Here is a 57,671-nt window from a genome sequence, read left to right on the forward strand (position 1 = left end):
AGAGGTGCTGCGCGGCGAAGGCTTCGCTAAGCCGAATCCGCAGCCGATGTTCCCGAACCCGCCGGGCCTGCTGCGCCTTGAGCCGTTCTCAGAGGGGCTGCGCGAGCGCATCTGGTGGGGATCCGGCTCCAACGCCACGGCGGAGTGGGCGGCAAAAATGGGCATGAACCTGCAAAGCTCGACGCTGAAAGATGACGAAACCGGCGAGCCGTTCCACGTGCAGCAGGCGAAGCAGATCCGCGCCTACCGCGAAGCCTGGAAAGCGGCGGGGCACAAGCGCGAGCCGCGCGTCTCGGTGAGCCGCAGCATTTTTGCGCTGGTGAACGATATGGACCGCGCCTACTTCGGTCGCAGCGGCCAGGAGCAGGATTCCGTTGGCTTCCTTGACGAGAAAACGCGCGCCATTTTCGGCCGCAGCTATGCGGCGGAGCCGGAGGCGTTGATCAAGCAGCTGGCGCAGGATGAGGCAATCGCCGAGGCGGACACGCTGCTGCTGACGGTGCCAAACCAGCTCGGCGTCGCCTATAACGCGCACGTGATCGAAGCGATTCTGAAATATGTCGCGCCGGAATTAGGCTGGCGCTAAACGTGAAAACGGCGGCCTCGGCCGCCGTTTTTTTTAGCCTGTCTGCTGCGCCAGCGCTTTTCGACCCTCTGCCGCGCCGGCGCAGAACAGTGCCGCCACCACTAGCGCCAGCACCGGCAGCATCGCCATGCGCAGCCCGGCGTGTTCGCCGATAAAGCCGAGTCCCGGCGGCCCCACCAGAAACGCCAGGTAGCCCAGCGTTGCCGCGATGGTGACGCGGATCGCGCTGTTGTGGCCGTCGCCCGCTGCTGACACCGTGAGCGGAAAGCCGAGCGCCGCGCCGACGCCCCAGAACAGCACGGCGGCCGCCGCCAGCCACGGATTATCGGAGAAAATCACCAGCAGCAGACCGAACGCGGCGGAGAAGGCGCTGACGCGCAGCATCCAGACGCGGCCGATGCGGTCCACCACATAGCCGCCGAGAAAGCGGCCCAGCGTCATGCCGGCGGTGAAGCCGGCGTAAACCAGCGTGCCCTGGGTGTGATTCAGGTTATGTCCGTCGATCATCAGCAGCGGCAGCCAGTCGTTGGCGGAGCCTTCCGCCAGCGCCATCGCCAGGATCACCACGCCGAGGATCAGCAGCTGGCGATCGCGCAGCTCATGGCGCACCTGCGCCAGAAAGCTGCCGCCGTGCGCCTGTTCGCTGCGCTCGCCGTCGCTGGTCGCAGGCAGATGGCGCAGCGCCACGGCGACAATCAGCAGGTTGGCCAGCAGCACCGCGGCAAAATGGGCGCTGGTGCTTATCGCCGTCGCGGTCATCAACAGGCCGGCCAGCGCGCCTGCCAGCGTCCCGAGGCTGAAGAAGCCGTGAATGGTGGTCATGATGGAGCGGCCCAGCGCCCGTTCGAACGCGGCGCCCTCAACGTTGATCACCACATCCATTAAGGCCGTGCCGCAGCCAAGCAGCAGCAGGCTGGCAAAAACGCCCCACGCGGTGGCGAACGCCAGTCCGAGCGCCATCAGCACCAGCCCGCTCAGCAGCAGCGCGATGCCGTAGCGCATTACGCGCCGCGTGCCGAGCTGGGCAATGAGCTTGCCAGCCAGCAGCACGCCGAGCATCGATCCGCAGGAGAAGCCGAACAGGATCATGCCCATCAGCTCGGTAGAGGCGTGCAGGGTGTCGCGCATAAACGGCGTGCGGCTGACCCAGGAGGCCCAGGTAAAGCCGGGAATAAACATCAGGCCGAAGATAGCCCACTTGCCACGGGATTGCTGTTGAGGCGTCATCACGACTCCTGTTTGTGGTACGGATGTACAGGAGAATAATCGAAAAATGGCGCGACGCGAGGGGCAGCACCGCCTTTATTCGGTCACCGGGCGACAGGCGGCGGCGCATACGGCCTGGTTGACGATCGGTGTCGGCGGCCACAAAGTCTGCCGAACAGGCGGGTTCTGTCTGGGCAGCGCGCCTGACTCCGGTTATGATCCTGGTGAACAGTTATCAGCCAGCGGCAGGGAGGCACTATCAGCAGCATCAGGATGACAACAGAGAGCCGGGGGCGCGGCCATGAAGCTTAACGCCCCGCGTCACGTCTTTCACTCCGCGCCGTTCCGCCATCTCTTTTTCGCCCGCACGCTGACGGTGCTGGGCAACAGCGTCGCGCCGGTGGCGCTCGCCTTCGCGGTGCTGGATATGGGCGGTTCCGCCGCCGATCTCGGCATGGTGGTGGCGGCGCGCTCGCTGTTCAACGTGCTGTTTTTGCTGTTCGGCGGCGTGCTGGCGGATCGCTACTCGCGCAATCGGGTGCTGCTGCTCTCTTCTGTGGTTGCCGCGCTTTCGCAGGGTTGCGTCGCCTGGCTGGTGCTGGAGGGCGCCGCGACGCTGACTGGCCTGGCGATGCTGAGCGCGGTTAACGGCGCGGCGGCGGGCATCGCGCTGCCCGCCTCGTCGGCGCTGGTGCCGCAAACCGTGCCGTTGCAAAAGCTGCGTCAGGCCAACGCCTTTATCCAGTCGGGCGTTTACGCCGGCACCATTATCGGCGCGTCGCTGGGCGGCATTCTCACCAGTACCCTGGGCGCAGGCTGGGGGCTGGCGGTGGACGCGTTCGGCTTCGCGCTGGCGGCGCCGCTCTACTACGCGGTGCGCACCGGCGCGCAGCCTGCGGATTCACACACTACGCTGTGGCAGGATCTGCGCGACGGCTGGAGAGAGTTTACCTCGCGCAGCTGGGTCTGGGCGGTGGTGGCGCAGTTCGCGGTGGTCAACGCCGCCTTTACCGGCATGGTGCTGGTGCTGGGACCGGTGATTGCCGACAGCGCCTTTGGTCGTGCCCGCTGGGGCATGATGATCGCGGCGCAAAGCGTCGGGCTGATTATCGGCTCCGGCATTGCGCTGCGCTGGCGGCCGCGCCGCGCGATGTTCACCGGCGTGATGCTGGTGGCGCTCTGCGCCTTTCCCATGCTGCTGCTGGCGGGCGGCGCATCGGCGGCCTGGCTGATGGTGGCGTTCTGCATCGCCGGCATGGGGTTCGGCCAGTTCGGCGTGATCTGGGCACAGGCGCTGCAAACCCATATTCCGCGCGACCGGCTGGCGCGGGTTTACGCTTACGACGCGATGGGGTCCTTTATCACGATCCCGCTCGGCGAACTGGCGGCGGGACCGCTGGCGATGCGCTTCGGCAACCAGACGGTGCTGCTGAGCTGCGCGGCGGCGGTGCTGGCGGCAACGCTGGCGGCCTGTCTGGTGCCGGGGATCCGGAGGTTAGTGCAGAGTGAGTAGCGAAGACAACAACCACAACTTTCAAACCGAAATGCTATTCCAGCGTTAACCTCTCTCTCAGCTCCTTCACCAGCGAAGCATCATCCAGCTCTGCGCTAATCTCATGACGAATAGCATGAATGAACTGTTCGCTACGCTCGCAGCTATAATGGTAGCCATGAGACAGCCAGTTCCAGCTTCCAAGAACGATGTAGCGGCCATCGATCATTATTACCTTTTCATGCGTCCCTTCCGTCAACCGGATAACATTTTCTTTTCCAAGCTTTTCTCGATACTCAGCAACCAGGGACTCATCATTATCTTCTGCACGATCCAGACGCTGATGATAGTAGCCGTAATAAACCTTCACCCTAATGCCACGCTGCTGTGCTGCTATCAGTTGCGCCAGTTCTGGCCTTTGATACTGGCTGCCTCCTCGGCGGATCCAGGGAGTAATAATAACCAGTTCCTGCTCACACCGGCTCGCCAGGGCACTGAATGCGGCGATATGTTCACAGTCGCGATAATAACGCTGTAGACGCGGAGTCTGGCTCAGGCTGGCAAAATTCGGATGCTGGCTACCCTGTTCAAGAAGAAAATCTTCAGCAACGCTGTCCGCAAGAATTTTTAGATATCCGCCTGCCTGACGCAGCCTGTGATGATTACCCACCACGATAAATTGCTGTTTAGCGCGGGAAACGGCAACGTTCAACATGTTCGGCGCGTCGTTTTGAAAAGCTGGCTTATCGAGAGGATGAAAAATTACCGGGCTATAAATTATGACCTCAAAGCCTACGCCCTGGAACTGATGTACTGTACCAATGCAGTTTTTGTGCCAGTGATTCATACGCTGGGCAAGGCGCTTAATCAATAATGACTTCTGATTGCTATAGGGCGTGACGATGCCAACATCGGCGGTCAAATCGTAACCGCATTCCTCCAGTTTATTAAGAAGCAGCTCAATAGCATCGACTTCATCTACATTGGTGTTGACCATATCGCCTTTCTGGCCCTCAACGCCGTAGAACATCAAATGATGGCCACCCGATTTCTCAAAGGCGCTGGCTATGCGTTCAGAAGGAGAGGCTGTTTCCACGCTAACGCCATGATAACCCGCCAGCCGGATAAAGAGGTCGGCAATCGGTTTCTGACACCGGCGATGCTCATCAAGGATAATGCCGTTGCCGGTATCATCTACCCGCCCGGAAGGTGTCCCTGCCGCACGATGCCAGCCGGTAACGCTAGCAGGTGAAACCCGCTCATATAAGGTATTGTTGCTGGCGAAATGACGTTCACGTAGCTGTTTTTGCAAATTTTCCGATAGATTTCTAATGGGCTCGATTTGCAAGGGATCGCCGACAATCATCGCTTTTTCGCTGCGGCTTAACAGCGGTACCATAGATTCGAGCGAGATCATGCCTGCCTCATCGCATAATGCCAGATGCCAGGGTTTATGCCCCTTAAGCTCTTCGAGCTTACGATAGCCTGCGACTTTCCAGGCGGAAACTAGCGTGGTTGCCATGACCGGATAGACCAGTGAGAGTGCGCGATAAAACTCATCCAGCTTATCCAGCCAGCGATAATAGCCCGCACTGGTGCGTCTGCTCATTAATGCTCGCCAGTGAGTCAGCACCTCTTCCAGTTCAATTTTACGCCTGAGTTGTTCCTGCCAGAGATAGCCGATAGCGGCTTCAAACATTTCCCGGTGTGGTCTGATGAAGCGTTTACGCAAAATATCGCACCAGCTACCTTCCGGATAATCCTGTTGATACGTTGCCATTAGCTGTTGCGCCCGGATAACCTGGCGCCATTGCTTCTGCATTTTTGCCACGTTACTACTCAGGGTCATGAGATCGGCTTCATATTGAGCTTCGGGTTCTGCATGCAGGAGCACCTCCAGTAATGCCAGATTATCTTCCTGATGTGCCAGCCTGTCTCCAGCATCAGCCAGTGCCGCCAACTCATGATGGGTCAGGGTAAAAAGACTGAAGTGCTGAAAGTCTTCTGGCGCAGCAAGGCTCATTTGCTGCAACCCTGACTGATATTTCCCTTTGAAAAAACGGACCAGGTAGCGCTTTATTCCTTTTCGCGGGTAGTCACGGTAATGAAGCTCCAGCGCCGGGCGTAGCGGTGAATTCATCCATCGCAGTATCTGGTCCAGGCTATGCGGCTGAGGCCAGGTCGCCTGCAACGTCTGGTAAAATCTGCCAGCCTGTTGACGCTGCGTTTTTATCGAGCGGATTTCCTGGAGGCGCTGCTCTAGCTGACAGGCTAAGGCGTCGAGGTCATTGGGATGATGTAGTGAGATGTCAATTCCGAGTAGCTGCGCGTGAGCCGCGAGCGAAGGAATATTATCCATAAAGCGCGGGGTAAGCTCTTCTGCATTGATGGTATGTAGCCCACAATCCGTAGCCGACTGTATCACGCTCACTTTTGCATTTAGATATGCCCGGTAACAGGCATCTAATTCGTTACGATGTCTGATTAAAACAGCTAAAAAATCGCGCTGTTGCTGTTCGTCATAGCTCTCCTGTCGCCAGCGACTGATAAGTCGTTCAAGCCTGGCAAGTTCATGCTGTACCTGATCGTTTGAACCGCTATGAAACCATAACCAGTCAAGATCCTGCGTGACCGGATCGGCACGCAGGTCATCAATGATATTTTCAACTGCTTTTATTGCTGTGGAAGTGACCAGCATTCCGAAATTCTGGTCTTTCCCGTCAGCGATCGACAGCGCTCGGGCAACCAGTTGTTGTGCTATAAGCGACTTGAACAGCGTGGTTTTCCCGGTACCAGGTGCGCCTTGAACAGCGATCAGACGTTCATCCTGATTAATAGCCTGAATGGCAGCCATCTGTCCATGACCTAACGGATAGTGTGTTTCAAACAAACCACCCGTCACCACATCGTAAATATCGGGCGCATTATCGTCATGGTGAATATGGTTGAGATACTGTTCCAGTAGGGGAAAATCACCGACTGCCATATTACAGAGCCAGGTAAAATCTTCCTCATCACGCTTAAGGTTGTAATCTTCATTATGCAGGGGAGCAACCAGGGCATTAAACGCCGTTTCAATTCCCTGAAATTTACGGTTTGAATGCTGAGTAACCCATAACAGAAGTGCCTCAAACGACTCAAGAAAAGTGTCATATTTACAGCCGGTGAGAGCGCTGACGATACTCATCATATGGCGATTTTCACCAAGCTCATCCAGCTGGATCCCAAAGATTTCACGAAAGGCAAAGGGGAACGCGCTTACAAGCTGTCCGTCTTTAACAGGAATCAGAAGTGAAGTTGTCTCTTGCTCAAAGAATGATTTTGGCAGGGGAAAAGAAAACAGCGGCAGGTATTTTACAATGGTTTTACCACGCTCCTGTTCAGTGCAGCGCAGCAGCGGAAACAGTAGATTGACAGGCTCAATATGAGTAATTTCACCCTTTTCGCCATATTTAACGAAACGCTTGCGCCAGTTTTCGCGCATTTCAGGCGACACACTAACGATTAAACCGCTCTGGTTTTCTGCACAATTATTTCCGCTAAGCATCAATTGTTGATATTCATGCACCTGGCTGGCTGATATTTTGCTTTTTTCCGCGCCACTGAATTTTACATAGTCATGCCACGCTGAGAGGATGTTCCTTGATGAGTTTTGCATCATGCTAAATAAACCTTAACCTGAGTATCTCCCTGATATTGATGGTGACAGAATAACATAGAGGTAATGTTTAAAGCCGCTAATTGTTCCCTCTAAAACGGCCAGAACATTCTAGTTACAACATATTATTAAATTTCGCTTCACCCTCAGAATTTCGCGCTGCGCTGTTATTAATGAAGCAGGGCAATGCAGAAACTTAAAACGGGAAAAGCAAAAAGCCCGCTCAGGTTTCCCTGAGCGGGCTTCTTAAATATGGCTCCTCTGACTGGACTCGAACCAGTGACATACGGATTAACAGTCCGCCGTTCTACCGACTGAACTACAGAGGAATCGCTTGAACGGGGCGCATATTATCGACCTGCATCGGCCATGTCAAAGCCCTTTTTCACAAAATTGTCCAACTGCTGAAATAAACGCCACAGGCGGCGCGCCCGGCGGAGCAGGCGCCCGGCGTATAATGAACCTTTTTTTCCTCTGTCCAGCGTAATGAAAAAATTTAGCTGGCGTCACGCGCCGTTCCAGGCCGCTAAAGCGCGCGGTTTCTGCCGCAAGATAAAGATTTCAAAGTCGCTCACACTTCTTATCTCTGCCGTTTGTTCGTGGATTTTTTGGAATGTATATTCCGTAAAAATCTCATTATGAAATAAGAGGGCGGTGGATGAACAGAGTCAGGATCGGCATGATCGGCAGCGGCTATATCGGACGCTGTCACGCTATCGCCTACGCGCAGGCGCCGACGGTCTTTGCCCTTAAAGGCGAAATCGTGCGCGAGATGCTGGCGGAGGTGAATCCGGCGCTAGCCCAGAAGCAGGCCGCCGCCTTTGGCTTCGCGCGTTCCACCGGCGACTGGCGCGAGCTGGTGCGCGATCCCGCCATCGACGTGGTGGATATCTGCGCGCCCAACTTTCTGCATAAAGAGATGGCGCTGGAGGCGATTCGCCACGGCAAACATGTCTACTCGGAAAAGCCGCTGTCGCTGTCGGTGGCCGATGCAGAGGAGATGGTGCAGGCGGCGCAGGCCGCTGGCGTCAAAACCTTGGTGGGCTTTAACTACATGAAGAACCCCACCAGCCAGCTGGCGAAAGAGATCATCGCGCGCGGCGAAATCGGCGAGGTGGTGCACTTCTACGGCACCCACAACGAAGATTATCTGGCGAAGCCGGAGACGCCGCTCGACTGGCACTGTCAGAAGGCGCTGGCGGGCCTCGGCGCGCTGGGGGATCTGGCGGCGCATATCGTCAATATGGCGCACTATCTGGTGGGCGATATCGAAGAGGTGAGCGGCGATATGATGACGGTGATCAAAACCCGTCCCGACGCAAAAGATGCGAGCCGTCAGCTGCCGGTGGAGAACGAAGACCAGGCCAGCGCGCTGCTGCGCTTTCGCAACGGCGCGCACGGCGTGATTGAGACCTCGCGCATCGCCTGCGGCAGCAAAATGGGGCTGACCTATGTGGTCACCGGCACCAAAGGCACGCTGCGTTATACTCAGGAGCGCATGGCAGAGCTGGAACTCTATCTGCACGACGACCCGGCGGGGCGCCAGGGCTTTAAAACCATCCTCACCGGGCCGGCGCATCCCGACTACGCCAACTTCTGCGTCTCGGCCGGGCACGGCATCGGCTTTAACGATCAAAAAACGGTGGAGATACGGGACTTAATCAACGGCATCGCGGCGGGCGATCGCCTGTGGCCCGATTTTGCCGAAGGGCTGCAGGTGCAGAAGGTGCTGGAGGCGATTGCGCTGTCGGCCGCTGAGCGGCGCTGGCAGGCGGTATAGCTGGAAAGGGCGCGCGACGCCGCGCGCCCCCATCATTATCCTGCGGCTTTCTCCCACCAGAGCTTATCCAGCGCATAGTAGCGGTCGCGTTCGCCTTCCGGCTGCTGCAAATCGCGCTTCCAGGGCTTCGCCAGAATAAAGTGCAGGTTCTTCACCTCACTCTCTTTCCACATGCGGCTGTGCTGGAACGGCAGGGTTTTCAGTGCGTTGTAGATATAGGAGAGCGGCAGCCAGCGTCCATGAAACGCCTCGTTCAGCAGATCCTGCTCCGAGAAGGGATACGCCTTGAGATCCACAATCGCGGCCACGCGGTCCGCCAGCTGCTCAAAGACCTTATTGTCCGGCGTCAGCACCAGAAACCCGCCGTTCAGGTAGTTATCCAGCAGAACAGGCGCCGGCTCGCCGCGATCCTGCCAGGTGTAGTGGCAGTTTTCCGGCTGCCAGCTGGCAGGATAGGAGGCGATCTGATTCGGGTTGCAGCGGCAGGCGTGACAGGCCGCCAGCAGGTTGTCGCCCAGATCGAGGGTAAACAGCTCATCCATGTTCTGCAGCACCAGCATATCGGCGTCAAGAAACACCACGCGTTCGCAGTCGGTGAGCTGCCAGGCGCGCAGCTTGGTCCAGACTTCGCCGAACTGCGCCGAGGCGTAGTGCTGCTCCAGCGCGCTATTGGGATAGATCGGATCGACAGGATGCACCACGCAGCCTTCCGCCTGCAGCGCTTCGCGATCCGCCAGCGGGATCGCCTCGGTGGTCATCACGATCAGCGGCCAGCGCGTGCCGCTCTGCTTCAGTGAACGGTGCAGCGCCTTCACGCCCACCAGATAATCGGGCTGCGTCAGCAGCGTAACCCATGCAAACATGGTTCTCTCCCTGTGAAAGTCAGTCAAAAAGCGCGGTCAGATAATCGTTGCTGAAGCGGCGCTGCGGATCCAGCTCGCGGCTCAGCGCGCGGAAATCATCCCAGTGCGGATAGACGTCGCGCCAGCTATAGCGGCTGGCGTCGTAATATTTGCCCCAGTGCGGTCGGCCGCCTTCTTCCGCCAGCAGCTTCTCCACTTCGGTCAGAAAGTGCAGGCCATCCTGCGACAGCGAACCGTCATCGGCGTAGTAGACCACAAAGCCAAAAAAGCAGGTCGGCTCGCCGTAGGCCGGGCTGAGCCAGGCCTCAGAGGCGCCGGTGCAGCGCAGAATGATCGGATAGTGCATATGCGGCCGGTTAGCGGCGTACCAGCGTTTGATTTTGCTGATTACCGCGGGCGTGCGCGACAGCGGCACGCCGATCTCGACGTTGATCTGCGGCACGGCGATGCCGCGGCAGAAAAGCTGATAGATATCGCCGGTGACGTCGGTAAAGTCGCGAAAGCGGGTCACGGTGCGGAACTGCTTGCCGCCTTTGCCGTGGATCTGGGTGTCACGGTGCATCTGCTCCAGCGTCTGGTCGATGGTGCTGTTCAGGCTATCGTCGCCCCGATCGTCATGCTTCACCACCTCGCGGCCGTTCGCCTGCCACTCGGCGCTTTCCTGCGCGCTGGCTTCACGGGCATTCCAGACGTGCATCAGATTGTCGTCGACGAACCACCAGGCCTTGCTGAGCGCATATTCCTGATTCCAGCGCAGCAGATCTTGCTCAAGGGTGTCCGCCGTCACGGCGTTTTTATGGCAGGTATAGATGCGGAAGGGCTGGGTGCGCAGCGTGACGGCGGTGACGATGCCGAGCGCGCCGAGCGTCACCTGCGCGGCGGGAAAGTCCGGCTCGCCGCGGGTGAATTCGCGCACGGAACCGTCGGCCAGCACCATGCGAATGCGCAGCGCCTCGTCCGCCAGCGAGCTTTGATGCAGCCCCTGGCCGTGGGTGCCGGTCGCCATCGCGCCCGCCAGCTTTTGCACCGCAATCACGCCTGGCGACGCGGCCAGCATGCGATCCATCGCGGTAAGCTGAATATAGAGGTCGTTAAGGGAGGTGCCCGCCGCCACGGTGACGCTCTCGGCGTCCTGCGCCAGCAGGCCCGTCAGGGCGCTGATATCCACCAGCACCTCATCCTCTTCGACCGCCAGCATGCGGCCCGGCGACAAACGGCTGCCCATCACGCGCACGCGGCCCTGGGTGCTGCGCAGCAGCTGCTGCAGCTCCGCTTCGCTGCGCGGTTGATGGAGCTGCTGGCGGCTGCCAACGCGGGCGTTTTGCGCCCAGTTCCACAGCGACGCGTCCTCGGCGCTGAGGGTGGTGTTGCGAAGGGGATAACGTTCGACGTCTCTGCTCACGACTGCGTTCCTGTGTTGAGGTCGGAAAATTTACGTCAGTTAAGCGTAGCCCATCACAGCGTTGTCGCTTCCCTTAAACCGATTTACGGATGTAGCGCAGCGTTGCCGTCACCGCCAGCTGGCGATTGCGGCGGATACTCTCCTCTTCGCTGTTGTCCGGACTAAAAAGCGCGTTGAAGGTGTAGCGGTTGGAGACGTGATGCACGCAGATGCTGCTGATCAGGCGGTGCACGTCGATGGTTTCCACCTCGCGGATAAAGATCCCCTGGCGCTGGCCGCGCGTCAGAATATCCTCCAGCACGTCGAGTGCGCTGCGGTTCAGCGCTTTGATACGCGGCGACTGGCTGATATAGCGGCCGCGCAGCAGGTTTTCGGTGCAGACCAGCCGCATAAAATCGGGATGAGAGACGTGATAGTCGAAGCTCGCCTCCACCAGCTTGCTCATCGCCAGCTCCGGCTCCATCGCGGCCAGGTTCAGGCCGGTCTCATGCTGACGAATCGCCTGATAGACCTGCTCCAGCACCTCGATATAGAGCTTCTCTTTGCTGCCGAAATGGTAGATCACCATGCGTTTGGTGGTCTGCGCGTTTTCGGCGATCTGCTCCAGCCGCGCGCCCTGCATGCCGTACTCGGCGAAGGTAGTCAGCGCGCCGGCGAGAATACGTTTTTTTAGCCCTTCAGGGTCGTTTTTGCGTTTGGGTGTGGTGTCGGACATAGCGCTCAGTAACAAGGAAAATCAAACCGGCATGGTATCACAGCGCGCCAGGGTCGTTTGGCGACGCGAGCGGCTGCGCGTTTATATTCATTTCAGGAATAGTATTCCTGTAAAAATCATAATGGGGATATAAGCAACTGCGTATACTGCGGCTATCTGCGGTGGCCGCAGTTAACGTTACTATCACTTTGGGGAAATAGTTATGCGCACATCCGGGGCTGTTGTCAAAAAAGGCTTTCTTTCACTTACCTCTGCCGCGCTGCTGGTGGCGGGCGTGGCGCTGGCGCCGTTCGCCTCAGCCTGGGCCGCCGACAAAACCACGGTAAAAGTCGGCATTATGAGCGGCGAAGATGAAGATGTCTGGCGCGAAGTGGTAAAGCAGGCGGCGGCGAAAGGGCTGACGGTCAAAACCGTGGTCTTCAACGACTATAACCAGCCGAACGAGGCGTTGCAGAACGGCGAAGTCGACGCCAACGCCTTCCAGCATCAGCCTTTCCTCAATAACCAGATCAAAGTTAATCACTACGACATCGTGCGCGTCGGCGATACGGCGGTGTGGCCGATCGGCCTCTATTCGAAAAAGGTGAAAGCCGCGGCGGATCTGAAAGCGGGCGCGGTGATCGGCGTGCCGAACGATCCCTCCAACGAAGCGCGCGGCCTGGTGCTGCTGGAGCAGCAGGGCGTGATCAAACTGCGTCCTGGCGCGGGCATTGCCGCCACCACGGCGAATATCACCGACAATCCGCGCCACGTGCAGATTAAAGAGCTGGACTCCGGCATTATCGGACGCTCGGTGCCCGATCTCGACGCTGCGGTGGTCAACACCGACTGGGCGCTGAAGAGCGGCCTGACCAAAACGGACCGCATCGCTCAGGAGCCGGTCAAAGACAACCCCTACAACAACTTTATCGCGGTGAAAAAAGAGAGCGTTGACGCGCCCTGGGTCAAAACCCTGGTTGCCTCCTATCAAAACGACGCAGTGAAAAAGGTGTTTGATCAGGTCTACAAAGGCACCGGCTTAACCGCCTGGTAAGGACAGCGAGCATGACAGTTATCGAGCAGGCCGGGGCCTCCTTCAGCGCCGCCACGCGCGGCGTCGCGGAGGAGGCGCAGCAGGTGGTCTCGCTGCCGGAGAGCGTGGTGAGCCTGCACAAGGTGTCGCGCCGCTTCGGCGAGACGCAGGCGCTGAACCAGGTGTCGCTGAAGGTGCGCAAGGGCGAGATCCTCGGCATTATCGGCCGCAGCGGCGCGGGGAAATCGACGCTGATCCGCTGCCTCAACGGCCTGGAGCAGCCCGACGAGGGCGTGATCGAAATCGAAGGCCAGCGCATCACCGGCCTGTCGGAGAAGCAGCTGCAGGCGGTGCGCAGCCGCGTCGGCATGGTGTTTCAGCACTTCAACCTGCTGTCGGCGAAAACCGTGGCGCAAAACGTGGCGCTGCCGCTGAAGATCGCCGGTATGGCGAAGGCGGAGCGCGACCGGCGCGTCGCGGAGCTGCTGGCGCTGGTCGGGCTGGCGGATAAGGCGCGCCACTACCCGGCGGCGCTGTCGGGCGGCCAAAAGCAGCGCGTCGGCATTGCCCGCGCGCTGGCGGCCAGCCCGGCGCTGCTGCTGTGCGACGAGGCGACCTCGGCGCTCGATCCCGAAACCACCCGATCTATCCTCACGCTGCTGAAAGCACTCAATCAGCGGCTCGGCATCACCATCCTGCTGATCACCCATGAGATGGAGGTGATCAAGTCGGTGGCGCATCGCGTGGCGGTGATCGACGCCGGAGAGATTATCGAACAGGGGCCGGTGTGGCAGGTCTTCGCCCATCCACAGAAGGAGCTGACCCGCACGCTGCTGCGCGGACTGCTGCCGCAGCTGCCGGAAAGCATCGCCGCGCGCCTCAGCCAGCAGAAGCAGGGTGAGGCGATCTACAGCGTGCATTTCGCCGGCGAAGAGGCGCAGGGCGAGCTGCTGACGCGCTTCGCCTGCGCCTTGCCCGGCGCGTTTCGCCTGATTCAGGGCGGCGTCGACCATATTCAGCACTACGCGGTGGTGCGCTTCTTTATTGCTATCCCGGCCAGCAACGGCGCCGATGAGCAACGGGTTCTCGCCTGGCTGCATCAGCAGCAGGCTCAGGTGGAAAAGGTGGGCTATGTCGCCAGTTATGTTTGATCTGCTGCTCAACGCGCTGTGGGAAACCGTGATCATGACGGCGATCTCCGGGCTGTTTTCGCTGCTTGCCGGGCTGCCGCTCGGCCTGATCCTGGTGATGACCAGCCCAGGCGGCATCGCCGAACATCGCGGCGTCAATCGCCTGCTCGGCCTGGTCATCAACGGCTTTCGCTCGCTGCCGTTTATTATTTTGCTGGTGGCGCTGATCCCCTTTACCCGCTTTCTGGTCGGCACCTCGCTCGGCACCTGGGCGGCGATTGTGCCGCTGTCGATCACCGCGACGCCCTATTTTGCGCGCGTGGCGGAGGTGTCGCTGCGCGATGTCGATCGCGGGCTGATCGACGCGGTGCGCGCCATGGGCGCCAGCAGGCTGCGCATCGTCTGGGACGTGCTGATCCCGGAAGCGCTGCCGGGCATTCTGGCTGGGTTCGTGGTGACGCTGGTGGCGCTGATCGGCGCGTCGGCGATGGCGGGCGCGATTGGCGCGGGCGGGCTGGGTGACCTGGCGATCCGCTACGGCTATCAGCGTTTTGATACGGCGGTGATGGTAGCGGTGATCGCGGTGCTGATCGTGCTGGTGTGCGGTATTCAGTGGCTGGGGGATCGGCTGGTGGCGCGCATCGACAGGCGCCACTAGGCGCTTGTGCCTTTTCCCGCAATCGATAGCACTATTTCTTTTTAAACATCGGCGCGCTGCGAGCATAAAGTACCTGCAAACAGTGACTTATTACCTCAAGGAGTGCGCTATGCATCTTGCTCGTTTCCCCCGTCTTTCGCTGGGCCATTTTCCCACGCCGCTGGAGCCGCTGCACAATCTGACCCGGCTGCTGGGCGGCCCGCAGCTCTGGATCAAGCGCGACGACAGCACCGGCCTCGCCACGGGCGGCAATAAAACGCGCAAGCTGGAGTTTCTGCTGGCGCAGGCGCTGGCGGAGAAGGCGGATATCGTCATTACTCAGGGCGCAACCCAGTCGAACCACGTGCGTCAGACCATTGCCGGCGCGGGGCGCCTCGGTCTGAAGGCGCAGGTTTTTCTTGAGCAGCGCGTCAGCGACTACGGCGAGGCCTATCAGCGTTCCGGCAACGTGCTGCTCGACAGGCTGCTGGGCGGCGAGATTATCGCCCATCTGCCCAACGGCACGGATATGCAGCAGGCGATGGAGCAGCACGCCGCGCAGCTGCGCGAGCAGGGGCATCGTCCTTACGTGATCCCCGGCGGCGGCTCGAACCCGATCGGCGCGCTTGGCTATGTCGCCTGCGCCCAGGAGCTGCTGTGGCAGTCGTCGGCGCAGCGTCTGCGCATCGATCACGTGGTGCACGCCACCGGCAGCAGCGGCACTCAGGCGGGGCTGGTGGCCGGTCTGTTCGCCAGCAATAGCGGCATTCCGGTGCTCGGCATTAGCGTGCGCGCGCCGAAGGAGAAACAAGAGCAGAACGTCTGGAACCTGGCGTCGCAGACGCTTGAGCTGCTGGAGGTGACGCAGCCGCTGCCGCGCGAGGCGGTGGTGGCCAACAGCGACTACGTTGGCGACGGCTACGGCATTCCCACCTCAGGTACGCTCGAGGCGCTGACGCTGCTGGCGCAGCATGAAGGCATCCTGCTTGATCCAGTCTACTCCGCCAAAGGCTTCGCCGGCCTGGTCGATCTTATTCGTCAGGGCCGCTTCCGCCAGGATGAAAATGTGGTGTTTATCCACACCGGCGGCGCGGCGGGGCTGTTTGGCTATCAGCAGCCGCTGGAGGCGGGATTCGCCCATGGCTGAGCCTTTTCTGCTCGGCGTGCTGGGCGGCATGGGGCCGCTCGCCGCGGTTGATTTTCAGTATCAGCTGCTGCGGGCGGTGAACAGCGCCAGCGACCAGCAGCAGATCCCGATGGCGGTATGGAACGTGCCGCAAATTCCCGATCGCCAGCAGGCGCTGGCGGGTCGCGGCCCGTCGCCGCTGCCGCAGCTGATTGACGGCGTTGAGCGGCTCAACCGCATCGGCGCCAGCCATATCGTTATCGCCTGCAACACCGCGCACCACTGGTTTGAGGCGCTGCAGGCCGCCAGTCGCGCGCCGCTGCTGCATATCGCCGACGCCACGACAGAGGCGGTGGCGGCGCTGTCGCCGACGTCGGTTGGCCTGATCGCCACGCAGGGCACGCTGGACGCTGGCTGGTTCCAGCGCCGCTTTGCGCGGCACAACATCGAGACGCTGCTGCCGACGGCGGCAGAGATGGCGAGCGATTTTGTACCTGGCTGCTATGCGGTGAAGCGCGGCGATGTCGCGGCGGGCGGGGAACAGCTGGCGCGGCTGGCGCAGGCGCTGCTGGATCGCGGCGCCGAGCGGCTGGTGCTGGCCTGCACCGAAGTGCCGCTGGCGCTGCGCGCTATCGGCTGGCAGCCGCCGCGCGCGGCGGTCGATCCGGCGGAGGCGATGGCGGCGGTCTGCGCGCGCCTCTGGCAGCAGCAGCGCTCTACTTAATTACAACATACTTAAATCACGTCACGCGTTCTGCGCGTGCGGCGGCACGCTTTTGCCTGTCGTCAGGACAGTAACAAGGAAAAAACGATGAAAAAGCAGTGGGGATTGATACTTGCGGCCAGCCTGATCAGCGGCGTTAGCCACGGCGCCACGCCGGATGAGGTGCGCATCGCCTACAGCGGCGGCTCGCAGGTCATTATGCTGGCGAAGGCGGACGGCTCGCTGGATAAGGCCTTCGGCACCAAAGTGAACTGGGTGCAGTTCGCCTCGGGCGCGGATGCGCTGAACTACTTCGCCAGCAACGCCATCGATATCGCCAACTTCGGCTCCAGTCCGGCCACGGCGGGGCTGGTGCGCAAGCTGCCGATTGAGATCGTCGGCGTCTCTGGCGTGATCGCCAGCTACGAGCGGCTGATCGGCAAGGAGGGCATTAAGGATCTGCGCGATCTCGAGGGCAAGCGCGTCGGCTATCCGCCGAACTCCACCTCGCAGTATGCGCTGGACGCGGCGATTAAGGTGCATCACCTGGATCGCAGCAAAATCACGCTGCTGCCGCTGCGTCCGGCGGAAATGGTGGCGGCGTGGCAGCGCGGCGACATCGATGCGGGCTACGTCTGGGCGCCGTTTGCGCAGCAGCTGGAGGCAGCGGGCGGCCATCAGGTGTTCGCCACCAAAGAGCTGCAGAAAGATGGCTATCTGATCTACAACAACTATGCGGTGCGTAAAGCCTTCGCCGAGCAGTATCCGCAAATCGTCAGCGCCTTCCTGCGCGTGCACCAGCAGAAGGTGGATGAGTTCCGTCAACATCCGGATCAAGCCGCCGCGACGGTGGCGAAAGAGGTGGGCGCGCCGGTTACTACCGCTGCCAATACCCTTTCCGGGCTGGAGTATCCCTCGATTCAGGAGCAGGCGACGGCGGCCTGGCTGGGCAAGGGCAACGATGCGGACGCCAGCGGTATCGGCCAGGCGCTGAGCAAAACCGCCAGCTTCCTCGCTGAAACCGGCGAAGTGCGCAAGCGCGACATTCCGGCAAACTGGGATGCGGCCATTAACCCGCGCTTTCTGCAGCAAGCGGCGCACGCGGCGCCATGAGGCTGCGTAGCAAAGTCGGCGTCAGCGTACTTTCCGTGACGCTGTTTTTTCTGCTGTGGCAGACGGCGGCGACGCGGCAGTGGGTCGATCCGCTGCTGCTGCCGTCGCTGACCGACATCGGTTTGACCGCGCAGGAGCTGGTGAGTGACGGCTATCGTCAGGTGCCGCTGTGGCAGAACATCGCCGTCAGCCTGGCGCGTTCGCTCGGCGCCTTCGCCTGCGCCATCGCGCTCGGCGTGCCGCTCGGGCTGTTGATGGGCATGTCGGAGCCGCTGGCGGCGGCGCTGAATCCCTTTGTGCAGTTCCTGCGCCCGCTGCCGAAAATCGCTCTGATCCCGCTGGCGGTGGTGTGGCTTGGCATCGGCGAGGCATCAAAGTTTTTCCTGATCTTTATTGCCACCTTTTTAAGCGTGGTGGTCGGCGCCCAGGCGGCGGTAGAGCGGCTGGCGCGCGCCAGGATCCGCGTCGCGCAGACGCTGGGCGCCACCCAACGCCAGATTTTCCTGCGCGTGGTGCTGCCGGACACGCTGCCCGATCTCTTCACCACCGTCCGCCTCTCGATCGGCATCGGCTGGACCTCGCTGATCGCCGCTGAAATGGTGGCAGCTAACTCCGGCCTCGGCTGGATGGTGATCAACGCCAGCGCCTATCTGCGCACCGATATCGTGATGCTCGGCATATTGCTGCTCGGCGGCATCGGCTATCTGCTCGACCTGCTGCTGCTCGGCCTGCAGCGCTGGCTGGTGCCCTGGGCCGGGAGAGACGCATGAACGAACATATCTCTCTACAGCAGGTCACGCTGCGCTTTGAGACGCTGACGGTGCTGGAAAATATCGACCTCAGCCTGACCAAAGGGGAGTTCGTGGTGCTGCTCGGCCCCTCTGGCTGCGGCAAATCCACCATTCTCAACCTGCTGGCGGGCTTTACTCAGCCGCAGCAGGGGCGCGTGCTGTGCGGCGGCGAGCCGGTGCGTCAGCCGCATCCGTCGCGCGGCATGATCTTCCAGCAGCCGAACCTGTTTCCCTGGCTCAACGTGCTGGAGAACGTCACATTTGGCCCGCGCCTGCGCAAGCATAACCGCGCAGAGGTCGACGCCCGCGCGCGCGAATGGCTGGCGCGCGTCGGCCTGGCGGGCTTTGAAGATCACGCGCCCTGGCAGCTTTCCGGCGGCATGAAGCAGCGGGTGGCGCTGGCGCGCGCCTGGCTGCCTGGCCCGGAGGTGCTGCTGCTGGATGAGCCGTTTGGCGCGCTCGACGCGCAGACCCGCATGATGATGCAGGAGCTGCTGCGCGCCGCCTGGCTTGAGACCCAGACCACGCTGCTGTTCGTCACTCATGACGTGGAAGAGGCGCTGTTCCTCGCCGACCGCGTTCTGGTGATGTCGGCGCGTCCAGGCCGCATCGTCGAGGATATCCGGCTGCCGTTTGGCCGCGAGCGGGATATCGAAACCCTGGCCAGCGAGCCGCACTACGGCGATATCAAACATCATGTGTTACAGCGCGTGCGTCAGGAGGCGAAACGCCATCTGGCGCCGCTCAACGAGGGGGAAAGATGACCATGAGTATGCTCCGACAGCAGCTGGAAAACAGCCTGGAAAGGGATGGCGCGCGCTACGTCGCGCTGTCGAAGGCGATCTTCGAACGGCCGGAAACCGGCAACAACGAGTACTTCGCCAGCGAGCAGCTGACGCAGCTGCTGGCGGCGCAGGGCTTTGCGGTGACGCGCAACGTGGCGGGACACGAGACCGCGTTTTATGCCGTGAAAGATAGCGGCAAACCTGGCGCGACGGTTGCCTTTCTCGCCGAGTACGATGCGCTGATCGGCATCGGCCACGCCTGCGGCCATAATCTGATCGGCGTCACCAGCGTGGCGGCGGCGATCGCGCTGGCCGAGACGCTGCCGCAGACCGGCGGCCGCGTGGTGGTATTAGGCACGCCGGCGGAAGAGGGCGGTCTGGCGGGGCCGGGCGGGCCGAAAGGCAACGTGAAAAAACGCTTTGTCGAAGCGGGCCTGCTCGACAGCGTCGATGCGGCGCTGATGGCGCATCCGGCAGGGAAGACGCGGCTTACCGAGGCGACGCTGGCGAATAACCACCTCTATTTTCATTTTTACGGCAGGCCGTCGCACGCCGCCAGCGCGCCGCATGAAGGCCTCAATGCCCTCGACGCGCTGGTGCTGCTCTACAACGGCATCAGCGTGCTGCGCCAGCAGCTGCCGGATGGCGTGCGGGTGCACGGCATTATCACCAACGGCGGCCAGGCGCCGAACGTGATCCCTGAATACGCGGCGGCGCACTACTACATTCGCGCCGACAGTCGCGAGCAGGTAGAGGCGCTTGAGCCGCGTTTGCGCGCCATCGCCGACGGCGTGGCGCTGGCTACCGGCACGCGGGTAGTGATCGATCATCAGGTCGGGCCGCGCGACTTTCTGCTCAATCCTGCCCTTGATGCGCTGCTGCTGGAAGAGCTGACGGCGGCGGGCGAGCAGGTCGACCTGTCGCCTCAGCGCAGCAAGGTCTCCACCGACGCGGGGGATATCAGCCACGCGGTGCCGACGGCGCATCCCTGGCTGAAAATCGGCCCTGACGATCTTATTTTCCATACCGTGCCGTTTCGCGAAGCGGCGAATTCTGAACAGGGCTATCAGGCGCTGATCGTCGGCGCGCGCGTGCTGGCGCGCGTCGGGCTGCGCCTGCTGACCGACGCCGACGCGCTGCAGCGCGTTAAAACGGACTTCACCGCTCAAAGGAGGATCGCATCGTGACGCCATCTCATCGCAGAAAACTGAAAACCCTGGTCGGCGCGGCCAGCGTTATCGCGGCAGGCAACGACAGCGCGCCCGATACCGGCATTAAGCGCGCCATCGCGCTGGCGAAAATCGCCGAGCGCGAGAAGATTACCGGCCTCTTTACCGCCGATCTGCTGCAGGCGGATCCTGCCGGACTGGCGGGCACCACCGGCAGTCAGGATCCGCTGTTGGCGCTGGCGGCGCTGAGTCAGGCCACCTCCCATATCGGCCTGATCGCCACTGTCAGCACCAGCTGGCTGCATCCCTACCATCTGGCGCGCCAGATCGGCACGCTCGATCATCTCAGCGGCGGCCGCGCCGGCTGGAATGCGGTGACCTCATCGGTTGGCGAAGAGAATTTCGGCGAGGGCGCGCTGCCGCCGCCGGAAGCGCGCTATGCACGCGCCAGCGAATTCATTGAGGTCATTAATGCGCTGTTCGACGCCAACCAGCGCGATGCGGTGCAGCGCACCGCCAGCGGCGGCATCAGAATTGATCCTGCGAAGCTAAAGGCGATTCACTATCGCGGCGACTACTTTCAGGTCGCCGGGCCGCTGAACGTGCCGCCGCCGCCGCAGCGTCGGCCGGTTCAGTTCCAGGCCGGGCAGTCAGAGGCGGGCGTTTCGCTCGGCGCGCGCTTTGCCGAGGTGATTTACACCTCGCAGCCGACCTTTGAAGCGGCGCAGACGTTTGTTGCCGACGTGCAGCAGCGCGCGCGGCGTTTCGGTCGTGAACATAACCCGCCGCTGATCATGAACTCTTTCCACGCCATTATCGGCGAGAGCGACGCCGACGTAGCGCGCCGCCTGCGCGAAAAGCATGAGCGCATTAACTATGAGCAGGGCAGACTGCGCGTCGCCGATATGCTGGGCGGCGAACTCGACCTGCGCGATCTGCCGCTCGACCAGCCGCTGCCCGCCGCGCTGATCCCGGCGCTGGCACAGGTGCATCGCCGTCAGGGCCGCGCCGCCATCTTCCGCCGCTTTGCGCTGGAGGGGCTGACGCTGCGCGAGCTGATTATTAAAGCAGAGGAGACCGGCCACTGGTTTACTGCGGGTACGCCGGAAACGCTGGCCGACGCGATCGAACAGCGCTATCAGGCGGGCGTGCTGGATGTGATTTCGCTGCACGGCCTGGGGCAGCCGGATCAAGAGGATTTAATGCTGAACGGGCTGCTGCCGGAATTGCGCAGACGCGATTTGCTGGACGGTGATTATGTAGGGGATGATTTCCGATCGAGCCTGGAGCTGGCGCCGCTGCCGCAGGTTTAATCGCGCTGCGGCGTTTTGATTCGCGCTGCGTGCCTGTTTTATGCTGTATTGCGATATCGAACTGCCGGCTGGCTCGCCCTGTAAGCTTCACGTATAGCTTTCTCAGACAGCCTCGCCAAAAAAGCAAAAAGCCCGCTCAGGTTTCCCTGAGCGGGCTTTTCTAAATCTGGCTCCTCTGACTGGACTCGAACCAGTGACATACGGATTAACAGTCCGCCGTTCTACCGACTGAACTACAGAGGAATCGTTGGAACGGGGCGAATAGTAGCGACGCCGTTCTGGCTTGTCAAAGCACGATTTCACTTTTCCCGACTGAACGCTCGCAAAAGCAGCGGTTTGCCGCTTTTTCAACAGATTCGGCGAGATTTCAAACTGCCAACAGGATCTCACTTTAAACGCATTTCCCCGCAGATGTTAGATGCGTGTCAAAGTTTTGTTATTTGCCGATGTTAAAACAACTGTTTCAGTGCTTTTATGATAAAAATTTCAAAAACAAGATTAATGGAATAAATAAACTGCTTATCATCACGGCCGAAATAATTCGCAAAAAGTGGAACGTGATTTTAAAAATATATCCAGCAGAAACAACAGATTGTAAAAAGGAGGGGTTGGTCACAAAAAAGCGCGAACGCCGAGCCTTACCTCTATAAACAGACCGGAATCCGCCAGCAACGTTGAGTGAATGTAAAAGATATTTTTCATTCGCGGTATCAGCAGCGTCGGCAAGTTAACGACAATAAGGGTTACTCATGAACATCAAAAAAACACTCGCTGTCACGCTGTTAGCCTGCATGTTGCCCGCCGCCGCGATGGCGAAAGATCTCTCCGTTGGCGTCTCGATGGCGCTGTTTGACGACAACTTCCTGACCATCCTGCGCACCGCGATGCAGAAAGAGATGCAGAAAGAGGGCGTGCAGGGACAGCTAGAGGACGCTAAAGGCGATGTCTCGCAGCAGCTGCAGCAGGTGCAGAACTTTATTGGCCAGGGCGTCGACGCCATCATCGTCAATCCGGTGGATACCAACGCCGTCAAGCCGATCATGGACCAGGCCACCAAAGCGGGCATCCCGCTGATCTTCGTTAACCGCCGTCCGCAGGCGGAGCTGACCGACAAAATGGCCTATGTGGGATCGGACTCTGAACTGGCGGGCCGCCTGCAGATGGAAGCGCTGGCGAAGGCGCTGAACGGCAAAGGCAACGTCGCGATTCTGATGGGCGACCTCGCCAACGAATCCACGCGCGACCGTACCAAAGGGGTCGAAGCGGTGGTGGCGAAATATCCCGGTATCAAAGTGGTACAGAAGCAAACCGCAAAATTTATGCGTAACGACGCGGTAGACGTGGTCAGCAACTGGCTGACCGCAGGCGACGATATTCAGGCTATCGCCTCCAACAACGACGAGATGGCTATCGGCGCGCTGCAGGCGCTGGGCAAAAACCCCAACCATATCCTGATCGCCGGCGTGGACGGCACCCCGGACGCGCTGCAGATGCTGAAGAACGGCAAGATGGTCGCCACGGTGTTCCAGGACGCCAAAGGGCAGGGCGAAGGCGCGGTGCAGGCCGCCGTTAAGCTGGCGAAGGGCGAAAAAGTGCAGAAAGTCATCGATATCCCCTATCAGCTGATCACCAAAGATAATATGCAGCAGTTCGTTAACCGTAATCAGAAATAACCGATCCCGACTCAGCCGTACGGAGGTGATGTATGACCGCTTTTGCGCTAGAAGCCGAAGGCATCAGCAAGTTCTTTCCCGGTGTGAAGGCACTCGATAACGTTTCGCTGCGCGTGCGTCCGGGATCGGTACATGCCCTGATGGGCGAGAATGGCGCGGGCAAATCCACTTTAATGAAGTGCCTGATCGGGATGTACCGTCCCGATCGGGGCACCATCCGCATTAAAGGGGAGCCGGTGCAGTTTCAGGACACCATGGACGCCTTGCGTTCCGGCATTTCCATGATCCACCAGGAGCTTAACCTGGTGCCCTACATGACCGTTGCGGAGAATATCTGGCTGGGGCGCGAGCCGATGAAATTTGGCTTTGTCGACCATGGCAGGCTAAATCAGCAGACGCAGACGCTGCTCAATCAGCTTAATATCCGCCTGAAGGCCGATCGGCTGGTGGGCGATCTGAGCATCGCCGCGCAGCAGATGGTGGAAATCGCCAAGGCGGTCTCGTGGAACGCCGATATCGTGATTATGGATGAGCCGACCTCCGCCCTGACCGAAAGCGAAGTGGCGCACCTCTTCACCATCATTCGCGACCTGCGCGAGCAGGGCAAAGCTATTATCTACATCAGCCATAAGATGGATGAGATCTTCGCCATCACTGATGAAATCAGCATCTTCCGCGACGGCAGCTGGGTGGGCAGCAACCACACCGCGCAGTTTACGCGCCAGTCGCTGATCACCCAGATGGTGGGGCGCGAACTGACGCAGCTCTTTCCCAAGTTCAACAACGCCATCGGCGAAGAGGTGCTGACGGTGCGCAACCTCAGCAGCAAAGATCGCTTTCATGACGTCAGCTTCAGCGTGCGGCGCGGCGAGATCCTCGGCGTTGCCGGTCTGGTCGGCGCGGGACGCAGCGAGGTGATGGAAAGTCTGTTTGGCATGGAGGGCATCGACAGCGGCGAAGTGCTGATCGACGGCGTGCCGGTCAACATCGACTCGCCTTCCACGGCGATCGAAAAGGGCATGGCCTTTTTAACCGAAGACCGCAAAAAGTCGGGGCTGTTTCTGGTGCTGTCGGTGATGGAGAACATGAGCATCGTCAACATGCCGGAGTACAGCGGCAAAAGTGGCTTCGTCAGCCACGTCAAGATGGCGCAGGACTGTATGGATCAGATCCGTCGGCTGAATATCAAAACCCCGACCATGGATCAGATCATCAACAACCTGAGCGGCGGCAACCAGCAGAAGGTGCTGATCGCCCGCTGGCTGCTGGCGCAGCCGAAAATCCTGATCCTCGATGAACCGACGCGCGGTATCGACGTCGGCGCGAAAGCGGAAATTTACCGTCTGATCTCTGAACTGGCCAACCGTGGCGTGGCCATCATCATGGTGTCGTCGGAACTGCCGGAAATCCTCGGCATGAGCGACCGCGTGATGGTGATGCATCAGGGACGTATTACCGGCATCCTCGATAAAGAAGAGGCCGACCAGGAAACCATTTTGTCGCTGGCATCCGAATGAGGCGCGAGACAACCATGAGCAACATGAAAGTGACAGCCACTCCGGCAACTGAACAGTCGTCATTCTTCGGTAATCTGCGGCATAAACTGCCGAAGGATACCGGCATCTTTATCGTGATGGTCGGCATCGCGCTGATCTTCGAACTGGCCGGCTGGTACGTACGCGACCAGTCGTTTCTGATGAACACCAACCGCCTGATCCTGATTGTGCTGCAGGTGGCGATTATCGGCGTGATCGCGGTCGGCGTGACGCAGGTCATTATTACCACCGGCATCGATCTCTCCTCGGGATCGGTGATTGCGCTGACTGCGGTGGTCGCCGCCAGCCTGGCGCAAACTTCCGACAGCCTGTCGCCGATGTTTCCGTCGCTGGTGAACATGCCTGCGGTGGTGCCGATTGGCGCCGGCATCGGCGTCGGCCTGCTGTGCGGCCTGGTGAACGGCGTGCTGATCACCCGGACCGGCATTCCGCCCTTTATTGCCACGCTGGGCATGATGGTGTCGGCGCGCGGTCTGGCGCAGTATTACACCCAGGGCAATCCAATTAGCTTCCTCTCCGATGGGTTTACCTCTATCGGCCAGGGCGCGATGCCGGTGATTATTTTCCTGGTGGTGGCGCTGGTGTTCCACATTGCCCTGAAACATACCCGCTACGGCAAATATGTTTACGCGATCGGCGGCAATATGACCTCGGCCAAAGTCTCCGGCATCAACGTCAATAAGTATCTGGTGATCGTCTATACCATCGCCGGCGCGCTCTCCGGGCTGGCGGGCGTGGTGCTGGCGGCGCGCGTCAGCAGCGGCCAGTCAAGCATGGGGATGGCCTACGAGCTAGATGCTATCGCCGCGGCCGTCATCGGCGGCAGCAGCCTGATGGGCGGCGTCGGGCGTATTACCGGCACGCTGATTGGCGCGGTGATCCTCGGCCTGATCAAAAGCGGCTTCACCTTTGTTGGCGTCGATGCCTACGTGCAGGACATTATTAAGGGCATCATTATTGTGGCGGCTGTCTCTATCGATATGCATCGCAACCGTAAAAAACGCTGATCTTCCCCGCCGCTGGCCTGCTCGCTCGCCTGAGTCGAGCAGGCTTTTCGTGAGCTGGATAAGTTTTACTGCTGGATAACCGCGCTTTTTCCGTTTCTCCCCGCTGAGCCATCACTTTTATGCACGTCTGGCACGCAGGTGCTGCACCACTGAAGTGCACTGGCCTCTGCAACGCTGGTCATCAGGCCATTCCCACCGCTTATTACCTCTTTATGAGTAATCAGAAACGCTTATTTTTCGGGTTGTTAGGATTTTTCTACAGCCACCGCGTCGGTGCCGCGCGAAAAGTGGCCTGCTAATTGCAATTTGTTTACTACGAGGCCAGCAGGCCACAAGAACAGATGTTATTGGCATTCGGGGAAAGTGACGGAGGCAAGATGAATTTAAGACGACTGAAGTACTTTGTAAAAATCGTCGATATTGGCAGTTTGACGCAGGCGGCTGAAGTGCTGCACATCGCGCAACCTGCGCTCAGTCAACAGGTGGCCACGCTGGAGAATGAACTCGATCAGCAGCTGTTGATCCGCACCAAGCGCGGCGTCACGCCGACCGAAGCCGGTAAAATTCTCTATGCGCATGCGCGGACGATTTTACGCCAGTGCGAACAGGCGCAGACGGCGGTGATCAACGCCGGACAGGCGCTGAGCGGACAGGTTTCCATCGGCATGGCGCCGGGCACGGCGGCGTCGTCGCTGACCATGCCGCTGCTGCAAACGGTACGCGAGCAGCATCCAGACATCCTGGTCTATCTGCATGAGAACAGCGGCGCGTCGCTGAATGAGAAGATCATGAACGGCCAGCTTGATATGGCGGTGCTCTATGACCGCGCGCCGACCGCGGGCATCACCAGCATGCCGCTAATGAAAGAAGAGCTTTATTTAGTGGGCGCGACCGACTGTCCGGGCGCGTCGGTCGATTTAGCCGAGGTGGCGCAGATGAGCCTGTTCCTGCCGCGTGATTACAGCGCGGTGCGCAAGCGGGTCGACGAGGCGTTCTCGCTGCGTCGTCTCAGCGCGCGCATTATCGGCGAGATCGAGTCGCTGTCGATGCTGACCGCCGCCGTCGCCAGCGGCATGGGCGTAACGGTGCTGCCGGAATCCGCCGCGCGTTCGCTGGTGGGATCGACGCAGGCCTGGATGGCGCGCATCAACAGCCCGGCGCTGAATCTGCCGCTGTCGCTGAACGTCTCGGCGCGTCTGCCGCTGTCGCCTTCTGCGCAGGCGGTAAAAGATATTTTGCTGTCGCTGCTGACCAAACCGATGGCGGAAGAGCGCGCGCTGCTGTTAGTGAGCTAGTCAGCCAGGATAAACCGGCGGTCCTGCGGGGCCGCTTTTGCCTGTGCGATGTGGGCTCGCTGCTGATGTGCGCCGGTTAAACTCCCGGTATTTCCATCCACAAGGATATTAACGTTGTGAGTAAGAGATTTCAGTTCAATCGCGCCTTCGCGCCCCGACACTAGCGACGGACCCGCCATCGGTGAGCCGTTTTCATCGGTTAACCATAAATATGCTGGATTAGACATAAAATTCCTTTTTTGTTGATTATTTATCATACTTATCAAATTTTGCGGTGAATTTGGGGAGCACAATGATAAGTATAACCACTGAAATAACTGTTAATGGCAGCCAGTACGCTGGGAGACACTCAAGGTAAAAAAATCCCAGTCCAGTCAGGCTAGCCAGAATAAGCCCTTCATTAAAAATAAGTGATAAAAAAGTTTTAAACATGATATTTGCTCTTTATCGCCTCGTATATTGCCTCACAGTGTAGGGGTGGCTAACTGCAGCCTTCTTTCTGTGAATTTCTTGATATTTTTTCATCCACAGGGATATTGACGTTATGCGTTGGGGATTTTAGTTCAATTGCCCCTTCGCGCCTAACACCCGCGACGGACCCGCCATCGTTGGGCCGTTTTCATCTGTTAACCATGAATATACTCGATGAGACATAAAACCTCTGTTTAAAACAAGGTTGTTTGTCAAAATTATCATAGCGGCCAAATAAAATGGGATGAACGAAAATAAAGATAAATATTGATATCACGGTAAATATAAGCCAGTAATTCGGAAAGAAATAAATAAAAAGAGAGGCGCTAGCAAAAATCCAGACAGGAAATAAGATTTCAGTGAACAATATCGATAAGAAACTTTTAAACATTAAAACTCTCCCTTACACAGTAGTGAAGCGCGCATAATTTATCCCTACACTTTATAGTGGTATTAAGGTATAACCGGAGAGCCAATCTATTCAAGCTCTTCTAACCACAGCGGGTTTAATTTGTGAGCTCACCAGCACTACCTACCTTGAGTAGGCATTTTTCCATCGACCCATATTCCCCATACGCATAAGCGCGAAGTTTTTATTATTTGTTGATATCAATAAACCTTCTTACCATCGGAGATAACAATTTCGTAAAGGGAGGTAAATATCGTGAATTTCCAGCAACTTAAAATCATCCGTGAGGCGGCGCGCTGCGAGTTCAATCTGACGGAAGTGGCAAACACGCTATTTACCTCGCAGTCGGGCGTCAGTCGCCATATCCGCGACCTGGAAGATGAGCTGGGCGTGGAGATTTTTATTCGTCGCGGCAAGCGACTGCTGGGCATGACCGAACCGGGTAAAGCGCTGCTGACCATCGCCGAACGCATTCTCGACGAGGCGGGCAAAGTGCGCCGTCTGGCCGACGTCTTCACCAATGAAACCAGCGGCATCCTGACCATCGCCACCACGCACACCCAGGCGCGCTACAGCCTGCCGCGCATCATCAAGGCGTTTCGCCAGCTCTATCCCAACGTGCGGCTGGAGTTAAATCAGGGATCGCCACAGGAGATCGTCGCCATGCTGCTGGCAGGTGAGGCGGATGTCGGTATCGCCAGTGAGCTGCTGGTTAATAACAGCAGCCTGGCGGCGTTCCCGTGGTTTAGCTGGCATCACGCGCTGCTGGTGCCGAGCGATCATGAGCTGGTGCAGCAGCAGCCGGTTTCGCTCAGCACGCTAAGCCGTTACCCGCTTATCACCTATCGTCAGGGTATCACCGGACGCTCGCGCGTCGACCGCGCCTTCCAGAGCGCCGGGCTGAAACCCGATATCGTGCTGAGCGCGCAGGACTCCGACGTGGTGAAAACCTATGTGGAACTGGGGTTAGGCGTCGGCATCCTTGCCGATCAGGCGTGTGAAACCCAGCAGAATGAGGGGCTGGTGCGTATCGACGCCCACCATCTGTTTGACGCCAATACCGTCTGGCTGGGCCTGAAGCGCGGACAGCTACAGCGCAACTATGTCTGGCAGTTTATGGAACTGTGCAACGCCAACCTCTCGCTGGAAGAGATCAAACGTCAGGCGCTCTCCTATCAGAGCGAAGAGGAGCCGGTTATCGACTTCCAGATCTAATCGGGCAGCGACTCGACGATGGCCAGCTGCAGGCCATCCCAGCCTTTACTGCCGACGGTTTGCAGCGCGGTCGCCGTCAGGTGCGGGCTGTCGCCGACGTCGCGCAGATAGTGTCGCAGCCCCTGTACGTTTTCGTCCGTTGACTGTGAGTCGACAATGCGCCCGCTGCGCACCACGTTATCGCCGATAATCACGCTGCCGACGCGCGCCAGCTTCAACGCCCAGCGCAGGTAGTGCGGATTATTGCGCTTATCGGCGTCGATAAAGATCATATCGAACGGCCCCTGCAGCTGCGGCAAGCTCTCCAGCGCCGGCCCGACCAGCAGCTCGATTTTATCCGCCACGCCCGCCTCGGCGAAATTGGCACGCGCCACCTGCGCATGCTGCGGCGAAAACTCCAGCGTAACGATGCGGCCATTCTCCGGCAGGGCGCGCGCCAGCCACAGCGTGCTGTAGCCGCCCAGCGTGCCGATCTCCAGAATACGCGAGGCGTTCATCATGCGCGCCAGCAGATAAAGCAGCTTGCCCTGGTTCGCTGCCACGTCAATCGGCGGCAAGCCCGCTTCCGCATTGCGTGCCAGCACCCCCTGCAGCACCGCATCCGGTTTGACCAGCGTCTCGGTGAAGTAATCATCAACCGCTCGCCACATATGATCGCTCATGGTTATCTCCTTGTTTAAAAACTGAGCATAGCAGTCGCGCGGCATAAAATTTTCTTTCCGCCCACAAAACTCGCTGATTAAGGCTATTGCCTGGCGAGAAAAACATCCTGCGCTGAGACGACGCGATAAAGTGAAATAAAACCGATCAAAGAGGGGAGTGAGATGTCGCGTCTTCAACTACAGGATCCCGATCTGCTGCGTCAGCAGGCGCTGTTCGACGGCCGCTGGCAGGCGGCGCACAACGGCGAAACCCTGCCGGTGACCGATCCCGCCAGCGGCGAAACGCTGGCGACCATTCCGGCGCTGGGCCGCGCGGAGACGGAGGCGGCCATCGCCTGCGCCGAGTCGGTGCGCGTCGCGTGGGGTAAAACCCCCAACGCCAGCCGCGCCGCGCTGCTGGAGAAGTGGCATCAGCTGATCCTCGCCCACGCTGACGATCTGGCGACCATCATGACCGCCGAACAGGGCAAGCCGCTGGCGGAGGCGAAAGGCGAGGTGCTCTACGGCGCCAGCTTTGTGAAGTGGTTTGCCGAAGAGGCGCGCCGCATCTACGGCGATACCATTCCCGCGCCGAGCGAGGATCGCCGCATTCTGGTGCTGAAACAGCCGGTCGGCGTCGCAGCGGCCATCACGCCGTGGAATTTTCCCATCGCCATGATTACGCGGAAAGTCGCGCCGGCGCTGGCGGCGGGCTGTCCGATTATCGTCAAGCCGTCGGAGCTGACGCCGCTTTCGGCGCTGGCGCTGGCGGTGCTGGCGGAGCGCGCGGGCTTTCCCGCCGGCGTGCTGCAGGTGGTGACCGGCCTGCCGACGGAGATCGGCGCGGCGCTGACCGGCAGTCGCCTGGTGCGGAAAATCTCCTTTACCGGCTCGACGCGCATCGGCCAGCTGCTGATGCAGCAGAGCGCCGACAGCGTCAAACGCCTCAGCCTGGAGCTGGGCGGCAACGCGCCTTTTATCGTCTTCGACGACGCCGATGTCGATATCGCGGTGGCGGGCGTAATGGTGAGCAAATTCCGCAACGCCGGACAGACCTGCGTCTGCGCCAACCGCATTCTGGTGCAGCGCGGCATCTATGCGCGCTTCGCGTCGAAGCTGCTCGAGGCGGTCGCCACGCTAAAAGTCGGCGACGGGTTTGCGCCCGGCAGCACCATCGGCCCGCTGATTAACGCGCGCGCGGTCGAGAAGGTCAACAGCCATATCGAGGATGCCCTTGCTCAGGGCGCGGCGCTGCTGACCGGCGGAACCAGCCACGGCAACGGCACGTACGTACAGCCAACGGTGCTGGGCGAGGTCACCGCGCAGATGCGTATCGCTCATGAAGAGACCTTTGGCCCGGTGGCGCCGCTGTTTATCTTCGACACGGAAGAAGAGGCGATCGCCATGGCCAACGACACCCCCTATGGGCTCGGCGCCTATTTCTTCACTGAGAATATTCGTCGCGCATGGCGCGTCGCCGAAGCGCTGGAATTTGGCATGGTCGGCTTTAATACCGGCGCGATCTCATTAGAAGTGGCGCCGTTCGGCGGCGTAAAATTATCCGGGATCGGGCGTGAAGGATCGCGCTATGGTATTGAAGAATATCTGGAACAGAAGGCGTTCCATATTGGCAGCCTGAATTAATCCTCAACCCTTTTTTATAATTTCTTACAGCAGGCGTTTGCGGCGAAAGCGGCAAACGCTTTTTTTATTTTGTGCGCTGCGTCAGGTTTTTCTCGTGGTTCGCCATTTTAGTGCAAGTTTCATGCGCGATGCACCACGGCAATGCATGATTTTTGTGAGCTAAATCATCTGTTTATTCCTTCGGCAATTACGCAAAATTTCCGCTTTCAATACGGCACAAAATTTTTTTGCGCTGTTTTAAACGCATTTTTATTTTTTAGCTGGCTGGCATACTTTCTGCATTACCTTTTTGCATGAGCTTATTAACGCTGAATATAAGCCTTGCGACAGCGCTAATTCCCTTTGGTTTGACGGGTGTGAAAAATAAGGAATTTTCCATGTTAAGTTTCGACCCTGAAAAAGTTTCGCTTCCGGTTGGCCACTATATCGACGGCCAGCACGTTCAGAGCCAAGGCGCGGCGTTTGCGGTAAAGCGCCCCTCAGACGGCAGGATCTACGCCACGCTGCATGAGGCGGACGCCGCCGACGTCGACCGCGCGGTGCAGATCGCCCATCAGGCGCTGAAAAGCAGCGGCTGGTCAGGCTGCGCGCCGCGCGAACGCGGCCGGGTGCTGCGCCGCTGGGCCGATCTGATCGAGCAGGACAGCCTGCTGGCGCAGCTGGAGGCGCTCGGATCCACCCGTCCGATTAGCGATGTGGCGCAGCATGAAATTCCGTTCACCGCCGAAGCGATCCGCTTCTACGCCGAGTGCGCCGACAAATACAGCGGCGATCTCTTTCCAACGCGCGACAGCAGCCTCGGCATGCTGATCGCCGAGCCCTACGGCGTGATAGGCGCCATTACGCCGTGGAATTTTCCGCTGTCGATGGCGTCATGGAAGTGCGGCCCGGCGCTGGCGGCGGGCAATGCGGTGGTGCTCAAGCCTTCCGAACTGACGCCGTTTTCCACCGTGCGCATGGCGGAACTGGCGCTGCAGGCCGGGCTGCCTGCCGGCGTGCTCAATATCGTACAGGGCAGCGGCGCGGTGACCGGCCATGCGCTGGTGACCCATCCGCTGGTGCGCAAGGTCTCTTTCACCGGCTCGACCCTGACCGGCGCGCGCATTATGAGCGACGTGGCGCAGCACGGCATGAAGCCGGTAACGCTGGAGCTGGGCGGCAAAAGTCCGCAGCTGGTGTTTGACGACGCGGGCGACATCGAGGTGCTGGCGCAGCGCATTCTGCGCGGCTTTACCGCCAACGGCGGCCAGGCGTGCGTCGCCGGCACCCGCCTGATTGTGCAGCGCGCCATCGCCGCGCCGCTGCTCGATCGCCTCGCCGCGCTGTGCCGCAGCGTGCAGCCCGGCGCGACCTGGCACGGCGACAGCCGCTACGCGCCGCTGATCGACGAACGTCAGGGCAACAAAGTCGCCTCGGTGATCGCCGCCGCGAAGGCGCAGGGCGCGGAAGTGCTGGTCGGCGGCGAGCGTTTCGCCGACACCGAAGCGGGCTGGTTCTGGCAGCCCACGCTGCTGTGCGGCGTCGCGCAGGATAACCCGGCGGTGCAGCAGGAGATCTTCGGCCCGGTGCTGACGGTGCAGACCTTTGACGATGAAGAAGAGGGGCTGCGGCTGGCGGCGCACGACACCTACGGCCTGTGCGCCGGGGTGCACACCCTGAGCCTGCCGCGCGCCATGCGGGCGATGCGCGCCATCGACGCCGGCACGGTATGGATTAACCGCTACGGCCGCTCCGGCGACTTTATCATTCCCACCGGCGGCTTTCTCGGCTCCGGCATCGGCAAAGATCTGGGGCGGCAGGCGTTTCAGGCCTGCCAGCGCCAGAAAAGCGTACTGATCGATTTTTAACTTTCCTGATAGAGACGAGGTCGCGTCATGGCACTGTTTAAACCGAAATACATCACCTTTGACTGTTACGGCACGCTGATTAACTTCGATATGGCGGGCGCGGCGGCGCGCTGCTTCGAGGCGCGCGTGGCGGCGAGCGAGATGCAGGCGTTCACCACCGATTTCGCCCGCTACCGTATGGATGAGGTGCTGGGCGCCTGGAAGCCCTACTACGACGTGGTCAGCAACGCGATACAGCGCACCTGCAAAAAGTGGGGCGTGGCGTGGGACAAGGCAGACAGCGACTATATCTACACCGACTGCGCCACCTGGGGACCGCATCCCGACGTGCCGGCGGGGCTGGCGAAACTGGCAACCGAATTTCCGCTGGTGCTGCTCAGCAACTCGATGAAGGATCTGCTGCCGCACCATATTCCGCGCCTGGGCGCGCCGATCCATCTGGCGATCACCGCCGAGGAAGTGGGCGCCTATAAGCCGCAGATGAAAGGCTTTGAATATATGCTGCAGAAGCTCAACTGCCGTCCAGACGAGATCCTGCACGTCTCCTCCAGCTTCCGCTACGACCTGATGACGGCGCACGACCTCGGCATTACGCACAAGGCCTGGGTTAATCGCGGCCATGAACCGGCGAACCCGTACTACGGCTACACCGAAATCAACGACATTGGCGGCCTGCCTGCCGTGGTCGGCCTCTGAGGATAGCGCAATGAAACTCGAATCCTTCTGGCAGGCCACCGCGCCCGCCTTTCACGGCGTGGCGCCGGGTTCGCTGCCGTCGCGCGCCGACGTGGTGGTGATCGGCGGCGGCTTTACCGGCGTCTCAGCGGCGCTGAGCCTGGCGCGCAGCGGCCTCGACGTGGTGCTGCTGGAGGGCGGCGAGGTGATGAGCCAGGCCTCGGCGCGCAACGGCGGACACTGCAACACCGGCGTGGCGCAGAACTTCGCCTCGCTGGTGGCGAGCCAGGGCATCGAGAAAGCGACGCGCTTTTACCGCGCCTATGACGACGCGGTGAGCTACGTCGAACAGCTGGTGCGCAACGAGCAGATCGACTGCGATTTCCGCCTGTGCGGCAAGCTCAAGCTCGCCAGCAAGGCGTCCCATTTCGCCGGGCTGCGCGAGGCGTGGGAGCTGATGCGCCGCACCGTGGATCCGGACATCGAGCTGCTTGACCAGGTGGCGATCCGTCGCGAAGTCAACAGCGACGCCTTTCACGGCGGGCTGCTGCAAAAGCGCGGCGGCCAGATGCATATGGGCAAGTTCGGCGTCGGGCTGGCGGAAGTGGCGGCGCGCAGCGGGGCGAAAATTTTCCCGCACCACGCCGTGACCGGCTTAACCCGCCTTGACGGCTATCGTCACCGCGTGCAGACGGCAAAAGGGGAGATCCTCGCCGATAAAGTGCTGATGGCGACCGGCTGCTCCAACGTCGGGCCGTTTCGCTGGTTCCAGCGCCGCATCGTGCCGGTGGGCAGCTTTATTGTGGTGACGGAGCCGCTGGGTGAGGCGCTGATCCGCCAGGTGCTGCCGCAGGATCGCACCTACGTCACTTCGCTGAATCTCGGCAACTACTTTCGCACCACCGCCGACCGGCGGCTGGTGTTCGGCGGCCGCGCGCGCTTCGCGGTGAGCAACCCCACCTCCGATTCGCGCAGCGGCGAGATCCTGCAGGCGACGATGGCGAGCCTTTTCCCCGCGCTGGCGCAGGCGCGTATCGACTACTGCTGGGGCGGGATGGTGGATATGTCCGCCGACCGGCTGCCGCACGCGGGCGAACATGACGGCGTCTTCTACTCGATGGGCTACAGCGGCCACGGCACGCAGATGTCGGTGTGGATGGGCGCGGTGATGGCGGATCTTATTGCCGAAAAAAGCAACCGCAACCCCTGGCAGCGCGACGCCTGGCCCGCACTGCCTGGCTATCACGGCAAGCCGTGGTTTTTGCCGCTGGCCGGACTCTATTACAAAGCCAAAGATCGTTTCTCTTAATGCTTGCATTCCAGGTGAACTTAAACGCTTATTGAGGGTACGCAGATGAGTAAAAATGATAATAACGCGCTGACGCGCATGCTGACCGAAGGCACGCTGTCGCGCCGCGGCCTGATGAAAATGCTCTCCGCCGGGGCGGTGATGAGCAGCGGCATTATCGGCTTCCCGCAGCTGGGCTTCGCCGCCGAAACGCCGGTGAAAGGCGGCAAAATCCGCGCCGCCATGTCCAACGCCTCCGCCACCGATACCCTCGATCCCGCCAAAGCCAACAACAGCGGCGACTATACGCGCCAGTGCATGTTCTACAACGGCCTGACCGAGCTGGATAAAGATCTCAAAGCCTTGCCCGCGCTCGCCTCTTCGCTCGACTCCAGCGACGGTATCACCTGGCAGATCAAGCTGCGCAGCGGCGTCACCTTTCACGACGGCAAGCCGCTCACCGCTAAAGATGTGATTTATTCGCTGAGCCGCCATAAAGATGCCGCGGTCGCCTCTAACGCCTTTAAAATCGCCGAGCAGTTCCAGACGCTGAGCGCGGTTAACGACAATGAAGTACAGCTGGTGCTGAGCCAGGCGAACTTCGATCTGCCCTATATTCTCGCCGCGCCGCCGTTTTTAATCGTGCAGGACGGCACCAAAGATTTCACCAAAGGGATCGGCACCGGGCCTTACGTCTGCAAAGAGTTTACGCCGGGCGTGCGCTCGGTCGGCACGAAAAACCCCCACTACTTTAAGTCGGGCCTGCCGCACCTCGACGAAGTCGAGCTGCTGGGCGTCACCGACCAGGCGGCGCGCGTCAACGCTCTGATGTCGGGCGATCTGCACATCGTCTCTACTCTGAGCGCCAACGACTGCAAGCGCATTAAGGCCACCAGCGACTTCGGCGTGCTGGAGAGCAAATCGGGCATGTACACCAACCTCATCGTGCGCACCGATATCAAACCCGGCAGCAACGAAGATTTCGTGCTGGCGCTGAAATATCTGCAGCCGCGCGAGATGCTGGTGAAAACCGTGCTGCAGGGCTACGGCGACGTCAGCAACGACACGCCGGTGCCGCCGTGGCACCCGCTCTACAACGCCGAGCTGAAGCCGCGTCCGCTTGACGTCGAGAAAGCCAAATTCCATATCGAGAAGGCGGGGATGAAGGGCGCGACGGTCGAGATTATTACCACGCCGAACATCGAAGGCGCGGTGGAGGGCGGCCAGCTGATCCAGCAGGTGTCGCGCAATGCCGGTATCAACGTCAAAGTGCGCCGCGTGCCCTATGACGGCTACTGGTCGACGCACTGGACCAAAGATCCGGTGGGCTACGGCTCGATCAACCCGCGTCCAACGCTCGATATGCTCTTCTCGCAGTTCTACCTCTCCGGCGCGCCCAATAACGAGTCGGGCTGGAAAAACCCGCAGTTCGACCAGCTGGTGGTGGCGGCGCGCGGCGAACGGGATCAGGCGAAGCGCAAGCAGATGTACGGCGATATGCAGAAGCTGATCTACGACCACTGCGGCACCATTATCCCGACCTTTATCAGCTCCACCGACGGCTACAGCAAAAAGGTGAAGGGCGTCGAAGCCTGGCCCTCCGGCATGATGATGGGCTACCGCTTCCACGAATTCGCCTGGCTGTCCGCTTAACCCTCTCTCTGATGGAGAACGCCGATGAACCGATACATGCTGTTCCTGATCGCCCGCCGCACCGGCGCCGGCATCCTGACGTTGCTGATCGTCTCGGCGGTGGTGTTTTTTATCACCAGCCTGCTGCCGGGCGACGCGGCGCAGATGATCCTCGGGCAAAACGCCACGCCGGAGACGGTGGCGGCGCTGCGCGCCCAGCTCGGGCTGGATCAGCCGCTGCTGCTGCGCTACTTCAGCTGGCTGGGCGGTATGCTGCAGGGCGATTTCGGCACCTCGTTCGCCAGCCACCTGCCGGTGATGCAGCTGGTGGCGCAGCGCATTCCCGCCACCTTTGAGCTGGCGGCCATCACCACGCTGATCTGCGTGCCGCTGGCGCTGGCGATCGGCATTACCGCCGCAATGACGCGCGGCTCGCTGCTGGATCGCGCGCTGGTGGTCAGCACCATGGCGATGGTGGCGGTGCCGGAGTTTCTGGTGGCGACGGTGGCGGTGCTGATCTTCGCCGTGAAGCTGCACTGGGTGTCGGCGATGTCCTTCGGCTCGCCCAATATGGATCTGGTCAGCTATCTGAAGGCCTATGCGCTGCCGGTGCTGACTCTCTGCTGCGTGCTGGTGGCGCAGATGGCGCGCATGACGCGCGCCGCCATTATCAACCAGCTCGACAGCCCTTATCTGGAGATGGCGCTGCTGAAAGGCGTTTCGCCGCTGCGCGCCGTGCTGCGCCACGCCTTGCCCAACGCGGTCGGCCCCATCGCCAACGCCATCTCGCTTAGCCTCTCCTATCTGTTCGGCGGGGTGATCATTATCGAAACCATCTTTAGCTATCCCGGCCTCGCCAGCCAGCTGGTGGATGCGGTCAGCAACCGCGACCTGCCGGTGGTGCAGTTTTGCGTGATGCTGTTCGCCGGCTGCTATCTGCTACTGCTGCTGCTGGCGGACGTGCTCACCATCGCCTTCAACCCGAAATGGAGAAGCGCATGAATACCTTACTTCCCGTTCGTTTCTTTCAGTCGCTGTCGATCTCCGGGCGGCTCGGTTTAGTGGTGTCGCTGTTCTGGCTGCTGATGGCGATTTTCGGCAACCAGCTGGCGCCGCACAACGTCGAGGATATCGGCGGCGGGCCGCTGTTCGGCGGCTTTACCGCCGACAACTGGCTCGGCACCGACGCGCTGGGGCGCGATATTCTCAGCCGCATCCTCTATGGCGCGAAGTTCTCGATAGGCCTGGCGCTGGGCGCGGCCATCGGCGCCAGCCTGATCGGCACGCTGCTGGCGCTGCTGGCGGCGGTGACCGGCCGCTGGCTGGAGGAGATTCTGGGGCGCGTCAACGACGCCATGCTGGTGCTGCCGGGCAAGGTGCTGTCGCTGATGATCGTGGCGGTCTTTGGCTCGTCGCTGCCGATGCTGCTGCTTACCGCCATCTTTACCTACTGGCCGGGCGCGTTCCGCATCGCCTTCGCCATGGCAGGCAGCCTGCGCAATATGGACTATGTGCGCGCCTCGCGGCTGCGCGGCGAAAGCCGCTGGTACGTCGCCATTCACGATATTTTGCCCAATATGCTGCACCCGATGCTGGCGGACTTTGGCCTGCGCTTCGTCTATATCGTGCTGCTGCTGAGCGGCCTGAGCTTTCTCGGCCTCGGCGTGCAGCCGCCTTACGCCGACTGGGGCACGCTGGTGCGTGAAAACATTCAGGGGCTGTTCGACGGCTCGCCGGCGGTGCTGATGCCTGCGCTGGCGATCGCCAGCCTGACCATCGGCGCCAACCTGTTTATCGACAGTCTGCAGCAGATGCGTCCGCTGACGCTGGCGAAGGAGGGCGTATGAACGTGATGCCGCACACCGCCATGCCGGTGATTACCGTGGATAAGCTGCGCGTCACGGCGCAGAGCGACAAGGGCGACGCCATCGATCTGGTGTCCGATATTCGTTTTACCGTGCAGAAAGGAGAGGTGCTGGCGCTGATTGGCGAATCCGGCTCCGGCAAAACCACTATCGCCATGGCGCTGATGGGCTATGCCCGTCCCGGCTGCCGCATCGCCGAGGGCAATATTCACGTGGCGGGCGTCGACGTCAACGGCCTGAGCCCGCAGCAGCTGCGCGAATTTCGCGGTAACAAAGTGGCCTATATTGCCCAGAGCGCGGCGGCCTCGTTTAACCCCGGCATGAAAATTATCGATCAGGTGATCGAGCCGGTGGTGATCCACGGCACCATGACGCGCAAGGCGGCGAAAGCCAAGGCGGTGGCGCTGTTCCGCGAGCTGGCGCTGCCCAACCCCGACACCATCGGCGATCGCTGGCCGCATCAGGTTTCTGGCGGGCAGCTGCAGCGTCTGATGACCGCGATGGCGCTGATCGGCGATCCCGACGTGGTGATCCTCGACGAGCCGACCACGGCGCTCGACGTCACCACCCAGGTAGAAGTGCTGAAAGCCTTTCGTCGCGTGGTGGCGCAGCGCGGCGTCACCGCCATCTACGTCAGTCACGATCTGGCGGTGGTGGCGCAGATGGCGGACCGCATTCTGGTGCTGCTGCGCGGCCAGATTGCCGAATATGGCACCACTGAACGGCTGATCGGCGCGCCGCAGGCGGAGTATACGCGGCTGCTGATGGACGCGGCGCGGCAGAAAGAGCGCCCCAGCCCGTGGCATCAGGCGCGCGGTGAGCTGCAGCCGCTGCTGGAGGTGCGCGACCTCTCTGCCGGCTACGGCCCGCGCGGCAGCGACGGGCAGCCGAAGATCCGTATCCTGGAGGATATCAACCTGCAGCTGTGGAAAGGGCAGGCGATCGGCATTATCGGCGAGTCGGGATCGGGCAAAACCACGCTGGCGCACGCCATCGCCGGCCTTAACGCGCCCTGCCACGGTCATATGCTGTTCAACGGCCACTATATTGCGGGCGATATGCACAAGCGGCCTGACAACGAGCTGCGCCGCATTCAGTATGTGTTTCAGATGGCGGACACCGCGCTCAATCCGGCGCACAGCGTCGAGCGCATCCTGTCGCGTCCGCTGGCGCTGTTTCACGGCTTGCGCGGGCAGGCGCTGACCCAGCGGCTGCATCAGCTGCTCGATCTGGTGAAGCTGCCGCGCAGCGTGCTGTGGCGACGCCCCTGGGCGCTCTCCGGCGGGCAGAAGCAGCGCGTTAACCTGGCGCGCGCGCTGGCGGCGGAGCCGGATCTGATCCTGTGCGACGAAGTGACCTCGGCGCTCGACACCGTGGTTGCCGCGGCGGTGCTGGATCTGATCAGCGAGCTGCGGCGCGAGCTGGGCCTGTCGGTGCTGTTTATCAGCCACGATATGCACGCGGTGCGCGCGGTGTGCGACAACATCGTGGTGATGAAGTCGGGGCGCATCGTCACCCAGCTGGCGCGGGACGATTACGACAAGCCGACCAGCGAACTCTATTTCGAGCGGCTGAAGCGCGCCGTGCCGGAGCTGCGGCAGGGGTGGCTGGATGAGCACGAAGAGATTTTAAAGGCGGAATAGGGCTATCTTGCTTGCCATAGTGTCCCCGGGCAGTGCGCGCTGAGCTGCCACTCTCTCTGCGGATCGCGAGACCGGCTGCGCCGCTCACCGATCCCATACACTAGCGCTGCCATAGCGTAGAGGGCAGCGCATTTAAAAAGCCAGGCATGATGTAAGGAGAAAACCATGACCGCACTTTTTCGCGCCATGAACGCGCAGGATCTGGAGCAGTGCTACGCCATGACGCAGCAGCTGAAATGGCCGCACCGTCGTGAAGACTGGCAGCAGGCGATGACCTTCGGCGAAGGCGTGGTGATTGAAGAGCAGGGCAAACTGCTCGGCAGCGCCATTCTCTGGCGCTGGGGCGAACGCGCTGCCACCATCGGGCTGGTGATGGTGGATGGCCAGCAGCAGGGCCGCGGGCTGGGCAAACAGCTGATGCTGACTCTGCTGGAGAAGGTGCCCGAGCACAACGTGCGGCTGCACGCCACCGAGATGGGCAAAGGGCTCTATGAGAAGCTCGGCTTTGTCACCACCGGGCAGATCCTCCAGCACCAGACGCGCGCGCTGGAGGCGGTGCCGCCCGTGGCGATCCCGGCGGGAGTGACGCTTCGCCGCGCGCAGGCGCAGGACGTGCCGACGCTGACCGCGCTCGACCAGCAGGCGCACGGCATGCTGCGCCCGCAGCTGATGGCGCATATCGTCAGCCAGCATCAGACCGTGCTGCTGGAGGATGCGCAGCATCAGGTTCACGGCTTCGCCAGCCTGCGCCGCTTCGGCCACGGCTGGGCGATTGGCCCGATTATCGCGCAGGATTTTCCGCTGGCGCAGGCGCTGGTCGCCTCGCTGATGCAGGGGCTGCGCGGCGAGTTCGTGCGCATCGACACCGACGCTGCGCTGCCGCTGGCCGGCTGGCTCGCCACGCTCGGGCTGGCGCAGGTGGACAATCCCACCACCATGGTGCGCGGCACGCCCTGGACGCCGCAGGCGGATACCATGCAGGCGTTCGGCCTGATGACCCAGGCGATGGCCTGATGCAGATCCTCTATAAATCAGATCCCCAGCGCGGCGCGCTGTGGCAGCAGTGGCTGGCGCAGCACGCGCCCGATATTCAGCTGCATCTCTGGCCGGAAAGCGGCAACCCGCATGAGATCGAAATGCTGATCGCCTGGCAGCCGCCGGAAAGGCTGATGGAAACCTGGCCCAACCTGAAAGCGCTGCTGTCGGTGGGCGCAGGCGCCGATCAGTTCGATCTTGCCGCCTTGCCGCCCGACCTGCCGGTGGTGCGCATGATCGAGCCGGGCCTGACCCAGGGCATGGTGGAGTATGTCACCTTCGCGGTGCTCGGCCTGCATCGCGATATGGTGCGCTACCTGCAGCAGCAGCGCGAGGCGCAGTGGCTGGCGCACAGCGTCCGGCCCGCCGCCACGCGGCGCGTCGGCGTGATGGGGCTCGGCGAGCTGGGCCAGGCCGCGCTGCGGCAGCTGGCAACGCTCGGCTTCGACTGCGCCGGCTGGAGCCGCACGCCGCGCCAGCTCGACGGCGTCGCGTGCTTTCACGGTGACGGGCAGCTCAGCGCGTTTCTGGCGCGCAGCGACATTCTGGTCTGCCTGCTGCCGCTGACGGCGGAGACGCGCGGCCTGCTGAACCGCGATCTTTTTAGCCAGCTACCGCCGGGCGCGGCGCTGGTGCAGGCGGGACGCGGCGCGCAGCTGCATCATGCCGATCTGCTGGCGGCGCTCGACAGTGGCCAGCTCGGCGCGGCGGTAATCGACGTCACCGATCCCGAGCCGCTGCCGCCGTCCCATCCCTTCTGGCGTCATCCCGCTATCTGGCTGACGCCGCATATCGCCAGCCAGACGCAAAACGAGAGCGCCGTGGCCGCGCTGCTCGAGAACCTGCGTCGCTATCAGCGCGGCGAACCGATGATCGGTCTGATCGACCGCGCGCGAGGTTATTAATGAACATTGACGCTCTTGTCGCGCTGCGGCGCGATCTGCATGCCCACCCGGAACTGGGCTATCAGGAGACGCGCACCGGCGACATCGTGGCGCGCTTTCTGCACCAGCTGGGGCTGAAGGTCCATCGCAACATCGGCAAAACCGGCGTGGTCGGCGTGCTGACGCGCGGCGACGGCAGGCGGGCGATTGGGCTGCGCGCCGATATGGACGCGCTGCCGATGCAGGATCAGGGCGACGCGCCCTGGAAAAGCAGGACGGCGAACGTCTGCCACGCCTGCGGCCACGACGGGCATACCGCGATGCTGCTCGGCGCGGCGCAGCAGCTGGCGGAGACGGGCGACTTCAACGGCACGATCTACTTTATCTTTCAGCCGGCGGAAGAGGGGCTGGCGGGCGCGAAGGCGATGATCGACGACGGCTTGTTCAGCCGCTTTCCCTGCGAGGCGGTCTATGCGCTGCACAACTGGCCGGAGCTGCCGCTCGGTGAGGTGCAGACCCGTCCCGGCGCCATTATGGCGGCGGCGGACCGCTTCGATATTAGGGTAAAAGGCGGCGGCGGCCACGCCGCGCAGCCGCATCTGACGCGCGACACGCTGCTGGCGACCAGCGAACTGGTGGTGCAGCTCAATACGCTGGTGGCGCGCGCCATCGATCCCTGCGAAGCGGCGCTGCTGAGCGTGACGCGCATGCAGGGCGGCTTCTCGCACAACATGATCCCGGCGGAGGCGTCGATCACCGGCACGGTGCGCACCTTCAGCCCGACGGCGCAGGATACGCTCGAAGCGCGGCTGCGCGAGATGGCGCATCACGTTACCGCCGCACACGGCCTGCAGGCGGAAGTGAACTATTTGCGCTACTACCCGGCCACGATAAACAGCGAGGCAGAGGCGAAGCTTGCCGTTGAAGCGCTCAGCGAGGCGGGATTCAGCGCCCGCGTCGCGCGCCAGCCCGCGCTCACCTCAGAGGACTTCGCCTTTATGCTGCAGGCGAAGCCGGGCGCCTATCTCTGGATTGGCTCGGCGCCGTCGCGGCCGCTGCACCACTCCGCCTACGACTTTAACGACGAGCTGATCCCCTATGGCGTGCGCGCCTTAACGGCGCTTGCCCGCCGCGCATCAGGTTAAGAAATTTCCCTGCTGTAAGGGCACCGATTTTGACAGGAAATGCCGCAGCCTTACCCATAACGGCAGCATGCTAAACCAGTGGGTTGCGATACTTGAGCCAACCGAACGTTACGTGGATGAGGTAAAAAATGCAGAATGTCATCGCCAAACAACAGACCTATTCAGACAACAGTTTGCTGCTGGACGCGCGCGAGCAGAACGTGCCGCGCGGCGTGGTCACCGCGCACCCGCTGGTGATTGAGCGCGCAAAGGGCAGCGAAGTGTGGGACGTCGAAGGCAACCGCTATCTCGACTTCGTCGGCGGCATCGGCGTGCTCAACGTCGGGCACAACCATCCGGCGGTGGTCAACGCCGTTACGCGCCAGCTGGGGCTGGTGTCGCACGCCTGTTTTCAGGTGGTGGCCTATCCGGGCTACATCGAACTGGCGCAGCGGCTTAACCAGCTGGTTGGCGGCGAAGAGGCCTACAAGAGCGTCTTCTTCACCAGCGGCGCGGAGGCAGTGGAGAACGCGATTAAAATCGCCCGCGCCCATACCAACCGCTCCGGGGTCATCGCCTTTGACGGCGCCTTCCACGGCCGCACGCTGCTGGGCGTGACGCTGACCGGCATGAGCCAGCCCTATAAACAGAACTTTGGCCCGTTCCCGGCGGATATTTACCGCCTGCCGTTCCCTAATCCGCTGCACGGCGTGACAGAAGTAGACTGCCTGAAGGCGCTGGATCAGCTGTTCGCGGTGCAGATCGCGCCGGAGCGCGTCGCGGCGATCATTATCGAGCCGGTGCAGGGCGACGGCGGCTTCCTGCTTGCCGGCCCGGCGTTTATGCAGGCGCTGCGCCGCATTACCGAGCAGCACGGCATTGTGCTGATCTGCGACGAAGTGCAGACCGGCTTTGGCCGCACCGGCAAAATGTTCGCTTTCCAGCATCTCAACATCAAACCTGACCTGGTCACGGTGGCGAAAAGCCTCGGCGGCGGCCTGCCGATCTCCGGCGTGGTGGGCAAGGCGGCGATCATGGACGCGCCGACGCCGGGCGGGCTGGGCGGCACCTACGGCGGCAACGCGCTGGGCTGCGCGGCGGCGCTGGCGGTGCTCGATCTGCTGGAGCATGACAACCTGCTGGCGCGCGCCAACCAGCTCGGCGAGCAGCTGCACGCGCGGCTGCAGCAGCTGGCGGAGAAGTACGCCTGCATCGGCGACGTGCGCGGCCTCGGCTTTATGCTGGCGGTGGAGATCCTCGATTTCGAAAGCGGCAAGCCAGACGCTGCGCTGACGCAGAAGATCCTCGACAGCGCCTGTCAGGAGGGGCTGCTGCTGATTAAGTGTGGCGTTCAGCGCAACGTGGTGCGCTTCCTCGCGCCGCTTGTCACAACCGATTCACAATTAGAAGAGGCGCTGCACATTTTTGATATTGCGCTGGCGCGCGCCACCGGCCGTCTCGGATAATGCCTTCTTCCTCATTGATATTGCTGGAATAATTATAATTTTTCCTGATGGTTAACACGCATGTTAACGCTGGCGCTGGCGGCGCAAAGCGTGTTATACCATCAGCACGTCCTGCACAATTGGTTAACAATGAGGGGTGGTATGAACGGCTTAATGAAACTTGACCGCATCGATATCAACATCCTGGTGCAACTGCAAAAAGATGGCCGTATCAGCAACGTTAATCTCGCCGACGCCGTGGGACTTTCGCCCAGTCCGTGCCTGCAGCGCGTCAAGCGCCTTGAGCAGGCGGGGTTTATCACCGGCTATGAAGCCCATATCAATCTCACCAAAATCACCGACTCGGTCACGGTGTTTACCGAAGTGACGCTCTCGGGCCATCGCCGCGAAGATTTTATGAAGTTCGAAAGCGCGCTGCGCGATGTGGATGAGCTGATGGAGTGTCATCTGATCACCGGCGGCTACGACTATCTGCTGCGCTTTATCACCCGCAGCATTGAGCACTATCAGGAAGTGATCGAGAAGATGCTCGATGCGCAGATCGGCATCGACAAATATTTTAGCTATATCGTGATTAAATCACCGGTGATGAAGAGCAGCGTGCCGCTGCGCTCGCTGATTACGCGGCAGAACGATGTGCTGAGCGCGCTCTAGGTCACTTTCTTCATTCTCATCAAACGCAATAACAGAAGCGGCTAAAGCAGACGCTTTAGTCGTCATCGTTGTTATTCCACTCCTCTGTTCGTTTCTGGAATCTACCCCGCAAAAATGGCTTGAATTCACTAATGTAATGCGGTTTCAGACGATATAAAATCTGGTGAAAAATAGGGAGGTGAACATCATGGATCACTATCATATGCCCGCGCTGACAATGGACGAAATTCGCCAAATTGGCGAGTTGGCGGTTGCCCATGTCACAAGTTTGAAAATCGCCACCACTAAAACGGAAGATTTTTTACTCAATGAGTTAAACAGAAGAGAAACCGAAGACGCTTTTAAAAAGTGCGGCATCACTGCGGCTGAAGGAAGAAAGATTTTTAATGAAGTATTTAACAGCGTAAGGAAGGGTGAATAGGAAATAGTCAACAGTTTGTTAGCATGCTTTACATGAGGTTTTAATATGCCAGACCACAAGCAGTGGGTCTTTACCAGGCTAGTAGAAGACACGGACGATATCAGACAGCTGATCGCTTATGCCATATATAAAGCCGACAAAGATGATTATGCGAAACAACTGGTCAGGCGTCGACTGCCTGAATCGCAATTGCCTGCATATCTGGAACGTTATCATGACAGCATAGCGTATTCAGAGCGACAGCTTGACCATTACCGCGATAAAGCCGCCTGTATTATTGATCGGTTGGTACTGACAGTCAGTCAGCAGGTCCAGTATGCCTGTGATCGCAAAATTGCATCATTGAAACTTAGCCACGAAGCGGAGCTGGATAAGAAATAGATTGAGTGGGGCAAAAACGCAACGGCTTATAGCGCTTATCTGGCAAAACCAGCCTGGTCAGCCACATTAATGAACGGGGTTATTAAATGGCTCCTCAGCGGCATATCAGGTTTACTGGCAACGCTGTTTTCTACGCTGTTAATTGTGGGTACGCTTTCGCTCTTTGCGCCAGAAATGAGAAGCGCAGCCCGGAATATATTGAAAAATGGCATCGATACCTTGATCCCTTTAAACCCAACAGGTTTATCTGATACCGGACGACATAATGAGTAGGCTGTTCCTGTAGCGAAATCGGTTTCACACTCTTTTTACACCTGATCAAGCCTGCTGTTTCTACGCAGCATAAAATTTCTTTTCCACCTTTTTTTCACCGCATTTGACCGGTTCGCCGCGCCTCTTCAGCCGCGTCGGCTGGCGCTGCGCCTTTACTATAAATTGATGCCGCGACAAGGAGTTATTTATGACCGCACCGATCATTGCAGACCATATCTGGCAGCGCGACGACTTTACCCTCTCTACCAAACGGACGCGGCTGGATATGGACTGGATCCACTTTCAGCTGGCAGAACGTTCCTACTGGGCGAAGGGGCAGGCGCGCGCCACCACCGAGCGGGCCATCGCCGCGTCGCTGCCGTTCGGGCTGTACCGGGGCGAAGCGCAGATCGGCTTTGCGCGGCTGATTACCGACTACACCCGCTTCGGCTGGCTGTGCGACGTGATGATTGACGAGGCGTGGCGCGGTCACGGCTTAGGTAGCTGGCTGGCCAGCTGCGTGCGCGAGCATCCGGAGCTGGCCACGGTGCGCCGCTGGATGCTCTCTACAAACGATGCCCATCAGCTCTACCAGCGGCTCGGCTGGCGCGTAGTGCAGGAGCCGCACAAGCTGATGGAGTTCCCTCTCTCCTGACTCTGGAGCGACACAGATGCGTTACCGCGTTGGCGTGGATATTGGCGGATCCTTTACCGATTTCGCCGTGCTGGATCGGCAAACTAATCAGATCCATACCCTGAAAGTGCTGTCGCGGCCCGATGCGCCAGGCAGCGAAATCCTCACCGGGCTGGCGCAGTTCGCCGAGCGCGACGGGCTGGATCCAGCAGAGATTGGCTACTTTACCCACGGCACCACGGTCGGCATCAACGCCGTGATCCAGCGGCGCGGCGTGCGGCTGGCGCTGTTCGCCACCGAAGGCTTCTGCGACGTGCTGGAGCTGGCGCGGCTAAAAATCCCCCATATTCATGACCTCTTTTCGCGGCGGCCCGCGCCGCTGATCAGCCGCGACCGCGTTTTTCCCATTCACGAGCGCACCGACCGCGACGGCAATGTGCTGCAGCCCGTGGATCGCGGCAGCGTGCTGGCGGCTATCGAGCAGGCGCGCGCCGCCGGCTGTCAGGGCATCGTGGTAGCGCTGCTGCACAGCTATCGCAACCGGCACAACGAGGCGGCGGTAAAGGCGATCGTTGACGACGTGGCGCCGGAGCTGCTGACCTCCTGCTCCGCCGACATCTGGCCGATTATTCGCGAATATGAGCGCACCATTACCGCCACCATCAACGCCTACGTGCAGCCGATGGTGATCAACTACCTGGAAAAATTCGAACAGGCGCTGCGTGACAAAGGCGTTACTACGCAGCCGCGCATCACCAAATCCAACGGCGGCGTGATGGGCGTCACCCAGGCGAAGCGCGAATGCGTGCAGATGGTGCTCTCCGGCACCGCTTCGGGGGTGATCGGCGCCAGCTATCTCGCCAGCGCCTGCGGCTTTGACCGCATTCTTAGCCTCGATATCGGCGGCACCAGCGCCGACGTGGCGGTGATCGTGAACGGCGAGGTGGCGCAGGGCAACGGCGAAATCATCGGCGATTTTCCCATCTACATTCCCTCAGTGGCGGTGACTTCGGTCGGGCAGGGCGGCGGATCCCTGGCGTGGATCGACGCCCAGGGCGTGATGCAGATGGGACCGGACAGCGCGGGTTCGCTGCCGGGTCCGGTCTGTTTCCAGCGCGGCGGCACCCAGCCGACCGCCACCGACGCCTTTGCCGCCTGCGGCATGATCGGCCACGGCGATCTCGGCTATCACGCCGTGCAGGTGGATGTCGCCGCCGCGCGCGCCGCCTGGCAGCCGCTGGCCGAGCGCCTCGGCGTCTCGGTGGAGCAGACCGCCGAAACCGCCATCGAACTGGCGATCTCCAGCATGTACAGCGACACCAGCGGCCTGCTGTCGCGCTTCGGCCTCGACCCGCGTGAGTTCTGGTTCCTCGCCTTCGGCGGCGCAGGGCCGATGATGGGCTGCTTTCTGGCGCGCGAACTCAATATGAAAGGGGTCATCGTGCCGCCGACGCCTGGCGTGCTCTCGGCGCTGGGCGGGCTGGTAGCGGATATCCGCAACGATTTTATCCGCACGCTTTACGGCGATCTCAGCGTGCAGCTGGCGGATCGGCTGGCGACCGAAGCAGAGAGCCTGAGTCAGCGGGCGCAGGCCTGGCTGGCGGCGGAGCACGGCGGCGAGATGCCCTTTACGCTGCAGTTCAGCGCCGATATGCGCTATCGCGGCCAGTCGTTCGAGATTGACGTGCCGCTGCAGGCGGCGTGGCTGGCAAACGCCGACGTGGCGGCGCTGCACGCGGCGTTCGACCAGCAGCATCATCAGCTGTTTGGCCATAGCGACGCCGACGCGCCGGTGCAGCTGATCAATCTGCGGCTGGTGATCGCTTCGCCCACGCCGAAACCGGCGCTGAATCGCCTTCCTGCGGCCAGTGAGCCGGTAAAAGCGGCGAAGCAGGTGCAGGCGTGGATCGACGGCGCCTTTCATCAGGTCGATCTGGTGCTGCGCGCCACGCTGCGCCCCGGTCATCAGCTGCGCGGGCCGGTGATTGTGGCGCAGGATGACAGCACCACCTGCGTACCGCCGCGTATGCAGGTCGAGGTGGACTGCTTCGGCAATCTGTTAATTACCCCGCTGAACGAGGAGAAGTGATCGTGGCTATTGACGGACGTAACCTGCAAATTCTCGCCAACTACTGCGCGGCGGCGGCCGACGCGATGGCCTTTACCCTGATGCGCACCGCGCACTCGACCTTCGTTAAAGAGACGGAAGACTTCTCCTGCCAGATCGTCAGCCGCGACGGGCTGGCGTTCGCCTCGCCGCGCAGCTTCGGCGCACCCTGGTACAGCGGTATCGACTATGCGCCGGTGCTGGCGCTGATTGACCACTACGATGAAGGCGACATCTGCATCACCAACGACGCCTACGCAGGCAACGTCGCGACACATTCGCCCGATATTCATATCTGGAAACCGGTATTTTACGCGGGCGAGATCGTCTGCTTTGTCGTCGGCCATATTCATAACACCGACATCGGCGGCGCGGTGCCCGCCTCGCTGTCGCGCGCGCTGACCGATATCGTGCAGGAGGGGATCCGCATCCCGCCGCTGAAAATCATCCGCAACGGCGAGCTGAACGAGGATGTGGCGCGCATTCTGCGGCTTAACGTGCGCGTGCCGGAGCAGAACTGGGGTGATTTCAAGGCGCAGATTGCCTCGGTCAATATCGGCGAGCGCAAGATCCACGAGATTATCGCCCGCTTCGGCGTCGACGATTTTCTGCAGGGGATTGCAGGCATTCTTGACTACGCCGAACAGCAGGCGCGCGCCATTATCCGCACCATCCCCGACGGCGACTATTTCTACGCCGACTACGCCGATGAAGATGGCGAAGGCGGCTATCCCTGCCGCGTGGCGATTACCCTGCGGGTGCGCGGCGATGGGCTGGAGCTGGACTACACCGGCAGCGATCCGCAGCTCGCCTCGTCGCTGAACATGCCGACCGGCGGCCGCGAGCGCCATCCGCTGGCGCTGGTGGGCGTCACCTACGTGCTGTCGACGCTGGATCGCTCGCTGCTGCTGAACGCCGGCACGCTGCGCCCGACGCGCGCCGTTCTGCCGCCGGGCACGGTGATGAACTGCGAGGCGCCCGCCGCTGTCGGCATGCGCTCGCTCACCTGTGCGCTGTCGCAAATCGCCACCGTCGGCGTCTTTTCGCTGGCACTGCCGGATCGGCTGCCGGCCAACTCGCCGGGCGGCAACTCCATTATGAATATCCGCACGCTGGATGCGCGCAACCGCAGCGTCGTGGCTTCGCTTGGCCCGGTCGGCGGCGGCGCGGGCGGCACGCCGCGCCACGACGGCCCGGACGGCTCTGGCGGACTCTCCGCCTTTTTGAAAAACACCCCGATCGAGATCAACGAAGCGGAAGTGCCCATCCGCTTTCTGCGCTACGGCCTGGCACCCGACAGCGCCGGCGCCGGGCGCTTTCGCGGCGGGCTGGCGACTGAAATGGCCTTTGCCATCTTCACGCCAGAGACCACCGTTACCGCGCGCAACCGCAACCGCTCGGTGTTCGCCTCGGCGGGCGCGGCAGGCGGCTGCGCGGGCGGCCTTTCCCGTTTTCGCACCCTGCGCGACGGCAAAGTGCTGGAGCACGGCAACCGCGACGTGATCCACTGTCAGCCAGGGGATGTCATCGAGGTGCGTGGGCCGGGCGCGGGCGGCTACGGCCTGCCGGCGCAGCGCGACGTTGAGGCGGTGCTTAACGACGTGCGCTGTGGCTTTCTCAGCGCGGCGGCGGCGCGCGAGCAGTATGGCGTGGCCATCGCGGATAATGCGGTAGATGAAGCGGCGACGGCGCAGCTGCGCGCCGCCATGCCGCAGCAGGCCGGAACGCATTTTCATCACGGCGCGGCGCGCGCGGCGTTTGAGGCGATCTGGACGCCGGCGCGCTACCGGGCGCTCACCGCTTTTCTCGCTGACGCGCCGGTCAGCTGGCGTCATTTTCTGAAAACCCAGGTGTTCCGCGCGGTGGAGCAGGCGGGAGAAGAGGCGGAGATGACGCAAATATTCAGCGCGTTACGGCTGCGCTTTCCCGCATTAGCAGGCGAATAAGCCAGATTGTCGACTACCCTTACTCTCTGACACGGATTTTCAAGGAGGCGACAACGATGAGCATGAAAACAAGTGATTTCTTTGTGCAGCGGCTGAAGGCCTGGGGCGTGACCCGTATTTACGGCTATCCCGGCGACGGCATTAATGGCGTGCTCGGCGCCATCCAGCGCGCCAATGAAAAAGGCGACGGCATTGAGTTTATTCAGGTGCGGCACGAAGAGATGGCGGCCTTTATGGCGGCCGGCCACGCGAAATTCACCGGTGAGCTGGGCGTCTGCCTCTCTACCGGCGGACCCGGCGCCACCCATCTGCTCACCGGCCTCTACGACGCCAAAATGGATCACGCGCCGGTGCTGGCGATTGCCGGCCAGGCGGAAGTGACCGCGCGCGGCGCCAGCTACCAGCAGGAGATGAACCTGGACCGCGTCTTCGCCGACGTGGCCAACTTTGTGCAGGAGGCGGCCGCGCCCGCCCAGGTGCGCCATCTGATCGATCGCGGCGTGCGCATCGCCAAAGCGCAAAACGGCGTGGCGGTGGTGATTGTGCCGAAAGATATTCAGGACGAACCCTGGGAGGCGCCAAAGCATCTGCACGGCTTCACCCACTCCGGCCCTGGCTATCAGCGCCCGAAAGTAGTGCCCTACGAGGCGGACCTGCAGCGCGCCGCCGAGGTGCTGAACGCCGGTAAAAAAGTCGCCATTCTGATCGGCGCAGGGGCGCGCGGCGCGGCGGTGGAGGTGGTGCAGGCCGCCAACGTGCTGGCGGCGGGCGTCGCCAAAGCGCTGCTCGGCAAAGATGTGCTGCCGGACGACGCGCCGTTCGTCACCGGCTCTATCGGCCTGCTCGGCACTAAACCCTCATGGGAGCTGATGCAAAACTGCGACACCCTGCTGATGATCGGCAGCGGCTTCCCCTGGACCGAGTTCCTGCCGGAAGAGGGCAAGGCGCGCGCGGTGCAGATCGATATCGATCCGGCGATGCTCGGCCTGCGCTACCCCTGCGAAGTGAATCTGCACGGCGACGCGGCGGAAACCCTGCGCGCGCTGCTGCCGCTGCTGGAGCATAAAGAGGACCGCAGCTGGCAGGAGGAGATTGCGGTGCAGGTGCGCGACTGGTGGAAAGTGATGGAGGACCGCGCCCACGCGCCGGCGAATCCGGTTAACCCGCAGCGCGTAGTGTGGGAGATGTCGCCGCAGCTGCCGGACAATGCCATCGTCACCTCTGATTCCGGCTCCTGCGCCAACTGGTTCGCGCGCGACTATCGCGTCAAGCAGGGGCAGCGCGCCACGCTTTCCGGCGGGCTTGCCTGCATGGGCGCAGCGGTGCCCTACGCCATTGCCGCCAAGTTTGCCCATCCCGACCGACCGGTGGTGGCGCTGGTGGGCGACGGCGCGATGCAGATGAACAATATGGCGGAGCTGATCACCATTCAGAAATACTGGCAGCAGTGGAGCGATCCGCGCCTGATTGTCTGTGTTTTCAACAATCAGGACCTGAATCAGGTTACCTGGGAGCAGCGCGTGATGGAGGGCAACGCGCGCTTCGAGGCGACGCAGCAGCTGCCGGACGTGCGCTACGCGCAGTTTGCGGAATCCCTCGGCCTGCAGGGGATTTTTGTCGATAACCCGGATGAGCTGGAGGACGCCTGGCGTCGCGCGCTGAGCGCCGATCGTCCGGTGGTGCTGGAGGTGAAAACCGATCCAGAGGTGGCGCCGCTGCCGCCGCATATCACCTTTAAGCAGGCGAAAGCCTTTATGAGTTCCATGGCGAAGGGCGATCGCGGCGCGGCGCAGATTATCAGCGACACCGCCAGCCAGCTGCTGCATAAGAAGAAGTAGGGCGCACAAAGCGCTAAGCGGCCCGGATCCGGGCCGCTAACCTTACTCTTCTCTCTTTTTCCCACCGCTCGCGTGGGGTTCTGGCGATGCGCCGCACATCATTTCAGGAGTCACTCATGGCGACAGATAAACAACCGGTATGGCTTATTTCGGGCTGCTCGACAGGCTTTGGACGCGAACTGGCGCAGCAGGCGATCGCCCGCGGCTTTAACGTGGTGGTGACGGCGCGCGACACAGCGAAAGTCGCTGACCTGGTCGAGGGACACAACAACGCACGGGCGGTGGCGCTGGACGTCACGCGCGCCGACAGCATCGACAGCGCGGTGCGTCAGGCGCTGGAGGCCTTCGGCACTATTGACGTGCTGGTGAACAACGCCGGCTACGGCTATCAGAGTTCGGTGGAAGAGGGCGAGGAGCAGGCGATCCGCGACCAGTTCGACGCCAACGTCTTCGGGTTGTTCGCCCTGACGCGCGCCGTGCTGCCGACCCTGCGCCAGCAGCGCAGCGGACACATCATCAATATCACCTCGGTGGCCGGTTTTATCGGCTTCGCCAGCTCCGGCTACTACTCCGCCAGCAAGCACGCGGTCGAGGGCTGGTCCGACTCGCTGGCGCTGGAGACCGCGCCGCTCGGCATTCGCGTCACCTGCGTTGAGCCGGGGCCGTTCCGCACCGACTGGGCGGGCCGTTCGCTGCATCAGACGCCGAGCAGGCTGCCGGAGTATGCCGACACCGCGGCGGCGCGCATGAAGGCGACCTCGGAATACAGCGGCACGCAGAAAGGCGATCCGGCGCGCGCGGCGCAGGCGATGATCGCCATTACCGAACACGATAACCCGCCGCGCCATCTGGTGATGGGCGCCTGGGGCTATGATGCGGTAACGGCGAAACTGAAAGAGCGTCTGGCGCAGATTGAAGCCTGGAAGCAGACCTCGGTCGATACCGACTTCCCGGAATAACTGACTTAGCGCGCTGGCTGCCAGCGCGCCTGCTTTAGCGCATCCAGTCGCCCAGCCGCTCCAGCGGCACCGCCTTGCTGAACAGATAGCCCTGCAGCTGATTGCAGCCGGCGTCGGCCAGCGCGCTCATCTGGCCTGTGGTCTCTACCCCTTCGGCGGTGACCGTCAGCCCCATCGCGTGTCCCAGCTTCACCACCGACTCGATAATCGCCACGGAGTTTTCCGCCACGCCCAGCGACTGGGTAAAGGAGCGGTCGATCTTGATCTTGTCCACGGGAAAGGTGCTGAGGTAGTTCAGGCTGGAGTAGCCGGTGCCGAAGTCATCCAGCGCGATGCGGAAGCCCGCCTCGCGCAGCGCGATAATAATGGCGCGCGCCTCATGCTCATCCTCAATCAGCACCCCTTCGGTGATCTCCAGCTCGATACGCTGGGGATCGCCGCCGCATTCGCGCACGATATCGATCATGCGCGCCACGAATCCGGTGGCGCGAAACTGCACCGGCGAGACGTTGACCGCCACCATCAAATCGGGGAAGCGCTGCTGCGTCAGGCAGGCTTCGCGCAGCACCCACTCGCCCAGCGGGATAATCAGCCCGGTCTCTTCGGCGATAGCGATAAAGTCCCCTGGCGGAATAGCGCCGCGCGTCGGATGATCCCAGCGCAGCAGCGCCTCGACACCCACCATATTTTTGCCGTCGATATCCATCAGCGGCTGATACCAGACCGCCAGCCCCTGATAGCTTTGCAGCGCGGTGCGCAGATCGGCGGCGATGCTCTGCCGCGTGCGGATCGACTCATCCATCACCCGTTCGAACTGGCGATATTTGCCGCGCCCGCCGCTTTTGGCTTCGTAAAGCGCGATATCCGCTTTGCGCACCAGCTCCTGCCGGTCCAGCCCATCTTTCGGTGCCAGCACCAGCCCGATGCTGGCGCCGCTCCACACCTCGCCGCCGAACAGGGCGAAGGGCTGGCTGAGGGCGTCAAGGATGCGCTGCGCCAGCGCCTGCACCTGGCCGATGTTGTCCACCTCCGGCATCACCACAATAAATTCGTCGCCGCCGATGCGCCCGACGGTGTCGCTGGCGCGCACCAGGCTGGAGAGGCGATGGGCCACGGCGATGATCAGCTCGTCGCCCGCATGGTGGCCGTAGGTGTCGTTGATGTTTTTAAAGCGGTCAAGGTCAATCAGCAGCAGCGCCACGCGCTGCTCGTGACGCGTTGCCAGCGCCAGCGCCTGGGTCAGCCGCTCCTCCACCAGCGCGCGGTTCGGCAACCCGGTCAGCACGTCGTGAAACGCCAGATGCAGCGCCTGCGCTTCGCTGGCGCCGAGTTTCAGCATCGACTGCGACAAATTAAGCGATGAGGTCCAGAGGCGTCGCACCATATAGAGGCAGAGCAGCATCACCACCAGCACGGCAAGGGCGGTGGATGGGCCGACGGTGCGCAGCATCTCGGCGCCGGGCCGCGTCGGATCCCAGCTGATATAGCCCACCTCATCGCCCTGCTGCGAGGTCAGCAGGTAACGCGCGGGCGCCGAGGCGGCGGCGTCGGAAAAACGCAGCCCCTTGAGCTGGCTGCGCTCCGCCAGCCCGGCGAGGTAGCCATCGTCGAGAAACTTCAGGCTGACCAGCCGGTAGCGCGCCGCGTCGCGGCCCATATCCCCCACAGCCAGCGCCGCGGCGCGCCCATCGACACGCGCGAAGTCCGCCGCCTCCAGACGCGCGCTGGCGCGCAGCAGCGCCTGCACGCCGGGATCGGCCTGCGGCGTCGCCAGCGGCAGGCCGTCGCGCCACGCCTGCATCGGCTGGTTTTGCGGGTTCAGCACCATGATCAGCTGATGGCCGAACATCTCATACAGCCAGTGGCCGACATTTTCATCGAGCCAGCGCTCGTCATCCGGCGTCGCCGTCAGATGGGCCTGAAGCGGCTCCCAGCGCGACAGGCTGCGCAGCTGACGCAGGTGCTCCGCCAGGCTCTGGGTAAAGGAGGCCTGAATCATGCGCTGCTGCTGCGCCTGCGCTTTCTGGTTGCTCATCGAGGTGCTGAGAAACAGTCCGGTTCCGGCGCCGACCAGCGTCAGCAGCAGTATGGCCACCAGCGGCAGCAGCACCTCTTGAATAAACGTCCGGCGAAAGCCGGCGGAAAGTTTGACGCTGTTTATCATTTTCATTCTTCACGTAACAAGGATGTGTCAGTTATTAAGCTAGCAGAAAACCGCCACCCTGCACGCTGCCTGGTCTCGCAGGTAGTTATTGAAAAAGCATTAAAAATGTACAGCCGCTTCGCTGACAGAAAGCGTTAGCGCAGCTAATTAAACCCGCCTTCACTCGTCGGCGAATTCATCCCGGCGTCACTGCACGGTCACCCTGCTGTCATCTGCGCGGCTCATGGTAATGCCCAACGCGCCGCCGGATTTATCGCGGCTTTCACCACTCAGTAAAGGTTGAGGATCGGTTCATGATGGAGATATCCAGACATCCGACCACTGTTTACCAGGCCGTCGCCGCGCAGCTTGAGCAGGCGCTGCGGGAACACTACCGCAGCGGCGACTATCTGCCCTCTGAACAGCAGCTGGCCGAACGCTACGCGGTCAATCGCCACACCCTGCGGCGCGCGGTGGACGAGCTGGTCAACAAAGGGCTGCTGCAGCGCCGCCACGGCGTCGGCATCCTGGTGCTGATGCGGCCCTACGACTATCCGCTGCATGCGCAGGCGCGCTTTAGCCAGAACCTGCTGGAGCAGGGCAGCCATCCCACCAGCGAGCGGCTGCTGGCGGTGCTGCGTCCCGCTAGCGCTGACGTCGCCAGCGCGCTCGGCGTGGCGGAAGGGGAGAACGTTATTCATCTGCGCACCCTGCGCCGGGTCAACGGCGTGCCGGTGTGCGTCATCAACCATTTTCTGCCCGACCTCGGCTGGTGGGCTGCTTTGCAGCGCTTCAGCAGCGGCTCGCTGCACGATTTTCTGCTGCAGCACGCTGGCCATCAGCTGAGGCGCAGCCAGACCCGCATCAGCACGCGCCGCGCCCAGGCCAAAGAGTGCCGGCTGCTGGAGATTGCGCTGCACGCGCCGCTGCTCTGCGTGCGCACCCTGAATAAAACCCGCGACGGCGCGCTGGCGGAGTACTCCGTCAGCCTGACGCGCGGCGACATGATCGAACTCACTCTGGAGCATGAATGGAAAGCTTAACGCAACGACAGCAGTGGCTGTCGGTGCTGGCGCACAGCAGCGCGTCGGCGCTGGCGCAGCACTGGCAGGCGCTGCACCTCGCGCCGCGCTTCACCCTGATCCGCCCGGCGGAAATCGGCCTGACGCGGCTGATGGCGCGCATGGGCGCCAGCGGCAAGCGCTTTGTCATGGGCGATGCCACCGTCACCCGCGCCGTGGTGCAGCTGGAAGAGGGCACGCTCGGCTACAGCTACGTGCTGGGGCGCGACAAGGCGCACGCCGAGCGCTGCGCCCTGATCGACGCGCTGTTGCAGCAGCCGCAGACCCACGCGCTGCTGCTGGAAAAAATAATCACGCCGCTGGCGGCCCTGCGCGAGGAGCAGCGCCAGCTGCGCGCGCGCGAGATCGCCAGCTCGCAAGTCGATTTCTTTACGCTGGTTCGCGGAGATAACTGATGACTTTA

General features: G+C 61.4%; 47 protein-coding genes, 2 tRNA genes and 2 pseudogenes (2 of these 51 running past the window's edge). 41 read left to right on the forward strand and 10 right to left on the reverse strand.

The window, feature by feature from the left end; all coding sequences use genetic code 11:
- Window positions 1-586, forward strand: the 3' portion of a protein-coding gene (locus B2J69_RS13440) for an LLM class flavin-dependent oxidoreductase (protein WP_081139971.1). It extends 437 nt beyond the left edge of the window; only the last 586 of its 1,023 coding nucleotides appear in the window; the start codon falls outside the window, past its left edge; it ends in the stop codon at window positions 584-586.
- A 33-nt stretch (window positions 587-619) separates the two neighbouring features.
- Here the strand turns inward: B2J69_RS13440 and B2J69_RS13445 are convergent, their stop codons facing one another.
- Window positions 620-1,813, reverse strand: coding sequence for an MFS transporter (locus B2J69_RS13445; protein ID WP_081139973.1), 1,194 nt, complete (start codon window positions 1,811-1,813; stop codon window positions 620-622).
- A 280-nt stretch (window positions 1,814-2,093) separates the two neighbouring features.
- Between B2J69_RS13445 and B2J69_RS13450 the strand changes: the two genes are divergently transcribed.
- Window positions 2,094-3,305 carry an MFS transporter gene (locus B2J69_RS13450; protein WP_081139976.1) on the forward strand — a complete coding sequence of 404 codons (1,212 nt, stop codon included), beginning with the start codon at window positions 2,094-2,096 and terminating at the stop codon, window positions 3,303-3,305.
- A gap of 34 nt (window positions 3,306-3,339) precedes the next feature.
- Here the strand turns inward: B2J69_RS13450 and B2J69_RS13455 are convergent, their stop codons facing one another.
- Both B2J69_RS13455 and B2J69_RS13460 read right to left on the reverse strand, forming a co-directional pair.
- Window positions 3,340-6,945 (reverse strand): AAA domain-containing protein, encoded by a 3,606-nt coding sequence (locus B2J69_RS13455; RefSeq protein ID WP_236722730.1) that lies wholly within the window; start codon window positions 6,943-6,945, stop codon window positions 3,340-3,342.
- A 250-nt stretch (window positions 6,946-7,195) separates the two neighbouring features.
- Window positions 7,196-7,271: transfer RNA gene (locus B2J69_RS13460), tRNA-Asn, on the reverse strand.
- Window positions 7,272-7,600: 329 nt separating this feature from the next.
- Here B2J69_RS13460 and B2J69_RS13465 point away from each other — a divergent pair.
- Window positions 7,601-8,722 carry a Gfo/Idh/MocA family protein gene (locus tag B2J69_RS13465; protein WP_081139978.1) on the forward strand — a complete coding sequence of 374 codons (1,122 nt, stop codon included), beginning with the start codon at window positions 7,601-7,603 and terminating at the stop codon, window positions 8,720-8,722.
- Between the two features lie 35 nt (window positions 8,723-8,757).
- On the opposite strand, the gene B2J69_RS13470 is transcribed toward B2J69_RS13465, so the two are convergent.
- The 3 genes from B2J69_RS13470 to B2J69_RS13480 all read right to left on the reverse strand — a co-directional run bounded on the left by B2J69_RS13470 (window position 8,758) and on the right by B2J69_RS13480 (window position 11,702).
- Window positions 8,758-9,585, reverse strand: a complete 828-nt coding sequence (locus B2J69_RS13470) for a glycosyltransferase family 8 protein (protein WP_081139980.1) — start codon at window positions 9,583-9,585, stop codon at window positions 8,758-8,760.
- Between the two features lie 19 nt (window positions 9,586-9,604).
- On the reverse strand, window positions 9,605-10,987 hold the full coding sequence (locus B2J69_RS13475; protein WP_081139983.1) for a D-arabinono-1,4-lactone oxidase: 1,383 nt from the start codon (window positions 10,985-10,987) through the stop codon (window positions 9,605-9,607).
- 73 nt (window positions 10,988-11,060) lie between these two features.
- Window positions 11,061-11,702 carry a TetR family transcriptional regulator gene (locus tag B2J69_RS13480; RefSeq protein ID WP_081139985.1) on the reverse strand — a complete coding sequence of 214 codons (642 nt, stop codon included), beginning with the start codon at window positions 11,700-11,702 and terminating at the stop codon, window positions 11,061-11,063.
- 202 nt (window positions 11,703-11,904) lie between these two features.
- Between B2J69_RS13480 and B2J69_RS13485 the strand changes: the two genes are divergently transcribed.
- The 10 genes from B2J69_RS13485 (at window position 11,905) to B2J69_RS13530 (ending at window position 21,481) form a co-directional block, all read left to right on the forward strand.
- Window positions 11,905-12,735 (forward strand): MetQ/NlpA family ABC transporter substrate-binding protein, encoded by an 831-nt coding sequence (locus B2J69_RS13485; protein WP_081139988.1) that lies wholly within the window; start codon window positions 11,905-11,907, stop codon window positions 12,733-12,735.
- Between the two features lie 11 nt (window positions 12,736-12,746).
- Window positions 12,747-13,865: a methionine ABC transporter ATP-binding protein gene (locus tag B2J69_RS13490; RefSeq protein WP_081139991.1), complete on the forward strand. Its 1,119-nt coding sequence runs from the start codon at window positions 12,747-12,749 to the stop codon at window positions 13,863-13,865.
- Window positions 13,846-14,502: a methionine ABC transporter permease gene (locus B2J69_RS13495; protein WP_081139993.1), complete on the forward strand. Its 657-nt coding sequence runs from the start codon at window positions 13,846-13,848 to the stop codon at window positions 14,500-14,502. Before B2J69_RS13490 ends, B2J69_RS13495 begins: the two co-directional genes overlap by 20 nt.
- 109 nt (window positions 14,503-14,611) lie before the next feature.
- Window positions 14,612-15,628 carry a D-cysteate sulfo-lyase gene (cuyA, locus tag B2J69_RS13500; RefSeq protein ID WP_081139995.1) on the forward strand — a complete coding sequence of 339 codons (1,017 nt, stop codon included), beginning with the start codon at window positions 14,612-14,614 and terminating at the stop codon, window positions 15,626-15,628.
- Entirely contained in the window at window positions 15,621-16,331 is a 711-nt protein-coding gene (cuyB, locus tag B2J69_RS13505; protein ID WP_081139997.1) for a cysteate racemase, read from the forward strand. The genes cuyA and cuyB overlap by 8 nt, the downstream gene beginning before the upstream one ends.
- 87 nt (window positions 16,332-16,418) lie before the next feature.
- Window positions 16,419-17,423, forward strand: a complete 1,005-nt coding sequence (locus B2J69_RS13510; RefSeq protein ID WP_081139999.1) for a taurine ABC transporter substrate-binding protein — start codon at window positions 16,419-16,421, stop codon at window positions 17,421-17,423.
- Window positions 17,420-18,193, forward strand: coding sequence for an ABC transporter permease (locus tag B2J69_RS13515; RefSeq protein ID WP_081140001.1), 774 nt, complete (start codon window positions 17,420-17,422; stop codon window positions 18,191-18,193). The genes B2J69_RS13510 and B2J69_RS13515 overlap by 4 nt, the downstream gene beginning before the upstream one ends.
- Entirely contained in the window at window positions 18,190-18,978 is a 789-nt protein-coding gene (locus B2J69_RS13520) for an ABC transporter ATP-binding protein (protein WP_081140004.1), read from the forward strand. Before B2J69_RS13515 ends, B2J69_RS13520 begins: the two co-directional genes overlap by 4 nt.
- Window positions 18,975-20,186 (forward strand): M20 family metallopeptidase, encoded by a 1,212-nt coding sequence (locus B2J69_RS13525; RefSeq protein WP_081140006.1) that lies wholly within the window; start codon window positions 18,975-18,977, stop codon window positions 20,184-20,186. The genes B2J69_RS13520 and B2J69_RS13525 overlap by 4 nt, the downstream gene beginning before the upstream one ends.
- Window positions 20,183-21,481, forward strand: a complete 1,299-nt coding sequence (locus tag B2J69_RS13530) for an NtaA/DmoA family FMN-dependent monooxygenase (protein WP_081140009.1) — start codon at window positions 20,183-20,185, stop codon at window positions 21,479-21,481. Before B2J69_RS13525 ends, B2J69_RS13530 begins: the two co-directional genes overlap by 4 nt.
- A 167-nt stretch (window positions 21,482-21,648) precedes the next feature.
- Here B2J69_RS13530 and B2J69_RS13535 read toward each other — a convergent pair.
- A tRNA-Asn gene (locus tag B2J69_RS13535) sits at window positions 21,649-21,724 on the reverse strand.
- Between the two features lie 506 nt (window positions 21,725-22,230).
- Here B2J69_RS13535 and B2J69_RS13540 point away from each other — a divergent pair.
- From B2J69_RS13540 to nac, 4 genes are all read left to right on the forward strand, one after another.
- The gene (locus B2J69_RS13540; protein WP_081140011.1) at window positions 22,231-23,154 is read left to right on the forward strand and encodes a sugar ABC transporter substrate-binding protein; all 924 of its coding nucleotides are present in this window, start codon (window positions 22,231-22,233) and stop codon (window positions 23,152-23,154) included.
- A 32-nt stretch (window positions 23,155-23,186) separates the two neighbouring features.
- Window positions 23,187-24,671, forward strand: coding sequence for a sugar ABC transporter ATP-binding protein (locus tag B2J69_RS13545; protein ID WP_081140013.1), 1,485 nt, complete (start codon window positions 23,187-23,189; stop codon window positions 24,669-24,671).
- A 23-nt stretch (window positions 24,672-24,694) separates the two neighbouring features.
- On the forward strand, window positions 24,695-25,717 hold the full coding sequence (locus B2J69_RS13550) for an ABC transporter permease (protein ID WP_174580909.1): 1,023 nt from the start codon (window positions 24,695-24,697) through the stop codon (window positions 25,715-25,717).
- 377 nt (window positions 25,718-26,094) lie between these two features.
- A complete protein-coding gene (gene nac / locus B2J69_RS13555; RefSeq protein WP_081140015.1) occupies window positions 26,095-27,012 on the forward strand; it encodes a nitrogen assimilation transcriptional regulator NAC in 918 nt (305 codons plus the stop codon).
- A 71-nt stretch (window positions 27,013-27,083) separates the two neighbouring features.
- Here the strand turns inward: nac and B2J69_RS13560 are convergent.
- A pseudogene (locus tag B2J69_RS13560) lies at window positions 27,084-27,239 on the reverse strand (type VI secretion system tube protein Hcp); the annotation flags it as partial.
- A 908-nt stretch (window positions 27,240-28,147) separates the two neighbouring features.
- Here B2J69_RS13560 and cbl point away from each other — a divergent pair.
- Window positions 28,148-29,107, forward strand: a complete 960-nt coding sequence (gene cbl, locus B2J69_RS13570; protein ID WP_081140018.1) for an HTH-type transcriptional regulator Cbl — start codon at window positions 28,148-28,150, stop codon at window positions 29,105-29,107.
- Here cbl and B2J69_RS13575 read toward each other — a convergent pair.
- Window positions 29,104-29,769 carry an O-methyltransferase gene (locus tag B2J69_RS13575; protein WP_081140134.1) on the reverse strand — a complete coding sequence of 222 codons (666 nt, stop codon included), beginning with the start codon at window positions 29,767-29,769 and terminating at the stop codon, window positions 29,104-29,106. The genes cbl and B2J69_RS13575 overlap by 4 nt on opposite strands.
- 162 nt (window positions 29,770-29,931) lie before the next feature.
- Here B2J69_RS13575 and B2J69_RS13580 point away from each other — a divergent pair, with 162 nt between their 5' ends.
- The 20 genes and pseudogenes from B2J69_RS13580 to B2J69_RS13675 all read left to right on the forward strand — a co-directional run bounded on the left by B2J69_RS13580 (window position 29,932) and on the right by B2J69_RS13675 (window position 54,043).
- Window positions 29,932-31,392, forward strand: a complete 1,461-nt coding sequence (locus B2J69_RS13580) for an NAD-dependent succinate-semialdehyde dehydrogenase (protein WP_081140020.1) — start codon at window positions 29,932-29,934, stop codon at window positions 31,390-31,392.
- A 377-nt stretch (window positions 31,393-31,769) separates the two neighbouring features.
- Entirely contained in the window at window positions 31,770-33,239 is a 1,470-nt protein-coding gene (locus B2J69_RS13585; protein ID WP_081140021.1) for an aldehyde dehydrogenase family protein, read from the forward strand.
- Window positions 33,240-33,266: 27 nt separating this feature from the next.
- Window positions 33,267-33,935, forward strand: a complete 669-nt coding sequence (locus B2J69_RS13590; RefSeq protein ID WP_081140023.1) for a haloacid dehalogenase type II — start codon at window positions 33,267-33,269, stop codon at window positions 33,933-33,935.
- 10 nt (window positions 33,936-33,945) lie between these two features.
- Window positions 33,946-35,223 carry an NAD(P)/FAD-dependent oxidoreductase gene (locus tag B2J69_RS13595; RefSeq protein ID WP_081140025.1) on the forward strand — a complete coding sequence of 426 codons (1,278 nt, stop codon included), beginning with the start codon at window positions 33,946-33,948 and terminating at the stop codon, window positions 35,221-35,223.
- Window positions 35,224-35,268: 45 nt separating this feature from the next.
- Window positions 35,269-36,855, forward strand: coding sequence for an ABC transporter substrate-binding protein (locus B2J69_RS13600; protein ID WP_081140027.1), 1,587 nt, complete (start codon window positions 35,269-35,271; stop codon window positions 36,853-36,855).
- A gap of 24 nt (window positions 36,856-36,879) precedes the next feature.
- Window positions 36,880-37,836: an ABC transporter permease gene (locus tag B2J69_RS13605; RefSeq protein ID WP_081140029.1), complete on the forward strand. Its 957-nt coding sequence runs from the start codon at window positions 36,880-36,882 to the stop codon at window positions 37,834-37,836.
- Window positions 37,833-38,681, forward strand: a complete 849-nt coding sequence (locus B2J69_RS13610; protein ID WP_081140030.1) for an ABC transporter permease — start codon at window positions 37,833-37,835, stop codon at window positions 38,679-38,681. The genes B2J69_RS13605 and B2J69_RS13610 overlap by 4 nt, the downstream gene beginning before the upstream one ends.
- Window positions 38,678-40,342, forward strand: a complete 1,665-nt coding sequence (locus B2J69_RS13615; RefSeq protein ID WP_081140032.1) for an ABC transporter ATP-binding protein — start codon at window positions 38,678-38,680, stop codon at window positions 40,340-40,342. Before B2J69_RS13610 ends, B2J69_RS13615 begins: the two co-directional genes overlap by 4 nt.
- 165 nt (window positions 40,343-40,507) lie before the next feature.
- On the forward strand, window positions 40,508-41,356 hold the full coding sequence (locus B2J69_RS13620) for a GNAT family N-acetyltransferase (protein ID WP_081140034.1): 849 nt from the start codon (window positions 40,508-40,510) through the stop codon (window positions 41,354-41,356).
- On the forward strand, window positions 41,356-42,282 hold the full coding sequence (locus B2J69_RS13625; protein ID WP_081140035.1) for a 2-hydroxyacid dehydrogenase: 927 nt from the start codon (window positions 41,356-41,358) through the stop codon (window positions 42,280-42,282). The genes B2J69_RS13620 and B2J69_RS13625 overlap by 1 nt, the downstream gene beginning before the upstream one ends.
- 5 nt (window positions 42,283-42,287) lie before the next feature.
- A pseudogene (locus B2J69_RS13630) lies at window positions 42,288-43,419 on the forward strand (M20 aminoacylase family protein); the annotation flags it as partial.
- Window positions 43,420-43,534: 115 nt separating this feature from the next.
- On the forward strand, window positions 43,535-44,851 hold the full coding sequence (gabT, locus tag B2J69_RS13635) for a 4-aminobutyrate--2-oxoglutarate transaminase (protein WP_081140039.1): 1,317 nt from the start codon (window positions 43,535-43,537) through the stop codon (window positions 44,849-44,851).
- A 141-nt stretch (window positions 44,852-44,992) separates the two neighbouring features.
- Window positions 44,993-45,505 (forward strand): Lrp/AsnC family transcriptional regulator, encoded by a 513-nt coding sequence (locus tag B2J69_RS13640; protein WP_081140041.1) that lies wholly within the window; start codon window positions 44,993-44,995, stop codon window positions 45,503-45,505.
- Window positions 45,506-45,692: 187 nt separating this feature from the next.
- Window positions 45,693-45,926, forward strand: coding sequence for a hypothetical protein (locus B2J69_RS13645; protein WP_143806287.1), 234 nt, complete (start codon window positions 45,693-45,695; stop codon window positions 45,924-45,926).
- 45 nt (window positions 45,927-45,971) lie between these two features.
- Complete coding sequence (locus B2J69_RS13650) at window positions 45,972-46,307, forward strand: hypothetical protein (RefSeq protein ID WP_081140045.1); 336 nt, start codon at window positions 45,972-45,974, stop codon at window positions 46,305-46,307.
- A gap of 460 nt (window positions 46,308-46,767) precedes the next feature.
- A complete protein-coding gene (locus tag B2J69_RS13655; protein WP_081140047.1) occupies window positions 46,768-47,214 on the forward strand; it encodes a GNAT family N-acetyltransferase in 447 nt (148 codons plus the stop codon).
- 16 nt (window positions 47,215-47,230) lie between these two features.
- Entirely contained in the window at window positions 47,231-49,282 is a 2,052-nt protein-coding gene (locus B2J69_RS13660) for a hydantoinase/oxoprolinase family protein (RefSeq protein ID WP_081140049.1), read from the forward strand.
- A 2-nt stretch (window positions 49,283-49,284) separates the two neighbouring features.
- Window positions 49,285-51,246 (forward strand): hydantoinase B/oxoprolinase family protein, encoded by a 1,962-nt coding sequence (locus B2J69_RS13665; RefSeq protein ID WP_081140135.1) that lies wholly within the window; start codon window positions 49,285-49,287, stop codon window positions 51,244-51,246.
- Between the two features lie 56 nt (window positions 51,247-51,302).
- Complete coding sequence (locus B2J69_RS13670; RefSeq protein ID WP_081140051.1) at window positions 51,303-53,084, forward strand: thiamine pyrophosphate-requiring protein; 1,782 nt, start codon at window positions 51,303-51,305, stop codon at window positions 53,082-53,084.
- 116 nt (window positions 53,085-53,200) lie between these two features.
- Window positions 53,201-54,043, forward strand: a complete 843-nt coding sequence (locus B2J69_RS13675; RefSeq protein ID WP_081140053.1) for an oxidoreductase — start codon at window positions 53,201-53,203, stop codon at window positions 54,041-54,043.
- Between the two features lie 34 nt (window positions 54,044-54,077).
- On the opposite strand, the gene B2J69_RS13680 is transcribed toward B2J69_RS13675, so the two are convergent.
- Window positions 54,078-56,207, reverse strand: coding sequence for a putative bifunctional diguanylate cyclase/phosphodiesterase (locus B2J69_RS13680; RefSeq protein WP_081140137.1), 2,130 nt, complete (start codon window positions 56,205-56,207; stop codon window positions 54,078-54,080).
- 296 nt (window positions 56,208-56,503) lie between these two features.
- Here B2J69_RS13680 and phnF point away from each other — a divergent pair, with 296 nt between their 5' ends.
- The 3 genes in view from phnF to phnH are tightly spaced (each overlapping or abutting the next) and all read left to right on the forward strand, a layout consistent with a single transcriptional unit that may run on beyond the window.
- Window positions 56,504-57,229, forward strand: coding sequence for a phosphonate metabolism transcriptional regulator PhnF (gene phnF, locus B2J69_RS13685; protein ID WP_081140139.1), 726 nt, complete (start codon window positions 56,504-56,506; stop codon window positions 57,227-57,229).
- Window positions 57,217-57,663, forward strand: a complete 447-nt coding sequence (gene phnG / locus B2J69_RS13690) for a phosphonate C-P lyase system protein PhnG (protein WP_081140055.1) — start codon at window positions 57,217-57,219, stop codon at window positions 57,661-57,663. The genes phnF and phnG overlap by 13 nt, the downstream gene beginning before the upstream one ends.
- On the forward strand, window positions 57,663-57,671 hold the beginning of the coding sequence (gene phnH / locus B2J69_RS13695) for a phosphonate C-P lyase system protein PhnH (RefSeq protein ID WP_081140057.1). Its footprint extends 567 nt past the window's final position; only the first 9 of its 576 coding nucleotides appear in the window; it begins with the start codon at window positions 57,663-57,665; the stop codon falls past the right edge of the window. Before phnG ends, phnH begins: the two co-directional genes overlap by 1 nt.

It is taken from the genome of Pantoea latae (genome assembly GCF_002077695.1).
In the GTDB taxonomy this organism is placed as follows: domain Bacteria; phylum Pseudomonadota; class Gammaproteobacteria; order Enterobacterales; family Enterobacteriaceae; genus Pantoea; species Pantoea latae.

What these genes read in the sequence shown, in the direction of transcription:
- B2J69_RS13445 (WP_081139973.1), bottom strand. Translation starts at nt 1,813, where the DNA reads ATGACGCCTCAACAGCAATCCCGTGGCAAGTGGGCTATCTTCGGCCTG.
- B2J69_RS13450 (WP_081139976.1), top strand. Translation starts at nt 2,094, where the DNA reads ATGAAGCTTAACGCCCCGCGTCACGTCTTTCACTCCGCGCCGTTCCGC.
- B2J69_RS13455 (WP_236722730.1), bottom strand. Translation starts at nt 6,945, where the DNA reads ATGATGCAAAACTCATCAAGGAACATCCTCTCAGCGTGGCATGACTAT.
- B2J69_RS13465 (WP_081139978.1), top strand. Translation starts at nt 7,601, where the DNA reads ATGAACAGAGTCAGGATCGGCATGATCGGCAGCGGCTATATCGGACGC.
- B2J69_RS13470 (WP_081139980.1), bottom strand. Translation starts at nt 9,585, where the DNA reads ATGTTTGCATGGGTTACGCTGCTGACGCAGCCCGATTATCTGGTGGGC.
- B2J69_RS13480 (WP_081139985.1), bottom strand. Translation starts at nt 11,702, where the DNA reads ATGTCCGACACCACACCCAAACGCAAAAACGACCCTGAAGGGCTAAAA.
- B2J69_RS13485 (WP_081139988.1), top strand. Translation starts at nt 11,905, where the DNA reads ATGCGCACATCCGGGGCTGTTGTCAAAAAAGGCTTTCTTTCACTTACC.
- B2J69_RS13490 (WP_081139991.1), top strand. Translation starts at nt 12,747, where the DNA reads ATGACAGTTATCGAGCAGGCCGGGGCCTCCTTCAGCGCCGCCACGCGC.
- B2J69_RS13495 (WP_081139993.1), top strand. Translation starts at nt 13,846, where the DNA reads ATGTCGCCAGTTATGTTTGATCTGCTGCTCAACGCGCTGTGGGAAACC.
- cuyA (WP_081139995.1), top strand. Translation starts at nt 14,612, where the DNA reads ATGCATCTTGCTCGTTTCCCCCGTCTTTCGCTGGGCCATTTTCCCACG.
- cuyB (WP_081139997.1), top strand. Translation starts at nt 15,621, where the DNA reads ATGGCTGAGCCTTTTCTGCTCGGCGTGCTGGGCGGCATGGGGCCGCTC.
- B2J69_RS13510 (WP_081139999.1), top strand. Translation starts at nt 16,419, where the DNA reads ATGAAAAAGCAGTGGGGATTGATACTTGCGGCCAGCCTGATCAGCGGC.
- B2J69_RS13515 (WP_081140001.1), top strand. Translation starts at nt 17,420, where the DNA reads ATGAGGCTGCGTAGCAAAGTCGGCGTCAGCGTACTTTCCGTGACGCTG.
- B2J69_RS13520 (WP_081140004.1), top strand. Translation starts at nt 18,190, where the DNA reads ATGAACGAACATATCTCTCTACAGCAGGTCACGCTGCGCTTTGAGACG.
- B2J69_RS13525 (WP_081140006.1), top strand. Translation starts at nt 18,975, where the DNA reads ATGACCATGAGTATGCTCCGACAGCAGCTGGAAAACAGCCTGGAAAGG.
- B2J69_RS13540 (WP_081140011.1), top strand. Translation starts at nt 22,231, where the DNA reads ATGAACATCAAAAAAACACTCGCTGTCACGCTGTTAGCCTGCATGTTG.
- B2J69_RS13545 (WP_081140013.1), top strand. Translation starts at nt 23,187, where the DNA reads ATGACCGCTTTTGCGCTAGAAGCCGAAGGCATCAGCAAGTTCTTTCCC.
- B2J69_RS13550 (WP_174580909.1), top strand. Translation starts at nt 24,695, where the DNA reads ATGAAAGTGACAGCCACTCCGGCAACTGAACAGTCGTCATTCTTCGGT.
- nac (WP_081140015.1), top strand. Translation starts at nt 26,095, where the DNA reads ATGAATTTAAGACGACTGAAGTACTTTGTAAAAATCGTCGATATTGGC.
- B2J69_RS13575 (WP_081140134.1), bottom strand. Translation starts at nt 29,769, where the DNA reads ATGAGCGATCATATGTGGCGAGCGGTTGATGATTACTTCACCGAGACG.
- B2J69_RS13580 (WP_081140020.1), top strand. Translation starts at nt 29,932, where the DNA reads ATGTCGCGTCTTCAACTACAGGATCCCGATCTGCTGCGTCAGCAGGCG.
- B2J69_RS13585 (WP_081140021.1), top strand. Translation starts at nt 31,770, where the DNA reads ATGTTAAGTTTCGACCCTGAAAAAGTTTCGCTTCCGGTTGGCCACTAT.
- B2J69_RS13590 (WP_081140023.1), top strand. Translation starts at nt 33,267, where the DNA reads ATGGCACTGTTTAAACCGAAATACATCACCTTTGACTGTTACGGCACG.
- B2J69_RS13595 (WP_081140025.1), top strand. Translation starts at nt 33,946, where the DNA reads ATGAAACTCGAATCCTTCTGGCAGGCCACCGCGCCCGCCTTTCACGGC.
- B2J69_RS13600 (WP_081140027.1), top strand. Translation starts at nt 35,269, where the DNA reads ATGAGTAAAAATGATAATAACGCGCTGACGCGCATGCTGACCGAAGGC.
- B2J69_RS13605 (WP_081140029.1), top strand. Translation starts at nt 36,880, where the DNA reads ATGAACCGATACATGCTGTTCCTGATCGCCCGCCGCACCGGCGCCGGC.
- B2J69_RS13610 (WP_081140030.1), top strand. Translation starts at nt 37,833, where the DNA reads ATGAATACCTTACTTCCCGTTCGTTTCTTTCAGTCGCTGTCGATCTCC.
- B2J69_RS13615 (WP_081140032.1), top strand. Translation starts at nt 38,678, where the DNA reads ATGAACGTGATGCCGCACACCGCCATGCCGGTGATTACCGTGGATAAG.
- B2J69_RS13620 (WP_081140034.1), top strand. Translation starts at nt 40,508, where the DNA reads ATGACCGCACTTTTTCGCGCCATGAACGCGCAGGATCTGGAGCAGTGC.
- B2J69_RS13625 (WP_081140035.1), top strand. Translation starts at nt 41,356, where the DNA reads ATGCAGATCCTCTATAAATCAGATCCCCAGCGCGGCGCGCTGTGGCAG.
- gabT (WP_081140039.1), top strand. Translation starts at nt 43,535, where the DNA reads ATGCAGAATGTCATCGCCAAACAACAGACCTATTCAGACAACAGTTTG.
- B2J69_RS13640 (WP_081140041.1), top strand. Translation starts at nt 44,993, where the DNA reads ATGAACGGCTTAATGAAACTTGACCGCATCGATATCAACATCCTGGTG.
- B2J69_RS13645 (WP_143806287.1), top strand. Translation starts at nt 45,693, where the DNA reads ATGGATCACTATCATATGCCCGCGCTGACAATGGACGAAATTCGCCAA.
- B2J69_RS13650 (WP_081140045.1), top strand. Translation starts at nt 45,972, where the DNA reads ATGCCAGACCACAAGCAGTGGGTCTTTACCAGGCTAGTAGAAGACACG.
- B2J69_RS13655 (WP_081140047.1), top strand. Translation starts at nt 46,768, where the DNA reads ATGACCGCACCGATCATTGCAGACCATATCTGGCAGCGCGACGACTTT.
- B2J69_RS13660 (WP_081140049.1), top strand. Translation starts at nt 47,231, where the DNA reads ATGCGTTACCGCGTTGGCGTGGATATTGGCGGATCCTTTACCGATTTC.
- B2J69_RS13670 (WP_081140051.1), top strand. Translation starts at nt 51,303, where the DNA reads ATGAGCATGAAAACAAGTGATTTCTTTGTGCAGCGGCTGAAGGCCTGG.
- B2J69_RS13675 (WP_081140053.1), top strand. Translation starts at nt 53,201, where the DNA reads ATGGCGACAGATAAACAACCGGTATGGCTTATTTCGGGCTGCTCGACA.
- B2J69_RS13680 (WP_081140137.1), bottom strand. Translation starts at nt 56,207, where the DNA reads ATGATAAACAGCGTCAAACTTTCCGCCGGCTTTCGCCGGACGTTTATT.
- phnF (WP_081140139.1), top strand. Translation starts at nt 56,504, where the DNA reads ATGGAGATATCCAGACATCCGACCACTGTTTACCAGGCCGTCGCCGCG.
- phnG (WP_081140055.1), top strand. Translation starts at nt 57,217, where the DNA reads ATGGAAAGCTTAACGCAACGACAGCAGTGGCTGTCGGTGCTGGCGCAC.